The organism is Variovorax sp. PMC12, assembly GCF_003019815.1.
In the GTDB taxonomy this organism is placed as follows: domain Bacteria; phylum Pseudomonadota; class Gammaproteobacteria; order Burkholderiales; family Burkholderiaceae_C; genus Variovorax.
In genome coordinates, this window is sequence record NZ_CP027773.1 from 4767501 (window position 1) to 4823313 (window position 55813).

Annotated in this window: 53 protein-coding genes, 2 rRNA genes and 1 riboswitch (2 of these 56 only partly in view); of the genes, 33 read left to right on the top strand and 22 right to left on the bottom strand. The window is 67.0% G+C overall.

Features of this window, described 5'->3' with window-relative positions:
• Together C4F17_RS22190 and rrf are read left to right on the top strand one after the other, a co-directional pair.
• A 23S ribosomal RNA gene (locus C4F17_RS22190) occupies positions 1-827 on the top strand; it begins 2044 nt to the left of the window's first position.
• A gap of 131 nt (positions 828-958) precedes the next feature.
• Positions 959-1071: ribosomal RNA gene (rrf, locus tag C4F17_RS22195) — 5S ribosomal RNA — on the top strand.
• A gap of 78 nt (positions 1072-1149) precedes the next feature.
• Here the strand turns inward: rrf and C4F17_RS22200 are convergent.
• The 5 genes from C4F17_RS22200 to hppD form a co-directional block, all read right to left on the bottom strand.
• The gene (locus C4F17_RS22200) at positions 1150-2082 is read right to left on the bottom strand and encodes an MBL fold metallo-hydrolase (RefSeq protein ID WP_106936680.1); all 933 of its coding nucleotides are present in this window, start codon (positions 2080-2082) and stop codon (positions 1150-1152) included.
• Positions 2083-3774 carry an AMP-binding protein gene (locus tag C4F17_RS22205; protein WP_106936681.1) on the bottom strand — a complete coding sequence of 564 codons (1692 nt, stop codon included), beginning with the start codon at positions 3772-3774 and terminating at the stop codon, positions 2083-2085.
• Between the two features lie 116 nt (positions 3775-3890).
• Positions 3891-4766 (bottom strand): phenylalanine 4-monooxygenase, encoded by an 876-nt coding sequence (gene phhA / locus C4F17_RS22210; protein ID WP_106936682.1) that lies wholly within the window; start codon positions 4764-4766, stop codon positions 3891-3893.
• 25 nt (positions 4767-4791) lie between these two features.
• Positions 4792-5592, bottom strand: coding sequence for a transporter substrate-binding domain-containing protein (locus tag C4F17_RS22215; RefSeq protein ID WP_106936683.1), 801 nt, complete (start codon positions 5590-5592; stop codon positions 4792-4794).
• Positions 5593-5621: 29 nt separating this feature from the next.
• On the bottom strand, positions 5622-6749 hold the full coding sequence (gene hppD / locus C4F17_RS22220; protein ID WP_081270162.1) for a 4-hydroxyphenylpyruvate dioxygenase: 1128 nt from the start codon (positions 6747-6749) through the stop codon (positions 5622-5624).
• A 146-nt stretch (positions 6750-6895) separates the two neighbouring features.
• On the opposite strand from hppD, the gene C4F17_RS22225 reads away from it, so the two are divergent.
• From C4F17_RS22225 to lnt, 4 genes are all read left to right on the top strand, one after another.
• Complete coding sequence (locus tag C4F17_RS22225; RefSeq protein WP_081270170.1) at positions 6896-7369, top strand: Lrp/AsnC family transcriptional regulator; 474 nt, start codon at positions 6896-6898, stop codon at positions 7367-7369.
• 117 nt (positions 7370-7486) lie between these two features.
• On the top strand, positions 7487-8215 hold the full coding sequence (locus C4F17_RS22230) for a GNAT family N-acetyltransferase (protein WP_081270161.1): 729 nt from the start codon (positions 7487-7489) through the stop codon (positions 8213-8215).
• Between the two features lie 100 nt (positions 8216-8315).
• A complete protein-coding gene (locus C4F17_RS22235) occupies positions 8316-9194 on the top strand; it encodes an HlyC/CorC family transporter (RefSeq protein ID WP_106936684.1) in 879 nt (292 codons plus the stop codon).
• A complete protein-coding gene (lnt, locus tag C4F17_RS22240; protein WP_106936685.1) occupies positions 9194-10771 on the top strand; it encodes an apolipoprotein N-acyltransferase in 1578 nt (525 codons plus the stop codon). The genes C4F17_RS22235 and lnt overlap by 1 nt, the downstream gene beginning before the upstream one ends.
• 6 nt (positions 10772-10777) lie before the next feature.
• Here lnt and C4F17_RS22245 read toward each other — a convergent pair whose 3' ends face one another.
• From C4F17_RS22245 to C4F17_RS22275, 7 genes are all read right to left on the bottom strand, one after another.
• Entirely contained in the window at positions 10778-12154 is a 1377-nt protein-coding gene (locus C4F17_RS22245; RefSeq protein ID WP_106937657.1) for an FAD-binding oxidoreductase, read from the bottom strand.
• Between the two features lie 8 nt (positions 12155-12162).
• Positions 12163-12969, bottom strand: coding sequence for an ABC transporter permease (locus tag C4F17_RS22250; protein WP_106936686.1), 807 nt, complete (start codon positions 12967-12969; stop codon positions 12163-12165).
• Positions 12966-13802 (bottom strand): ABC transporter ATP-binding protein, encoded by an 837-nt coding sequence (locus C4F17_RS22255; RefSeq protein WP_081270157.1) that lies wholly within the window; start codon positions 13800-13802, stop codon positions 12966-12968. The genes C4F17_RS22250 and C4F17_RS22255 overlap by 4 nt, the downstream gene beginning before the upstream one ends.
• A 19-nt stretch (positions 13803-13821) precedes the next feature.
• A complete protein-coding gene (locus C4F17_RS22260; RefSeq protein ID WP_106936687.1) occupies positions 13822-14805 on the bottom strand; it encodes an ABC transporter substrate-binding protein in 984 nt (327 codons plus the stop codon).
• A 75-nt stretch (positions 14806-14880) separates the two neighbouring features.
• Entirely contained in the window at positions 14881-15744 is an 864-nt protein-coding gene (locus C4F17_RS22265; RefSeq protein ID WP_106936688.1) for a creatininase family protein, read from the bottom strand.
• 17 nt (positions 15745-15761) lie between these two features.
• Entirely contained in the window at positions 15762-17036 is a 1275-nt protein-coding gene (locus tag C4F17_RS22270; RefSeq protein WP_106936689.1) for an amidohydrolase family protein, read from the bottom strand.
• The gene (locus tag C4F17_RS22275) at positions 17033-17620 is read right to left on the bottom strand and encodes an NAD(P)H-dependent oxidoreductase (RefSeq protein WP_106936690.1); all 588 of its coding nucleotides are present in this window, start codon (positions 17618-17620) and stop codon (positions 17033-17035) included. Before C4F17_RS22275 ends, C4F17_RS22270 begins: the two co-directional genes overlap by 4 nt.
• 351 nt (positions 17621-17971) lie before the next feature.
• On the opposite strand from C4F17_RS22275, the gene C4F17_RS22280 reads away from it, so the two are divergent.
• The 5 genes from C4F17_RS22280 to C4F17_RS22300 all read left to right on the top strand — a co-directional run bounded on the left by C4F17_RS22280 (position 17972) and on the right by C4F17_RS22300 (position 23188).
• On the top strand, positions 17972-18478 hold the full coding sequence (locus C4F17_RS22280) for a Csu type fimbrial protein (protein ID WP_106936691.1): 507 nt from the start codon (positions 17972-17974) through the stop codon (positions 18476-18478).
• A gap of 14 nt (positions 18479-18492) precedes the next feature.
• A complete protein-coding gene (locus C4F17_RS22285) occupies positions 18493-19227 on the top strand; it encodes a fimbrial biogenesis chaperone (protein WP_106937658.1) in 735 nt (244 codons plus the stop codon).
• The gene (locus C4F17_RS22290) at positions 19178-21586 is read left to right on the top strand and encodes a fimbria/pilus outer membrane usher protein (protein ID WP_234382305.1); all 2409 of its coding nucleotides are present in this window, start codon (positions 19178-19180) and stop codon (positions 21584-21586) included. Before C4F17_RS22285 ends, C4F17_RS22290 begins: the two co-directional genes overlap by 50 nt.
• A complete protein-coding gene (locus C4F17_RS22295; protein WP_106936693.1) occupies positions 21583-22593 on the top strand; it encodes a Csu type fimbrial protein in 1011 nt (336 codons plus the stop codon). The genes C4F17_RS22290 and C4F17_RS22295 overlap by 4 nt, the downstream gene beginning before the upstream one ends.
• Before the next feature lie 166 nt (positions 22594-22759).
• Positions 22760-23188, top strand: a complete 429-nt coding sequence (locus C4F17_RS22300) for a hypothetical protein (RefSeq protein WP_106936694.1) — start codon at positions 22760-22762, stop codon at positions 23186-23188.
• Positions 23189-23388: 200 nt separating this feature from the next.
• Here the strand turns inward: C4F17_RS22300 and C4F17_RS22305 are convergent, their stop codons facing one another.
• Entirely contained in the window at positions 23389-24078 is a 690-nt protein-coding gene (locus C4F17_RS22305; protein WP_172839924.1) for a TetR/AcrR family transcriptional regulator, read from the bottom strand.
• Positions 24079-24226: 148 nt separating this feature from the next.
• Between C4F17_RS22305 and C4F17_RS22310 the strand changes: the two genes are divergently transcribed.
• Entirely contained in the window at positions 24227-25297 is a 1071-nt protein-coding gene (locus C4F17_RS22310) for an asparaginase (RefSeq protein WP_106936695.1), read from the top strand.
• Positions 25298-25308: 11 nt separating this feature from the next.
• Here C4F17_RS22310 and C4F17_RS22315 read toward each other — a convergent pair whose 3' ends face one another.
• Genes C4F17_RS22315 through C4F17_RS22325 form a run of 3 tightly spaced genes read right to left on the bottom strand, consistent with a single transcriptional unit; the run spans position 25309 to position 27979 of the window.
• Positions 25309-26151 (bottom strand): phosphatase PAP2 family protein, encoded by an 843-nt coding sequence (locus C4F17_RS22315; RefSeq protein WP_106937659.1) that lies wholly within the window; start codon positions 26149-26151, stop codon positions 25309-25311.
• 10 nt (positions 26152-26161) lie between these two features.
• Positions 26162-26983 carry a metallophosphoesterase family protein gene (locus C4F17_RS22320; protein ID WP_081270151.1) on the bottom strand — a complete coding sequence of 274 codons (822 nt, stop codon included), beginning with the start codon at positions 26981-26983 and terminating at the stop codon, positions 26162-26164.
• An 18-nt stretch (positions 26984-27001) separates the two neighbouring features.
• On the bottom strand, positions 27002-27979 hold the full coding sequence (locus C4F17_RS22325) for a diacylglycerol/lipid kinase family protein (RefSeq protein ID WP_106936696.1): 978 nt from the start codon (positions 27977-27979) through the stop codon (positions 27002-27004).
• 200 nt (positions 27980-28179) lie between these two features.
• Here C4F17_RS22325 and glyQ point away from each other — a divergent pair, with 200 nt between their 5' ends.
• Genes glyQ through C4F17_RS22360 form a run of 7 tightly spaced genes read left to right on the top strand, consistent with a single transcriptional unit; the run spans position 28180 to position 34409 of the window.
• The gene (glyQ, locus tag C4F17_RS22330; protein ID WP_056577308.1) at positions 28180-29088 is read left to right on the top strand and encodes a glycine--tRNA ligase subunit alpha; all 909 of its coding nucleotides are present in this window, start codon (positions 28180-28182) and stop codon (positions 29086-29088) included.
• A 3-nt stretch (positions 29089-29091) separates the two neighbouring features.
• Positions 29092-31233: a glycine--tRNA ligase subunit beta gene (gene glyS, locus C4F17_RS22335; protein WP_106936697.1), complete on the top strand. Its 2142-nt coding sequence runs from the start codon at positions 29092-29094 to the stop codon at positions 31231-31233.
• Between the two features lie 25 nt (positions 31234-31258).
• Entirely contained in the window at positions 31259-31588 is a 330-nt protein-coding gene (locus tag C4F17_RS22340; RefSeq protein WP_081270148.1) for a hypothetical protein, read from the top strand.
• On the top strand, positions 31578-32075 hold the full coding sequence (locus C4F17_RS22345) for a DUF6036 family nucleotidyltransferase (protein WP_159053685.1): 498 nt from the start codon (positions 31578-31580) through the stop codon (positions 32073-32075). The genes C4F17_RS22340 and C4F17_RS22345 overlap by 11 nt, the downstream gene beginning before the upstream one ends.
• Positions 32072-32650 (top strand): D-glycero-beta-D-manno-heptose 1,7-bisphosphate 7-phosphatase, encoded by a 579-nt coding sequence (gene gmhB, locus C4F17_RS22350; protein ID WP_081270146.1) that lies wholly within the window; start codon positions 32072-32074, stop codon positions 32648-32650. Before C4F17_RS22345 ends, gmhB begins: the two co-directional genes overlap by 4 nt.
• Positions 32650-33420 carry a lysophospholipid acyltransferase family protein gene (locus tag C4F17_RS22355; protein ID WP_081270145.1) on the top strand — a complete coding sequence of 257 codons (771 nt, stop codon included), beginning with the start codon at positions 32650-32652 and terminating at the stop codon, positions 33418-33420. The genes gmhB and C4F17_RS22355 overlap by 1 nt, the downstream gene beginning before the upstream one ends.
• A gap of 17 nt (positions 33421-33437) precedes the next feature.
• On the top strand, positions 33438-34409 hold the full coding sequence (locus C4F17_RS22360) for a M48 family metallopeptidase (protein ID WP_106936699.1): 972 nt from the start codon (positions 33438-33440) through the stop codon (positions 34407-34409).
• Positions 34410-34425: 16 nt separating this feature from the next.
• Here the strand turns inward: C4F17_RS22360 and C4F17_RS22365 are convergent, their stop codons facing one another.
• The 4 genes from C4F17_RS22365 to C4F17_RS22380 all read right to left on the bottom strand — a co-directional run bounded on the left by C4F17_RS22365 (position 34426) and on the right by C4F17_RS22380 (position 38569).
• Positions 34426-35196, bottom strand: a complete 771-nt coding sequence (locus C4F17_RS22365) for an SDR family oxidoreductase (protein WP_106936700.1) — start codon at positions 35194-35196, stop codon at positions 34426-34428.
• Between the two features lie 68 nt (positions 35197-35264).
• Positions 35265-36185, bottom strand: coding sequence for a pseudouridine synthase (locus tag C4F17_RS22370; RefSeq protein ID WP_106936701.1), 921 nt, complete (start codon positions 36183-36185; stop codon positions 35265-35267).
• Positions 36182-37489, bottom strand: a complete 1308-nt coding sequence (locus tag C4F17_RS22375) for a leucine-rich repeat-containing protein kinase family protein (protein ID WP_106936702.1) — start codon at positions 37487-37489, stop codon at positions 36182-36184. The genes C4F17_RS22370 and C4F17_RS22375 overlap by 4 nt, the downstream gene beginning before the upstream one ends.
• A gap of 9 nt (positions 37490-37498) precedes the next feature.
• Positions 37499-38569 carry an MBL fold metallo-hydrolase gene (locus tag C4F17_RS22380; RefSeq protein ID WP_081269633.1) on the bottom strand — a complete coding sequence of 357 codons (1071 nt, stop codon included), beginning with the start codon at positions 38567-38569 and terminating at the stop codon, positions 37499-37501.
• 120 nt (positions 38570-38689) lie between these two features.
• Here C4F17_RS22380 and C4F17_RS22385 point away from each other — a divergent pair, with 120 nt between their 5' ends.
• The 8 genes from C4F17_RS22385 (at position 38690) to iaaH (ending at position 47990) form a co-directional block, all read left to right on the top strand.
• Positions 38690-39085: a MerR family transcriptional regulator gene (locus C4F17_RS22385; protein ID WP_081269634.1), complete on the top strand. Its 396-nt coding sequence runs from the start codon at positions 38690-38692 to the stop codon at positions 39083-39085.
• A gap of 30 nt (positions 39086-39115) precedes the next feature.
• A complete protein-coding gene (gene can / locus C4F17_RS22390) occupies positions 39116-39850 on the top strand; it encodes a carbonate dehydratase (protein ID WP_106936703.1) in 735 nt (244 codons plus the stop codon).
• A 41-nt stretch (positions 39851-39891) separates the two neighbouring features.
• Positions 39892-41712, top strand: a complete 1821-nt coding sequence (aceK, locus tag C4F17_RS22395; RefSeq protein ID WP_081269636.1) for a bifunctional isocitrate dehydrogenase kinase/phosphatase — start codon at positions 39892-39894, stop codon at positions 41710-41712.
• Between the two features lie 56 nt (positions 41713-41768).
• Complete coding sequence (locus C4F17_RS22400) at positions 41769-42953, top strand: acetyl-CoA C-acyltransferase (protein ID WP_106936704.1); 1185 nt, start codon at positions 41769-41771, stop codon at positions 42951-42953.
• 86 nt (positions 42954-43039) lie between these two features.
• Positions 43040-44290 carry a glutamate carboxypeptidase gene (locus C4F17_RS22405; RefSeq protein WP_081269638.1) on the top strand — a complete coding sequence of 417 codons (1251 nt, stop codon included), beginning with the start codon at positions 43040-43042 and terminating at the stop codon, positions 44288-44290.
• 118 nt (positions 44291-44408) lie between these two features.
• A complete protein-coding gene (locus C4F17_RS22410) occupies positions 44409-45539 on the top strand; it encodes an acyl-CoA dehydrogenase family protein (RefSeq protein WP_106936705.1) in 1131 nt (376 codons plus the stop codon).
• Positions 45536-46369 (top strand): metallophosphoesterase, encoded by an 834-nt coding sequence (locus tag C4F17_RS22415; protein WP_106936706.1) that lies wholly within the window; start codon positions 45536-45538, stop codon positions 46367-46369. The genes C4F17_RS22410 and C4F17_RS22415 overlap by 4 nt, the downstream gene beginning before the upstream one ends.
• Before the next feature lie 97 nt (positions 46370-46466).
• Positions 46467-47990 carry an indoleacetamide hydrolase gene (gene iaaH, locus C4F17_RS22420; protein ID WP_199851879.1) on the top strand — a complete coding sequence of 508 codons (1524 nt, stop codon included), beginning with the start codon at positions 46467-46469 and terminating at the stop codon, positions 47988-47990.
• 22 nt (positions 47991-48012) lie between these two features.
• Here the strand turns inward: iaaH and C4F17_RS22425 are convergent, their stop codons facing one another.
• The gene (locus C4F17_RS22425) at positions 48013-48780 is read right to left on the bottom strand and encodes a helix-turn-helix transcriptional regulator (RefSeq protein WP_106936707.1); all 768 of its coding nucleotides are present in this window, start codon (positions 48778-48780) and stop codon (positions 48013-48015) included.
• Positions 48781-48915: 135 nt separating this feature from the next.
• On the opposite strand from C4F17_RS22425, the gene C4F17_RS22430 reads away from it, so the two are divergent.
• The 4 genes from C4F17_RS22430 to C4F17_RS22445 all read left to right on the top strand — a co-directional run bounded on the left by C4F17_RS22430 (position 48916) and on the right by C4F17_RS22445 (position 52563).
• Complete coding sequence (locus C4F17_RS22430; RefSeq protein ID WP_106936708.1) at positions 48916-49350, top strand: YchJ family protein; 435 nt, start codon at positions 48916-48918, stop codon at positions 49348-49350.
• A gap of 26 nt (positions 49351-49376) precedes the next feature.
• Positions 49377-49482: riboswitch (TPP riboswitch) on the top strand.
• A gap of 91 nt (positions 49483-49573) precedes the next feature.
• Positions 49574-51457, top strand: a complete 1884-nt coding sequence (thiC, locus tag C4F17_RS22435; RefSeq protein WP_106936709.1) for a phosphomethylpyrimidine synthase ThiC — start codon at positions 49574-49576, stop codon at positions 51455-51457.
• 32 nt (positions 51458-51489) lie between these two features.
• Positions 51490-52182, top strand: coding sequence for an HAD family hydrolase (locus tag C4F17_RS22440; protein WP_106936710.1), 693 nt, complete (start codon positions 51490-51492; stop codon positions 52180-52182).
• A 54-nt stretch (positions 52183-52236) separates the two neighbouring features.
• Positions 52237-52563 carry a thioredoxin family protein gene (locus C4F17_RS22445; protein ID WP_106937661.1) on the top strand — a complete coding sequence of 109 codons (327 nt, stop codon included), beginning with the start codon at positions 52237-52239 and terminating at the stop codon, positions 52561-52563.
• A gap of 308 nt (positions 52564-52871) precedes the next feature.
• Here C4F17_RS22445 and C4F17_RS22450 read toward each other — a convergent pair whose 3' ends face one another.
• Positions 52872-53900, bottom strand: a complete 1029-nt coding sequence (locus tag C4F17_RS22450) for an AraC family transcriptional regulator (RefSeq protein WP_106936711.1) — start codon at positions 53898-53900, stop codon at positions 52872-52874.
• 140 nt (positions 53901-54040) lie between these two features.
• Here C4F17_RS22450 and C4F17_RS22455 point away from each other — a divergent pair, with 140 nt between their 5' ends.
• Both C4F17_RS22455 and C4F17_RS22460 read left to right on the top strand, forming a co-directional pair.
• Positions 54041-55213 carry an isovaleryl-CoA dehydrogenase gene (locus C4F17_RS22455; protein ID WP_081269645.1) on the top strand — a complete coding sequence of 391 codons (1173 nt, stop codon included), beginning with the start codon at positions 54041-54043 and terminating at the stop codon, positions 55211-55213.
• A 147-nt stretch (positions 55214-55360) separates the two neighbouring features.
• Positions 55361-55813: the beginning of an AMP-binding protein gene (locus C4F17_RS22460; RefSeq protein WP_106936712.1), read on the top strand. The gene runs 1227 nt beyond the window's last position; the window shows 453 of its 1680 coding nt (coding positions 1-453); the start codon lies at positions 55361-55363; the stop codon falls past the right edge of the window.

The following is a 55813-nucleotide window of genomic DNA, read 5'->3' on the forward strand; positions in this document are numbered from 1 at the left end:
ACTGTAGCTTTGTATTGGACTTTGAACAGATCTGTGTAGGATAGGTGGGAGGCTTTGAAGCAGGGTCGCTAGATCTTGTGGAGCCAACGTTGAAATACCACCCTGGTGTGTTTGAGGTTCTAACCTAGGTCCATTATCTGGATCGGGGACAGTGCATGGTAGGCAGTTTGACTGGGGCGGTCTCCTCCCAAAGCGTAACGGAGGAGTTCGAAGGTACGCTAGTTACGGTCGGACATCGTGACGATAGTGCAATGGCATAAGCGTGCTTAACTGCGAGACTGACAAGTCGAGCAGATGCGAAAGCAGGACATAGTGATCCGGTGGTTCTGTATGGAAGGGCCATCGCTCAACGGATAAAAGGTACTCTGGGGATAACAGGCTGATACCGCCCAAGAGTTCATATCGACGGCGGTGTTTGGCACCTCGATGTCGGCTCATCTCATCCTGGGGCTGTAGCCGGTCCCAAGGGTATGGCTGTTCGCCATTTAAAGAGGTACGTGAGCTGGGTTTAAAACGTCGTGAGACAGTTTGGTCCCTATCTTCCGTGGGCGCTGCAGATTTGAGGAAGCCTGCTCCTAGTACGAGAGGACCGGAGTGGACACACCTCTGGTGTATCGGTTGTCACGCCAGTGGCATTGCCGAGTAGCTAAGTGTGGAAGAGATAACCGCTGAAAGCATCTAAGCGGGAAACTCGTTTCAAGATGAGATCTGCCGGGGCCTTGAGCCCCCTGAAGAGTCGTTCAAGACCAGGACGTTGATAGGTCAGGTGTGGAAGCGCAGTAATGCGTTAAGCTAACTGATACTAATTGCTCGTGCGGCTTGACCCTATAACTTTGATCAAAATACAGATCAAGGTGTTATGCCAAGTTGACGCATTCAAAACAATTCGCCAAAAGCTGATTCCAAACTCTATGAATTCGTCCGGTTGATCTCCCGATCAACCAGACAACCCTTTATGCCTGATGACCATAGCGAGTTGGTACCACTCCTTCCCATCCCGAACAGGACAGTGAAACGACTCAGCGCCGATGATAGTGCGGGTTCCCGTGTGAAAGTAGGTCATCGTCAGGCTCTTACAGCCCAGAAAACCCCAGTCAGAAATGACTGGGGTTTTTTGCTTTGCGCGAGCAGACAAATACGCCCCATCTTTCAAAGATTGCGAATCGCGATCTTGTCTTTCTCCGCAGCTCCCGCCGCAATCAATTCCTGCAAGATATCAGCGGTAAGTTGATCGAATTCGACGCCTCCAAAGAACCGGGCATGAATCATGGCCAAGTACGGCGTACTGTGCAGCCACAGCCGCCATTCCTCGAGAGCCATAACCTGCATTTCCAGCAGCTTGAATTTCATCAGCACCTTGATCGCATGCCGCGCGTGCTTGACTGGATCGCGCAGCAATCCGTCGAGGCGCTTGCGTGCGACAGAAAGAGCTTTGCTGACGTCGTCGAAGATCGCACCGTGTCCTGGAATCACCCGCAAGGGCTCAAGCGATTCGATCAAGTCCAGCGTTGCCGCCATGTCCCCGAATGAAGGCTCGCCAGCAAGCTCAGGAAAAGCAATCCCGAATCCGTGTTCCCACAGCGCATCCGCGGAGATCAGCGTTCGCGATGCTGCATCGAACAAGATGATCGAGTGCGGATCGTGCCCAGGTGCCGCATGAACCTGCCACGGCCTGTCACCCAGCATGCACTCGGTGTCCGGTTGCAATAGTCCGCCGAAGCCGAACCGCGGGCAAGTCTGTCCCGTCGCCAAAAAACTCAGGCCGCTTTCGTCCCACCGCTCCACCAGCGCCGCCTCGCCAAGCGGTATCTCGATGCGAACCGATGGATAGCGTTCCTCCAGCGCCGAGTTGCCTCCGCAGTGATCGCTATGCAGATGCGTATTCAGGATGCGATCAAGCGCCCGATCTCCAAGCACCGACTCGACCAGTGCCACCGTCTGCTCCGCATGCGTGGCATATCCGGTGTCGACCACTGCTGTCTCGTGGGCGCCCAGGAACAAGATGTTGTTCGAAGAAAGCCATCCCCGCTCGAGCACGATTACGTTCGCCGGAAGACCGGCGCTTGCCGACGATTGGCTCATTCAGGCGCCCGCGCTGGCGCGAAGCTCCCGCCGCAGGATCTTCCCCACATTCGTCTTCGGCAGCGACTCCCGAAACTCGATGTGCTTGGGCCGCTTGTAGCCGGTGAGCTGCGAGTGGCAATACTGGAGCACCGCGTCCTCGGTCAATGCCGGGTCCCTTCGCACCACGAACACCTTGATCGCCTCTCCCTGCTTCTCGTCGGGTACACCCACAGCCGCGCATTCGACGACCCCGGGGCAGAGCGAAATCACGTTTTCCAGCTCGTTCGGAAACACGTTGAAGCCGCTCACCAGGATCATGTCTTTCTTGCGATCGACGATCCGGCTGTAGCCATCTTCCTGCATCACCGCGATATCGCCAGTCCGCATGAAGCCATCTGCCGTGAACGCCGCTGCGGTCTCGGCGGGCTGGTTGTAGTAGCCCACCATCACGTTGGGGCCCTTGATGCAGAGTTCGCCGGACTGCCCCACGGGGAGTGAATTGCCTTCGTCGTCCTTGATCGCGATCTCGATACTCGGCAGCGGCAGCCCGATCGTCCCAGTGAACTCGGTGTTTGACACGGGGTTGTTCGTCCCGATCGCGCAGGTCTCGCTCATTCCCCAGCCCTCGATCATCGGGCAGCCGGTGACCTCAAACCACTTGCGTGCCGTTCCTTCAGAGGCCGCCATGCCTCCCGCCTGCGAAACGAACAGCGTCGAGAAATCGAGCGTCTTGAATTCCGGATGCATCAACAGCGCATTGAACAGCGTGTTCACCGCGGGCAGCATGTGGAAGGGCCGCTTCTTCAGCACCGCAATGAACTTGTTGAAGTCGCGCGGGTTAGGGATCAGCGTCATGTGAGAGCCCTGCCGGATCGCCAGCAGGCACAGCGTCAGCGCGAAGATGTGATACAGCGGCAGGGCCGCGATGCTGTTGACCTTCGACAGGTCGCCGGCACGTTCGAGTGCCGGCGTGAACCAGGCTTCGGCCTGCAGTGTCGCGGCGACGATGTTGCGATGCGTCAGCACCGCGCCCTTCGACAAACCCGTCGTTCCGCCCGTGTACTGCAGGAATGCGACGGAGTCGAGCGTGCTGCGGTCGGGCCCCAGCGTGCGGCCGCGTCCCTCGGTGATCGCCTGCGTGAAAGCCGTGACCGAGCGCTCGTCGCTCAGGGGCAGCTTGTAGGCCGGCACGATCTTCGCCAGATGCCGCACCGCGATCGTGATCCACGCGCCGTACAGGCCGCCGAGCAGGTCGCCCATCGACGTCACGACCACATGCTTCACGGGCGTGCGCTCGATCACTTTTTCAAGCGTCGACGCGAAGTTCTCGAGAATGACGATGGCCGTCGCGCCCGAATCCTTCAGCTGATGCTCCAGCTCGCGCGCCGTGTACAGCGGATTGACGTTCACGCATGTGTAGCCCGCGCGCAGCACGCCGCACATCGTGACCGCGAATTGCGGAATATTGGGCAGCATGATCGCCACGCGCGCTCCCGGCTCGAGCCCGCGCGACTGCAGCCACGCGCCGAGCGCCTTCGACAGCGTGTCGAGTTCGCCAAAAGACATCCAACGCTCCATGCAGACCGAGAACGGCCGGTCGGCATAGCGGCCGAAGGCTTCCTCGAACATGTGGGGCAAGGACCGGTACTGCTCGGGATGAATCTCGTGCGGTACGCCGGCAGGATAGTTTTGTCGCGCGGATGTCTGCATGCAAGCTCCTTTGGCGCGGATTGTGGGAGGCAGTGCGCCTCCGCCGCCAGCGGGCTTGTCCTAGGGAACGGGCTTGCGCTGTCGCGCGCGCGATAGCCGCGCGGCGACCGAATGGCTCAGGCCTTGCCCGTCTCGCCTGGCAGCAGCACGCCGGCCTCGATGTCGGTGGCGACCTCGAGCGCTTCGTACAGCGGCGTGAAGTCGGGCGCCGTGAGGTCGAAGAGCTGCGCGAAGCTTTCGATCACGAAGTAGTTGGCCTGGTAGGTGTCGATCTTGTAGCGCGTGCGCATGGCGCGCAGCAGGTCGATCGGCAGCCTGAGCGGCTCTTCGCTGAGCACCGCGTGCTTCAGCTCGCCCACCGAGCTGAGGATGCCGGCGCCGTATGCGCGCAGGCCGTCCGGCTGGCGGATCAGCCCGAACTCCACCGTGTACCAATACAGCCGCGCGAGCTTTTCGCCGGCACCCAGCTCGTGCGCCTTGATGCCACCCGCGCCATAGCGCTGCACATAGTCGGCGAAGGTCGGGTCGAACAGCATCGGCACATGGCCGAACAGGTCGTGGAAAACGTCGGGTTCGACGATGTAGTCGAACTCCTCGGGCTTGCGGATCCAGTCGGTCACCGGAAACTTGCGGTTCGCGAGCAGCGTGAAGAACGGCAGCTCGGGAATCAGTCCCGGCACCGCCACGATCTCCCAGCCGGTTGCGCGATGCAGCCGCTCGTTGAGTTCTTCGAAGCGCGGGATGCGGTCCTTCACGCCCAGCGACGGCAGCGCCTTGATGAAGGCATCGCAGGCCAGCCCCGGCAATTGCGCGGCCTGCCGCTCGTAGAGCCGCTTGTAGGTGTCATGGTCGGCGGCCGTGTAGCTCGCCCAGTCCTGCGGGCAGGTGTAGTCGGCCAGCACGGTGCCGCCGCGCGAGTAGTCGCCGCGCGGCGGGCGGTCCGAGGCGCCATACACGGCGGGGGTGACAACTGCTGCGGCGGGGGAGTCCATGGAAAACGATCTCGGAGAAGAAGGGTTACTTGAGCCAGCGGTCCATCGTGCGCTGGAAGTCGCCGCCGGCCTGCTGCAGGTGCAGCCACTGGTCGACGTACGATTTGAATGCCACGTCGTCGCGCGGCAGCATCCAGGCCATCTCGCCGTACTGCAGCGGCTTGTCGGGATTGATCGCGCACAGGCCCGGCTTGAGCTTCTGCTGCGTGATGGCCTCGGCCGCCTCGGTGACGAACACATCGGCGCGGTTCGCGAGGATCTCGTCGAAGATCGTCACGTTCTCGCCGTGCAGCGTGAGTTTGGCCTGCTTGAAATTGGCGCGGGCGAAGCGTTCGTTGCTGCCGCCCGGATTGAAGATGACACGCACCGACGGCTTGTCGATGTCGGCCACGCTCTGGTACTTGGCCACGTCGGCGCAGCGTGCGATGGGCGTCTTGCCGTTGACCATGTAGGGCGCGCTGAAGAAGGCGCGCTTTTGCCGGTCGGTGGTGACCGAGACGCCACCCACCGCGATGTCGCACTTGCCGGCGGCAAGGTCGGGCAGCAGGTTGGCCCAGGTGGTCTTGATCCACTCCGGCTTTGCGCCGAGGCTGGCGCTGAAGCCCGTCATGAGGTCGACGTCGATGCCCTCGAAGGCCCCGTCGGCCTTCTGGAAGCTGAAGGGCTTGTAGTCGCCCGGCGTGCAGATGCGCAGCACGGCGGCCTTTTGCACCGCGTCCAGGTGCGAGCCGGCCATCGGCGTTGCCGCCGGCGGCATGGCGCAGCCTGAAAGAACGGCGGCAGCCGCCGCGATGAAGGTCAGGCCGATCGAAAACGTGCTGCGCATGCCGGGCTCCTGGAGCAATGAAGAAGCGCTTATTTTGCGGCGCTCAGCACGCCGCGGCGCATCTGGTCGAGCTCGATGCTCTCGAACAGCGCCTTGAAGTTGCCGTTGCCGAAGCCGTCGTCGCCCTTGCGCTGGATGAATTCGAAGAAGATCGGGCCGAGCTGGTTCTCGCTGAAGATCTGCAGCAGCAGGGCGTCCTTCTTGCCGTCGATCAGGATCTTGCGCTTGTGCAGCTCTTCCACGCTCTCGCCGTGGCCGGGGATGCGCTTGTCGACCAGCTCGTAGTACGTGTCGATGGTGTCCAGCAGCGTGACGCCGTTGGCGCGCAGCGCGTCGACGGTGGCGTAGAGGTCGTCCGAGCCCATGGCGATGTGCTGGATGCCTTCGCCCTTGTACATGTCCAGGTACTCTTGGATCTGGCCGGCCTGCTCCTTGCCCTCTTCGTTGATCGGGATGCGGATCTTGCCGCAGGGGCTGGTCATGGCCTTGCTCTTCACGCCCGTCACCTGGCCTTCGATGTCGAAGTACTTGATCTCGCGGAAGTTGAAGAGCTTCTCGTAGAAGCCGGCCCAGACGTTCATGCGGCCGCGATACACGTTGTGCGTCAGGTGGTCGATGTAGGTCAGACCGTTGCCGAACGGCGAGAGCGCCTGCTCGGGCGCGACGCCGGGCAGCGCCTCGAAGTCGACGTCGTAGAAGCCGATGTTGCCGATGTCGCCGGGCTTCGCGCCGTTCTTGCCGGGCCAGCGGTCCACCAGGTAGATCAGGCTGTCGCCGATGCCCTTGATGGCGGGAATGTTCAGTTCGCCCGGGCCGGCCTTGTCGGCAAAGCCCCAGGCGCCGAGTGCGGTGGCGCGTTCGTAGGCTTGCTTGGCGTCCTGCACGCGGAAGGCGATGGCGCACACGCTCGGGCCGTGCTCGCGCGCGAACTTCTGCGCAAACGAGTCGGGCTCGGCGTTCAGGATGAAATTGATGGTGCCCTGGCGATACAGCAGCACATTCTTGTGGCGGTGCTTGGCCACGGCCTTGAAACCCATGCGCTCGAACACCTTGCCCATGGCGACCGGATCGGGTGCCGCGTACTCGATGAATTCGAAGCCGTCGGTGCCCATGGGGTTCTCCCAGGGCGTGAAGGCGGGTGCGTCGGCTTGGCTCATGCGTGGTCTCCGAAAAGGTGTGGGGTATTCAATGAAAAGGCGCGAAATCGGCCAGTCATGCAATGTAGGGTGGATGGCTCTCAGGTTTTCTGCGTTTCCGGGCGCTTGCGATGGCCTTCGCGCAGTAAAACTGCAAAAATATGGAAATGGAAGCATTGGACAAGATTGACAGGCTCATTCTGCGCACGCTGCAAGCAGACGGGCGCGCAACTTACGATCAACTCGCGGAACAGGTGAGCCTGTCGCCCAGCGCCGTGCTGCGGCGGGTCAAGCGGCTGGAGGAAAGCCGGGTCATCGACCGCTATGTCGCCCTGGTGCAGCCGGAAGCCATCGGCCTGGGGCTGACCGCCTACCTCAACGTGCGGCTCGAAAAGCACACCGAGACGCACAAGCGCAACCCCATGGACCTGTTTCGCGCCAGCGTACAGACCTGGCCCGAGGTGGTCGAGTGCGCCGCGCTCACCGGCGACATGGACTACCTGCTGCGCGTGGTGGTGGCCGACATGGCCCACTACAGCCGTTTCATCATGGACACGCTGCTCAAGCACCCCAGTGTCGAAGACTGCAAGACCAGCTTCGTGCTGGACCGCGTCAAGGCCACGACGGCCGTTCCCGTCTGACGACCTCAGACAGGCGGGTTGCATGCACGCCACGCGTCTCGGCACTGATTCACGGACCGTGTCCCGCAATTGACCCTGGCGGCTTGATGATTAAGGGAAAACCCTTACATTTGAGCCATGCTCACCGCCAAGACCCTTCTCAAGGCGTCTCTCGGCCTTGGCTCTTTCCTGAAAGCGCCGATGGTTGAGGCGCAACCACGCGCTGCCAGCGCGCCTCAACCCGTGATGGTGCCGATCCGCTCGATCGGTCCCCGCGAACGCGAGCGCATCGCGCGCCACCTGCTCGAACTCTCCCCGCACGACCGCTACCTGCGCTTCGGCTACGCGGCGGCCGACGAGCAGGTCCAGCGCTACGTCGACAGCCTCGATTTCGAGCGCGACGAACTCTTCGGCATCTACAACCGCCGCCTCGACCTGATCGCGATGGCGCACCTGGCCTTCGCCCCCGGCGACCAGCACAGCGATTGCGCCGAATTCGGCGTGTCGGTCTCGGCGCATGCGCGCGGCCGGGGCTATGGCGCCCGCTTGTTCGAGCGTGCCGTGGTCGTGGCCCGCAACGAAGGCGTGGGCATGCTCTTCATCCATGCGCTGAGCGAAAACGCCGCCATGCTGAAGATCGCCCGCAACGCCGGCGCCACCGTGGTGCGCAGCGGCTCCGAGGCCGAGGCCCACCTGGAACTGCCCAGCGCCACCTTCGACAGCCGCATGAGCGAGATCGCGCTAGAGCACTACGCCGCCGTCGACTTCGCCCTCAAGAGCCGCGCCAAGCAGTTCTGGGCCTTCCTGGCCGGCCTGCAGGAAATGCGCAGCGGCATGCGCGAAGCCCGCAAGAAATCCGCCCCCTGAGCCCGTCCGGCGGTTCCCGTACGGCCTATGCCGGCCGTACGGTGGAGCGTGTCACACGCAATCCGGTATCCTTGCCCTTCCTCAACTCCGCCCTCCCGCAGTGGCCGAACCTCACCCTGAACGCGCTCCCGTAGAACGGGAAGACAAGCGCGGCTTTCTCCAGAAGCTCGCCGAATTCATCCACCCCGGTCCCGACTCGCGCGACGAGCTGATCGAAACCCTGGCGGACGCCGAGGACAACGAGGTGATCGGCGCAGAGTCGCGCGTGATGCTCGAGGGCGTGCTGCGCATGGCCGACATGACGGCCGGCGACGTGATGGTCGCGGCGCCGCGCATGGACGTCATCAACATCGACGCCCCGTTCGACGCGCTGCTGCATCTCATCATCGACACCGCGCACTCGCGCTTCCCGGTGTACGAGGGCGAAAAAGAAAACATCATCGGCATCCTGCTCGCGAAGGACCTGCTCAAGCTGCAGCGCGCGCCGGGCCTGAACATCCGCGCGCTGCTGCGGCCGGCGACCTTCGTGCCCGAGAGCAAGGGCCTGAACGACCTGCTGCGCGAATTCCGCGGCAACCGCAACCACCTGGCCATCGTCATCGACGAATTCGGCCGCGTGGCCGGCCTCATCACCATCGAGGACGTGCTCGAGCAGATCGTCGGCGAGATCGAGGACGAGTTCGACATCGCCGAGGACGAAGGCGACATCTTCGGCCTGGCCGACCACACCTACCGCGTCTCCGGCGACACGCCCATCGAGCGCGTGGCCGAGGCATTCGGCATCGTCTTCAACGAAGAGCAGCTCAGCGAAGACTTCGACACCATCGGCGGGCTGATCGCGCACGAGATGGGCCACGTGCCCAAGCGCGGCGAGCACCACGCGATGGGCGGCTTCGACTTCGTGGTGCTGCACACCAAGGGCGGCGCGGTGCGCTGGTTCAAGGTGTCTCCGGCCCGCGGCAGCGACGCGGCCGACTGATGGCGCGCGCGCCGGCTTCCCCGCTCGCCAACCTGTTCCGCCTGCTCGGCTTCGGTGCGGCCGGCCTCGCCCAGGCGCTTTCGATGGCTTCGCCCGCCGGCGGCAAGCCGCTGTGGTGGCTGCAGCTGCTGTCGCTCGGCGCGCTGGTCTGGCTGCTCGACGGCTTGCGCGCGCAGGGAGCGGGCTGGCGCCGCGGCGGCCTGCACGGCTGGCTGTTCTCCACCGCGTGGCTCACCGGCAGCTTCTGGTGGCTCTTCATTTCGATGCACACCTACGGAGGCCTGCCCGCGCCGCTGGCGGCCATTGCCGTGCTTGCCCTGGCCGCCGCGCTGGGGCTCTACTACGCCGCGGCGGCGGCATGGTTCGTGGTGCGCGGCCCGAAAGGGCGTGTGACGGGCGCGCTGGTGTTCGCGGCGCTCTGGACACTCGCCGAACTCGTGCGCGGCAGCTGGTTCACCGGCTTTCCATGGGGCGCCGGCGGCTATGCGCACGTCGAGGGGCCGTTCGCGGCGCTCGCGCCGTGGGTGGGCGTCTACGGCATCGGGGCGGCGGCTGCGCTGGTGGCTGCGCTGGTCGCATTGCATCGCCCGGTTCGCATGGCCGACGCGGTGCCGGGCGTGGCGCTCCTCGCGCTGGTGTTCGCCGTGCCGCATCTCGTTCCGCCGCTTCGCGACGACGTGCGGGGCGCGGGCGGCGCGACCGGCAGCCTGAACGTCGCGCTCCTGCAGGGCAACATCCCGCAGGACGAGAAATTCATTCCGGGCGGCGGCATCGAGACCGCATTGCGCTGGTACGGCGAGCAACTGCGCGATGCCAAGGCTTCGCTCGTCGTCACTCCCGAGACCGCCTTGCCGCTGCTGCCGCAGCAACTGCCGCCCGGCTACCTCGACGCCATCCGGGCGCGCTACAGCCAGGGCAGCCAGGCCGCCATCGTCGGCTTGCCCATGACGGGGCTCGGCGGCCCGGGCACCTACAGCAACTCGGTGCTGGGCTTCCAGCCCGGCGCCTCGCAGGTCTACCAGTACAGCAAGCACCACCTGGTGCCGTTCGGCGAATTCATTCCCACGGGCTTTCGCTGGTTCATCCAGATGATGAACATTCCGCTCGGCGACTTCTCGCGCGGCGGCCTCGCACAGGCGCCCTTCGTCTGGCAGGGCCAGCGCATCGCGCCGAACATCTGCTACGAAGACTTGTTCGGCGACGAGATCGGCGCGAACTTCCGCGACGAGGCCAGCGCCCCGACCATCCTGCTCAACGTGAGCAACATCGCGTGGTTCGGCGACTCGGTGGCCATTGACGAGCACCTTTCCATCTCGCGCATGCGCGCGCTCGAATTCGCGCGGCCGATGGTGCGCTCCACCAACACCGGCGCCACCGTGGTGATCGACGCCGAAGGCCGCGTGACGCACGAACTGCCGCGCCTCACGCGCGGCGTGCTCGAAGCGAGCGTCGAAGGCCGGCGCGGCCTCACGCCGTATGCCCGCTGGGTGGCGCCCTTCGGGCTGTGGCCGCTGTGGATCCTGGCGATGGGCATCGTGGGCGCAGCCTTCGCGCTGCGCCGCCGCGGCCGTGATTGAGCGGCCTCAGGCGCCCCCCGCGCCCTTCACCGGCCAGTCGCGCAGCTTGCCGGGGTTCAGCAGCCCCATCGGGTCGAAGCGCTTCTTCACCGCGATGACCTCGGGCGGCAGCGGCCCGCCGGCCTTGCCGTCTTCCACGATGTTCACGTGCGGGTTGTTGATGTGCACGTTGTGCTCGCGGTGGATGCGCATGATCTCCTGCAGCCGCTCCTCGGTGCTGAAGCGCACCAGCTGCAGCCCGCTGCAGGTCATGAGGCCCGCCACGTTGCGGATGAACTCCAGGTGCATCATCACCTCGCCGTTCGCGCCCAGCAGCTTTTCCATCTCGATCACCTGCTCCACATGCCTGCCGGGCACGAAGCCGCTCTGCAGGTAGGTCAGCGTCGGATCGATCTTGAGCGCGTGCAGCGTCGTGTGGTTCCACGTGAACTCCATCAGCGTGCGGTTGCTCTTCTGCACCTCCGCCGCCGTCTTGCGGTAGCCCACGGTGCCGCCGTGCGCTTCGACCAGCTGCAGCAGCGCGGGCTCGCTCGATTCGGCCACCAGCGACAGCACCGTGTGGCAGCCCTTGGGCAGGTGCGCGGCGAGCTGCGCCAGATGGTCGGAGATGGGGGCGGCGAAAAAGCTCACGCCGCGCTTCACGATGCCCGGCGCGTGCGCGAGCTTGTAGGCGAAGTGCAGTGCGCGCTCGAAGTCGTCGAAGGTCACCAGGGTTTCGAGCCACGGATGCGCAGGCGCCAGGGCGATCTCCAGTTCCAGCACCAGGCCGTTGGTGCCCCACAGGTGGTGCATGCGCATGGCCTCGGCGCCGCGCAGTTCGACCACCTGCGGCTCGGCCTCGATGCTCATCGCGCGGATGCCGATCACGTTGCCCGGCGCGCCCAGCGGCCCGTAGTTGATGGACCCCACGCCGCCGAAGCCGCCGCCGAACAGGCCGCCCAGCGTCGCGCTGCGGTAGGTAGAGGGCACGCAGCGCATCTCCTGCCCCGTGGGCCTGGTCTGCTTTTCGAGCTCGCCCAGGCGGATGCCGGCCTGCGCGCGCGCCACGCCGGGGCGCACCCAGAGGCAGCTGTTGTAGCCCGTCATGTCGAGCACCACGCCGCCGGCCAGCGGCGTGGTCTGGCCGTAGTTGCCGGTGCCGCTGCCGCGGATGGTGATGGGCACGCCGCGGCGCGCGCAGGCACCGACCACGGCGCGGATCTCTTCCTCGGTGCGCGGGCGCACGACCACGTCGGCGCGCTTGTCCTTGAGCTGGCGCACCAGCACGGGGCTGAACCAGGAAAAGTCGGAGGACAGCCGCGTGACGCGGCTTTCGTCGGTGATCCAGTCGAGGTCGGGCAGTTCGAGCAGCAGTTGCTCGATGGCGGAAACGGGAGCATTCATGGTCAAGGTCAATCCTGGGAAAGTTCGCTCGCATGCCACGAGCCCAGCGCCACCTTGGTGAGCCAGGCCATCAGCACGAAGAGCGCGACGCCGGTGAGGGAAATGAGCAGCAGCGCGGCGAACATGCGCGGGATGTTCAGCTGGAAGCCCGCCTGCAGGATCTGGTAGGCCAGCCCTGCGCCGGAACCGCCCGTGCCCGCGACGAACTCCGCCACCACCGCGCCGATCAGCGCAAGGCCGCTGGAGATGCGCAGGCCGCCGAAGAAGTACGGCAGCGCGCTCGGAATGCGCAGGCGCACCAGCTGCTGCCAGCGCGTCGCGCGGTTGAGCTTGAAGTAGCTCTGCAGGTCGGGGTCGATGCTGCGCAGGCCCAGCGTGGTGTTGCTGATGATCGGGAACAGCGCCACCAGCGCCGCGCACACCGTCATGGCGGCCACGGGGTTCTTCACCCAGATGATGATCAGCGGCGCCACCGCCACGATGGGCGTCACCTGCAGCAGCACCGCGTACGGAAAGAGCGCGGTCTCGATGCGCTTGCTCTGCACGAACAGGAACGAGATCAGCACGCCCGCCACCGTGGCCAGCAGGAACGACAGCACCGTGATCTTCAGCGTGACCAGCAGCGCGTTGCCCAGCGGCGTCCAGTCGGTCACCAGCGTCTGCATCATCAGATAGGGCGAGGGCACGAGGTAGGCCGGCAGCTCCATCGCCACCACCATCCACTGCCACAGCGCCACCAGCACCACGCCGATCAGCACCGGGTACAGCACGCGCTGTACGCGCGGCTGGCTCATCAGGGGAATGTTCTTCTTCATCGCGCGTGCTCCTCGTCGGTGCTGCTGGCGCGCAGCAGGCTGTCCTGCAGCTGCTTGGCGTGGCGTGCGAATTCGGGCGTCACCATGAAGTCGGCGCTGCGCGGGTACGGTTCGTCGATGTGGAACTGCTCAACCACGCGGCCCGGACGCGCGGCCATCATCACCACGCGGCTCGACAGGAACACGGCTTCGTGGATCGAGTGCGTCACGAAGATCACGGTGAGCTTCTTCTTGCGCCACAGCTCGAGCAGGTCGGCGTCGAGCTTGTGGCGCGTGATCTCGTCGAGCGCGCCGAAGGGCTCGTCCATCAGCAGCAGGTCGGGCTGCGTGACGAGGCCGCGCGCGATCGACACGCGCATCTGCATGCCGCCCGAGAGCGCACGCGGCAGCGCGTCGGCGAACTTCTCCAGCCCCACAAGCGCGAGCGACTCCATCACCCGCGCGTCGGCCTCCTTGCGCGGCACGCCGGCCAGGTCCAGCGGCAGCCGCACGTTGGTGCGCACGCTGGCCCACGGCATCAGCGTGGGCGACTGGAACACGAACGACATCTTGCGTGCGCTGTCGTGCAACTGGCCCACCGGCTTGCGCCACACCAGCAGCCGCCCGTCGCTGGGCTCGAGCATGCCCGCCACCATCTTCAGCAGCGTGCTCTTGCCGCAGCCCGAGGGGCCGAGCAGCGTGACGAATTCGCCCTCGGCGATCGACAGGTCCACCGGCAGCAGCGCCTGCGTGCCGTTGGGGTAGGTCTTCTCGGCCGAGAGCACTTCGACGGCGGGCACCGAAGGCGAGAGTTCCGGCGGTGGCGCCAGGGTGTGGGGTTCGATGCGGTTCATGCGGCGGGCCTTGGCAAGATCAGGGCAGGACCTTGGCGTCCTTCACGAACTCGGTCGTGTACGTCTTGGTCAGTTCCACCTTCGACGGGTCGAGCAGCTTCGCGCTCACGAGGAAGTCGTAGCTCGCCTTGGCGCGCGCATCGGTCATCACGCCGATACCCAGCTTGGAAGCATCGCCGCCGGTGATCATCCCCATTTCCTTGAGCTTGGCGACGCTGTAGGCCAGCTGGTCATCGGTCATGTTGGGGTTGTCCTTTTTGATCAGCGCGTTGGCGGGCGCCGGATCGGCGAGGTAGCTCTTCCAGCCTTCGGCCGAGGCCTTCACGAAGGCGGCGACCTGCTTGTTGCGGTCCTTCAGCGTCTTTTCCATGCACGACACGGTGGTGGCGTAGGCCGGGAAGCCGTGGTCGCTGAACATCAGCACCGTGCTCTTCACGCCGGCCTTCTGGATGGCGTAGGGCTCGGAGGTCAGGTAGCCCTGCTGCGCGGTGTTCTTGTCGGCCACGAAGGGCTGGATGTTGAAGGTGTAGGGGCGCGTCTGCTCGTCGGTGAAGCCGAACTTGGCCTTCAGCCAGGGCCAGTAGCCGCGCTGTGCCTGCGCGCCGATGAGCAGCGTCTTGCCCTTCAGGTCTTCGAACTTCTTCACGTCGTCGTGCGCGATCAGCACCTGCGGGTCCTTCTGGAAGAAGGCCGCCACGTTGACCACCGGCACGCCGCCTTCGCGCACCTGCATCATCTGGATGTCGCTCGAGCCCATGATGCAGTCGGCCTGGCCGGCGGCCATCATCTGCGTGATGTTGACCTGCGGGCCGCCCATCTTGATGGTCACGTCCAGGCCGTACTTCTTGTAGATGCCTTGCGCCACGGCCTGGTAGAAGCCGCCGTGCTCGGCCTGCGCGTACCAGTTGGTCATGTAGGTGAACTTGTCCTCGGCCTGCGCGGGCGCGGTGGCGAGGAAGGCGATGGCGGCGGCGCCGGCCAGGGACAGTGCGAAGGAGCGCATGGTGGGGACCTTTCGGAGGCTGGAGAGTTTTCGAGGAAAAAGAATGCGGTGAACGGGCCGATGCAAGAAGCAGGCTCAGGCGCCTTCGAACTGCTGCTGGATGAAGCCCTGCTGGTGCCCGCGCTCCCAGGTGGCTTCCTCGCGCACGACCCAGCGCAGCGCGTGGAGCTCCGTCAGCGCCTGCACCCAGCTGTCGGAGAGCGTTTCGAGAATGGCTTCGCCCTGTTCGCGCGTGGCCGTGGTCGGATCGCCGATGACGCCGCTCGGGCCGAAGTCGCGCGCGGTCCAGGCGCAGGCCGGGCGGCCGTCGGCCGACAGCAGCTTGATGGGAAAGGGCGGCGGGAAGTTGGCCACCGCGCGCTCCATGTGCACCGTCTCGGGCGCCAGCGCGAGCATCAGCGCGGTCTCGGAATGGCCGGCGTGCATCGCGAGCTTCTTCTCCTGCTCGCTCACCTGCTTGCTGGCCGCGCTCGGCAGGCGCGACACGCCGTGCGGCACCACCACGAAGTCGCCGTGGCGCAGGCGCAGTTCGCGCGCGGCCATCTCCAGCACCTGCGGCTGGCCGCCGTGGCCGTTGGCGAACAGCAGCTTGCGAAAGCCCGCGCGGTACACCGACTCGCCGATCTCGGTCACTGTCGCGAGCAGCGTGGTGCCGGTCAGCGTCATGGTGCCGGGAAAGTGCAGGTGCTCCTCCGACTTGCCGTAGGTGATGGGCGGCAGCGCGAAGGCGCGCACATCCGCCGGCAGCTTCTCGAGCGCCTTGCCCATCACGCCCGACGAGATGACGCTGTCGACCGAGCACGGCAGGTGCGGCCCGTGCTGCTCGATGGCGCCGCAGGGCAGCACGATGACGGTGTTCTCGCGGTCGGGCAGCGCGGCGATTTCGGTCCAGCTCAGGTAGGGCAGGAAGCGGTGGGGCGGGATGTAGCCGTGGAGCATGGGAGTCCTTGTGTTCTTTACTGGGTGAAGAAGGGCGTCGCGTCGCCGTGCGTCACCCGGCCGTCGCGCAGCACCACGCGGGTGGCGGTGCGCGAGGGCCAGCCGTGGCGGTCGGCCTGCGTGAACAGCACGAGATCGGCCCTGGCGCCGACCAGCGTGGGGCTGGATGCCGCCGGCGCGCGCTGCAGCCAGTCGCCGCGGCACAGCGTCTGCGACCAGCTGTCGAAGGGCTCGTCGAGCTGGGCCACCAGCGCGGCGGTGCCCAGCGCTTCCACCGGGTCGAAGCTGCCGAGCCGGCAGAAGGGGTCTTGCACGTTGTCGCTCGCAAACAGCAGCGGAATGCCGCGCTCGCGCGCTTCCTTCACCAGCGTGATGCCGCGCTGGCGCGGCGTGCGGCCGGTGACGGCGTCCTGCAGCAGCAGGTTGGTGGCGGGCAGCGACACCACGGTGATGGGCGCGCGCGCCACCGCGTCGAGCGTGGCGAAGGCCTGCGCCTCGGGCTGGACGGAGAGCGCGCAGATGTGGCCGCAGACCACGCGGCCTTCGTAGCCGATCTCGCGCAGGATGCGCGCCGTGGTCTGCAGCCCGACCGCTGCGGCGTTGAGCTCTTCGTCCACATGCAGGTCGATGTCGAGGTCGCAGGCCTGCGCCGCGACCAGCAGGTTGCGCAGCGCGTTCTCGCTCCAGTTGGTGGAGTGCACGAAGCCGCCGAGCAGCGCATGCGGCCCGGTGGCCTTCACCTGCTTGGCCAGCCGCATCGCCTGCGCCGCGTCTTCGAACAGCGGCAGCTTGATGAGGCTCACCTGCTCCAGCCGTACCTTGCCGGCCCATTCCTGCGCGAGTTCGGCCATCACCGGCCAGGCCATCGGCAGCGACTCGGGCTCCCACCAGTCGACGTGCGTGCGCACATGCGTGGTGCCGCATTCCCAGGCCCACTGCAGGCCGCGCGAGGCGCGCTCGCGCACGTCGGCGGATGTCCAGTGCACGCGGTCGGCGAGCATCGCGTCGATGGCGCCGAGCAGGCCGGGCCGCACCTCTTTCATGCGCGGCAGCGTGAAGGTCTTGTCGAGGTGCGTGTGCGCGTCGAGGAAGCCGGGCAGCGCCAGCCTGCCGGCGGCATCCCAGCCCGACGAGGCGGGCAGGTCGGCAGCGTGCATCGGCCGCACCGAATGCACGCGGCCCGCCTCGATCTCGATGCGCGCCAGCACCGGCACGCCCTCGTGCAGCGGCCAGTCCGCCGGCAGCAGCCAGCGCGGCAGCCGCAGGTTGTCGATGTGCGCGGGCGCGTTCATGCGAAGCGCGCCATCGCCTGGCCCACGCGCGCCATAAAGCGCTTGAGCTGGGGCTCGGTCGCGATGTTCATGTGGTAGTGGGCGTGGTAGTCCACCTTGGCCTTCTGGCCGGTGAGCCGCTTCATGTAGCGCGTCACGATCTTTCGTGGCGGGTCGCCCATGTACATCGCCATCCAGCGCGGACGGCCATAGGTGACCACGGCGCTGATGCGCTTGATGTGCGTGAGCATCGGCTTCACGTTGGCCGGGTCGCTGATGTCGAAGGCCACGCCGGGCATGAAAAGCCGGTCGAAGTAGCCCTTGAGCATCGCCGGCAGGCCGAAGCACCACGTGGGGAAGCAGAACACGATGCCCTCGGCCCACTGCAGCCGCTCCACGTAGGGCGCGAGCGGCAGCTGGTTGGACGGCATGTCGTGGTAGCCCAGTCGTTCCTCGCGGGACAGCACCGGGTTGAAGCCCTCGGCATAGAGGTCGCAGTCGTCCACCTCGTGCCCGGCGGCGCGCAGGTTCTTCAGCACCTCCTGGTGCAGGGCGGCATGGAAGCTGGTTTCGACCGGATGGCAATAGACGACGAGCACGCGCATGGTGTTTTTGACCGCTTAATCAGAGCAAGTGGTCAGGTTATGCAAGCGACGTGCCAGTCCAAATGCACCGGATTGGGTCGACGTGGTGGTCAACCCGCGCAACGACGGCCTCGGGACTCTTCTTTCTTCAGCTTGTATTTCGCAACAGAAGTCACAAAAGCCCGTGAATAACCGGCGGGGAGTGGCGGTCCCTTGTCGACTCTTTCCGTAACATCCGCCCACCCCTAATACAAATTGTCGTCAAAAGTCAACAATTAATTAATTGGGGGTCCTTGGACTCTCGGTTGCCTCCGTATCAACCCATCCGATGCACCGAGTGCTCTGTTTTGTTGACATCTGTAAGCATTTCTCATGAAAAACCCTTCTTTCCTCCTCGCAGCCGTTCTTGCAATCTCCACCACCAGCGCGGCGGTAGCGGCAACGAGCACCTCCACATTCCAGGTCCTCATCAACGTGAACAAGGCCTGCGTGGTCATCGCGGGTCCGACATCGAACATCGATTTCGGCTCGGTGGCTTCCTACGCCACCGGCCTGTCCGCCAGCAACAGCATCAGCGTGACCTGCTCCAAGTCGACGCCCTACAACGTCGGCCTGCTGCCCTCGAACAACAGCACCACCGGCGGGGGCGTGATGAGCCCCGTCGTGGCCGGCCCGGACACCGTTCCCTATCAGCTCCGTTCGGTGAGCGCGACGGGGCCCGTCTGGGGCAGCACTGCCACGGCCACCTCGGTTGGCAACGGTGTGGCCGGCACCGGCACCGGCGCTGCTCAAACGATCCCCGTGTGGGCTACGGTCGCGAATGCCAACGTGACCCCGGGTGCCTACATCGACACCGTGACCGTCCAGGTCAACTACTGATCGATCGATTGCCCGTGCCCCGCTTGCTGCGCCACACCTTCGTCCTCGCGCTTGTCCTGGCGCATGCAGTCGCCTCGGCGAGTGGACTGCAGGTTTCTCCGGTCACGCTGACGCTCCAGGCCACGCAGAACGCCGATGGCCTTTGGCTCAGCAATGCCGGCGACGGCGTGGTGCACGCCCAGGTGCGGGTCTATCACTGGTCACAAGAGAACGGTGCCGAAAAACTGACGCCCTCGCGCGAACTCCTTGTGAGCCCGCCGATGGTGCAGTTGGCCGCGTCCGAACGGCAGCTGATTCGTGTCATCCGCGCTGGCGTTCCTGCCAGCGCGGTCGAAAGCTCGTATCGGGTCATCATTGACGAGTTGCCGGTCGAGGTGAAGGAAAAGAAGGGCCTGCAACTGGTGCTGCGCTACTCGGTGCCCATCTTCATTGCGGCTGCGGGCGCACCACAGTCAACTGCTGCGCCCCGGCTCACATGGTCGCTGCGCGGCGAAGGCGGCCAGGCGGTGCTTGAAGTTGTCAACAGCGGCGGCATGCATGCACAGCTTGCCGACCTGGAGTTTGTCGATACCGTCGGCCGACGCACGGCGGTGCATGCCGGCTTGATGGGCTACGTCTTGCCGGGCGCGAGCATGCGTTGGCCCCTGAAGACTTCCGCAGAGGCCTTTGCCCTCGGCGGCGTTCTGGAAACAAAGATCAATGGCAATGCGACGCAGGAAAAGATGCCGCCGCTTCAACGCGTCCGCTGAGCGCCTGCTGCCACTGCTGCTTCTTTCCGGTCTGGTGTCATTCGCCGCTCAGGCCGGGAACGCTGCAGCCGGCTCGAGCTCGCGGGTGGTCGCACCCGCGGAGGGCGACCTCTCCGGACCGAGTGGCAGCGACCTCTTTCTGGAACTGAGCCTCAACGGCAATCCGCAGGGCCTCGTGCACTTCGCGCTGCGCGGGCAGGAACTGTGGGCCAGTGTCGCCACCCTGCGGCAGTTGGGCTTCGTGCTGCCGGCGGGCGTGTCCGATCCGGTGGGACTCGAGAGCCTCCCGGGGGTGCAGGTCAAGTACGACGTCGCAAGTCAGAGCGTTGCAATCAGTGCCACGGCCGATGTACTGCGCCTGCCAACGACCGTGGTCGACACATCGAAGATCATCGCGTCGAAGGCCAGCGCTTCGACTGGCTTGCTGCTCAACTACGACCTCTATGGCACGCAGGGGCGCGGCAACACGTCCAGCTTGAACGCGCTCACCGAACTGCGAGCTTTCAGCGCAAGCACGGTGTTCAGCAACACGATGATGTCGCGCTCAGCCCGCAGAGATGAAGAGGACTGGAAGCACGACTCGGTCCGGCTCGACACCACCTTGAGCACGTCGTACCCCGATGAAATGCTGACCCTTCGCGTGGGTGACACCACCACGGCCTCGCTGCCGTGGTCGCGCTCCACGCGGATCGCAGGCATCCAGCTTTCGCGCAATTTTGCGCTGCGGCCCTATCAAACCACCACGCCGTTGCCGGCGTTTTTGGGGTCGGCCACGCTGCCGTCGCAGGTGGAGCTGTATATCAACGGCATGCGCCAGTACACGGGCCAGGTACCGGCGGGGCCCTTCCAGCTCAACACGGTTCCGAGCATCAACGGCGCGGGCAATGCCCAGGTGGTGCTCACTGATGCCTTCGGCCGTGCCACGACGCTCGATTTCTCGCTGTACGACACGCAGCGGCTGCTTGAGGCAGGCCTGTCCGACTGGTCCGTCGATCTGGGCATGGTGCGCAAGAACTACGGCTTGCGCTCGTTCGACTACGGCAGCGATCCCGCCGCCACCGGCACCTGGCGCTACGGCGTGAACAAGAGTTTCACGGTGGAGGCGCACGGCGAGACCACCAAAGGGCTGCTCAAGGTTGGTGTTGGCGGCGCCTGGCTGCTCGGCCAAGGCGGCGTGCTTGCGGGTGCCGTGGCGCAGAGCAGCTACCGCGGAGAGAAGGGCTCACTGCTCAACCTGGGCTACAGCTGGCGCGACAACCATTTCAATTTCGCGCTCGAAGGCACGCGCACGCGCAGCGAATACCGCGACGTCGCATCCCTGTACGGCAGCGCGCCGCCACGCGGTTCGGGCCGGGCGTCGATCGGCTACACCACCAAAGACTTCGGCAGTTTCGGCCTCAGCTACCTTTACCTGCGCTATCCCGCGCAGGCGGCGGCGCGCATGGCGAGCGTGTACTGGTTCAGGTCGCTGGGACGCAGTGCCTCGGTGAATGTGAGCCTCAATCAGGACCTCGACCAACGCCGGGAGCGCAGCCTCTTCGTCGGCTTCACCTGGGCGCTGGACGGCAATGTCACGGTCAGCGCCGGGCTCCAGCGCGACCGCGACCGCACAGTCCATACCGCGGACGCGCAGAGTTCGATGCCAAGCGACGGCGGCATCGGCTGGCGCGCCGGCCTGCGCCAGGGCGGCGGCCAGAACGGCGGGCAGGCCGAGGTCGATTACCTGGGCCGCTACGGCCGCGCCATGGCCGGCATCAGCGTGCTCGGCGACAGCCGCTACGCCTATGCCGGTGCCACGGGCTCGATCGCGTTCATGGGCGGCCAGCCCTTTGCGGCCCGACGCATCGACGATGCCTTCGCAGTGGTTTCCACCGACGGCATTGCCGGCGTGCCGGTGAAGCTGGAGAACCGGGATATCGGCACCACCGACGGTCAGGGCATGCTCCTGGTGGCGCCGCTGAGGGCCTACCAGAACAACCAGTTGTCCATCGATCCGATGCAATTGCCTGCCGACGTAAGGATCGAGCGCGTGAAAACAGTCGCCACGCCAAGCGATCGTGCCGGCACGCTGGTGCGATTCGGCATCACGCCGGTCAGCGCGGCTGCGCTCCTGCTGGTGGACGAGGCGGGCAATCCCCTGCCGCTGGGCAGCCGCGTGCGCATCAATGGACAGGGCAGCGAGCCGGCCTTGGTCGGTTTCGACGGGGCGGTGTACCTCGAGTCGCTCGAGCCCCGCAACACGATCGATGTGCAGACGCCCGACGGCCATTGCCGGGCCAGCTTCGACCACCGAAAGAACGGTGCCGATATTCCGCAGATCGGGCCTTTGCGCTGTGCCAGGGAGGCCAAGACGCCATGATTCTTCTGACCCGTACTTTGCAGGCCCTGCGCCTGCCCTTGATCTGCATGATGCTCTGGGGGCTGCCGGCGGGCAGCGCCCAGGCCGCCGTCAGCTGCTCCGCGACGATGACGGGCCTGGCTTTCGGCACGGTCGATCTGGTCAGCGGCGGCACGCCAACGCCTGCCACCGCCACGCTGAGCTACACGTGCAACAACACTGGCAACGCCACCGAGTTCGTCCAGATCTGCTTCAACATTGGCGACGGCAATGAAGGCCTCACCAATTTCAATCCGCGCGTCATGAAGAGCGGCGCGGGTGATACCTTGAAGTTCCAGCTCTACCAAGGGACGAGCGGCACGATTTGGGGGTCGACTGGAAGCGGGGTGGTGCCGAACCCCTACACCGTCAACATGAGCATTCCTAGCCGGTCTTCCGCCGGAAACAGCGCCGCCATGCGCGGGGAATTGCTCGCCCTGCAGGGCACGGCGCCTCCGGGCTCGTACCAGGACAATTTCGCCGGAGTTCACACGTCGATCACGTTCACGACGAGCACATCCTCCGCGCCGTCGACGTGCGGTGGGCAGACGGGTGGGCAGTTCCCCTTCGTGGTCAACGCGACCATCGCCAAAAGTTGCCTGGTCACGGCCGATCCGCTGAACTTCGGTACCGTCGCGGGGCTTCCCGGCGCCGCCAATATCGACCAGGCCAGTGCGATCAACGTCACCTGCACGACACCCACGGCCTACACGGTCGCGCTGTCGCCATCCAATGGCGCGACGACCGGCGCCGGGGTCATGGCGCCGACGGGAGGCATGCCCGGCAACACGGACACGGTGGCCTACCGGCTCTACCGCGATGCCGGCCGCTCCAGCCCCTGGGGCAGTGTCACCGGCAGCAACACCGTCGCGGGCACCGGCTCCGGCCAGGCCCAGGCGCTGACCCTGTATGGCCGCGTACTCGGCGGCAGCGCCAACGTGCGGCCGGACAGCTACCGGGACGTCGTGACAGTCACCGTGACTTACTGAGTCGCGCCGACGGCCATCCCGGCGCAGGAAAGCCTGCTGGCAAATTGCAGGCAACGCGCGAAGAATGACGCCTGACCCCGTCTTCATTTTCCCGCGACTCTGCCGATAAACCAGGCAGGGCATCGATGCGATGCCTTCCACCCTGGTTGCGAGGATAGGAGTTTCAATGTCCAGAAACAGGCGCTCTGCAAGGGCAACTGCGCTGCGAGCCGCACCGCCGCTGGCCGCCGTCGGCATGCTGCTGCTCTTGCTGCCGCTGCAGTTCAGTTCGGCGGAGCCGATGCGCGACATGAACAGCAGCACGGGCCGGTTCAACCTGACAATGGTCGTTCTTCCGACCTTCAAGGTGCTCGAGGTCACGCCCGTGAAGGGCGGGCATGCGTACCGCGTCTGGACCAACATGAGGTCGGTGCTCATCAAGGGGCGCGAGTACCGCTTCGACAAGATCGGAGAAACGACGTTCGTGGTGGCCGGCACCGATGCCGATGGCCGCGACAGCCTCGACCCCGTCTGGCGCGGCGCGGTCGGTGCGATGGCGGCGACCGCTGCAGCCGGCGACGGCAGCAACGCGACGCGGGTGACAGTGACTTACTAGGCAACAAGCAAGGCGTCGGTCTTCCTCGGCAAGCCTGCTGCTCCTGCATTTCGTCTTTGCTGCCGATATCCGGAGATCGGGCGCCCATGCCGCGCCCAACCTCTCCTGATGCGAGTCAGGTGCCCATCGAGTTGCCAAGGAGCACTTTTCACTGAGTGCATCGGGCGCGTGGGCCCGTTCGGGAGAGGTAAGAAGAAAGGCTACGCCTTGATGCCGCAGCCGCCCAGCACGAACGCCACCAGTTCGCGCGCGATCGGTTCGCGGTCGATTGGTGCGTCGGGCGGCAGGCCGAGCATCACGCGCGTCTGGATCGCGTAGTCGGCGTAGCTCTGGGTCATGGCCCAGATGTGCATCAGCAGGATGCGCGCATCGAGCGGGCGCATCTGCCCGCGCGCGATCCAGCCGTTGATGACGTCGACCTTCTTCTGCGTCCACGCCCGCGCATTGGGCCAGTAGCGGTCGAGGTTGCGCCCGCCGTCGAGGATCTCGCGCGTGAAGATGCGCGACATCTCGGGGCTGTCGATGGCGTGGTCGAGCTTCTTGCGGATGTAGTCGCCCAGCACCGTGGCCGGGTCGCTCGCGTCCTCGAAGGAGAACACCACCTTCCACGCATGCAGCACCTGCATCAGCAGCTCTTCGTAGAGCTCTTCCTTGCCCGCGATGTAGTAGTGCAGCTGGGGCTTGGTCAGGCCCGCGCGCGCCGCGATGGCCTGGGTCGATGTGCCCTTGAGCCCGTGCAGGCTGAACTCCGCCACCGCTGCCGTGCGGATGGCCGCCATGATGCGTTCGCGGCCCGGGCGCGCGCGCGACAGCGGGCCGTCGGGCGCGGGCATTTCCTGGGCGGGAGTCACGGCGGTCGGGGCGGGGAGGGCGGCGGATTCGGCGTTCATGGCAAGGGTGGCAGCAGTGCGCGCGGTCGATGGTAATCCTTCGCGCATGGACGCATGCCATGCCGGCATGAGCGCGCAAGGCATGCCGGCATGGTTCATGTATCTTCCTCGCCGCCTCGAATAATTCATTTCAACCAAGGAGCTCTCCATGTATCTTTCCCCCCGTTTCAGGGCCTTCGCGGCCGGCGCGGCATTGCTGGCCGCCAGTGCGCTCGCGCAGGAACAGCAGGCGCTCCCCAATGTGGTGATCCTGGCGACCGGCGGCACCATCGCGGGCGCGGGCGCATCGGCCGTCAACAGCGCCACCTACGCGGCCGCCAAGGTCGGTGTCGAAAAGCTCATCGCAGGCCTGCCGGAGCTCTCCAAGGTGGCCAACGTGCGCGGCGAACAGGTGTTCCAGGTCGCATCGGAAAGCCTCACCAACGACAACCTGCTGACGCTGGCCAAGCGCGTGTCGGCGCTGTCGAAGCAGAGCGACGTGGACGGCATCGTCATCACGCACGGCACCGACACGCTCGAGGAAACCGCCTACTTCCTGACGCTCACCGTGCACACCAGCAAGCCTATCGTGGTGGTCGGCTCGATGCGTCCGGGCACCGCGCTGTCGGCCGACGGCGCGCTCAACCTGTACGACGCCGTGAGCGTGGCGGGCAGCAAGGACGCCATGGGCAAGGGCGTGCTGGTGACGATGAACGACAACATCGACAGCGGCCGCGACGTGAGCAAGAACGTCAACATCAAGACCAGCGCCTTCTCCAGCCAGTGGGGTCCGCTGGGCATGGTGGTCGAGGGCCGCAACTACTGGTTCCGCGCACCGGTCAAGCGCCACACCATGAACTCGGAGTTCAACATCGACAACATCAGCGCGCTGCCGCCGGTGGAAATCGCGATGGGCTACGAGGGCGTGTCGTCGATCGCCATCGACGCCATCGCCAAGAGCGGCGTCAAGGCGCTGATCCACGGCGGCACCGGCAACGGCTCGGTGGCCGACCGCATCGTGCCCAACCTGCAGAAGGCGCGCGCCGACGGCGTGATCGTGATCCGCAGCTCGCGCGTGCCCGACGGCTTCGTCATCCGCAACGCCGAGCAGCCCGACGACAAGTACGACTGGGTGGTGGCGCACGACCTGCGCCCGCAGAAGGCGCGCATCCTGGCCATGGTCGCCCTGACCAAGACCAGCGACACCAAGGAACTGCAGCGGATCTTCTGGGAGTACTGAGCCCGCGGGGCTCAGCGCGCGGTGCGGCTCTTGCGGTGCCGCGCGTACTCCAGGCTGCCCACGCACACGAGCAGCCAGGCGAAGCCGGTCAGCAGGCCGGCCGCCACGTCGCTTGCGAAATGCACCTGCAGGAAGATGCGGCTGCAGGCGATGGTGACGATGGCCCCGGCGGCGGCCATTGCACCCGGCACATGCCAGCGCGCAGGCAGCGTGCGCAACACCAGGTACAGCAGCATTCCGTAGCTCACGATCGCGCCGGCGCTGTGGCCGCTGGGAAAGCTGTAGCTCGTCTCCAGCGCCAGGCCGTGTCCGTGCAATGGACGGGCCCGCTCGAAGATGTGCTTGAGCGCCGGGTTCAGCACCACGATGCCCCCCAGCGCCAGCATCCAGCCCAGTGCCAGGCCGCGGTGCGCATGCCACCACAGCACGGCCGCCACCAGCAGGCACACCGGGCCGAGGAAGGCCGCGTCGCCCAGGTGCGTGATCCAGCTGAACGCCACCAGCGCCGCCCACGGCAAATGGGTGGCGATGGCATCGGTCAGCGCGTGGTCAGCCTGGCCGAGCACGCGGCCATCGGAAATGTTGGAGGCGATCCATGCGAACAGGCTCGACGCCAGCAGGATCAGCACGAAGCCCGAGGCGAGGCCGAGCGCGATGCGCGGCTCGCTGGGCTCTTCGGTGTCCTGCGCCTTGAAGTGGCGCTTCTGCAGCACGTGGCAGGCCGCGCCGGCACCGAGCACCGACAGCGCTAGAAGGCACAGGAACCAGGGCAGCGCGTGCGCGCCGAGCTGCTGGGCGGCGACGACAAGGGGGGAAAGAGGGGAGAGGGGTGCAAGAGAGGCTTCCGTCGACATGCGGCGCACCCTAAGGCCGCACCGCTTCACTGGCAAGAGAAAGCCCGAATACTTCAGCGCAGCCGAAGGCTTTGTCGCGCGCCACGTAGTCCCAGCGTTCCACCCGGCACGCGCGACGGCCATCGGCGATGTCCGCGCGCACCACGTTCACCGAGTTCGGATGCCCGGCGCGCACGCGCGACGACACGGCCGTGCCGGCCTGCACCGCCCATGCCGTGCGCGCGCAGCCCGAGAACGCGTCGTGCAGCGAACGAACGAACGGCAGGTGGATGTGCCCGCCCAGGATGAGGTCGGCCCCCGCCGCGGTCCAGCGCGCCACCGCCCGCTCGCGCCCATGCAGGCGGTTGCCCAGGTCCTGCGTGCGCGTGACCATCACCGGCTGGTGCGTCACCACCACGCGCACCTGCGAAGGCGCGGCCAAGGCCAGCCGCTGCGCCACGCGCTCGACCTGCGCGGGCGAGACCGCGCCGTCTTCGTGCCGGTACCAGCGCGTGGTGTTGACCGAGACCACCAGCCACTCGGGCGACTCGAACTCGGGCTCCAGGTCGTCGCCGAAGGCCTGGCTGTAGCGCGCGTAGGGCGACAGGACGCGCGCGGCCAGCTGGTACAGCGGAATGTCGTGGTTGCCCGGAACCGCGAGCACCGGCGCGCCAAGCCTGTCGGCGAAGGCGCGCGCCGCCGCGAACTGCGCCACGGTGGCGCGCTGCGTGATGTCGCCGGAGAACACCACCACCCCCGGCGACAGCGCGGCCGAAAGCCGCTCCAGCGCCTGAAGCACGTCAGGCTGCTCGGTGCCGAAGTGGGGGTCGGAGATCTGCAGCAGGCAACTCATCGGGGGCTCATTGGACGCTCATTCGCGCGCCGCTTCGAGTTCCGGCGCCGTCTGCGCCGGACGCACCAGCCACAGCCGCTCGGGCGACACGCGAAACAGCAGCGGCATGTCGGCCCAGCCGATCTCGCCGTCGGTCGCCACCTTCACGCGGCGTGCCCCCGCCTTGCCCGGCGAGCGGGGGGCCTTCACCGTGAGCGACTCGAATGGAAAGCTCAGCACCTCGTCGGCGTCGCCGAGCCGGCCGAGCGCGCCGCGCACCAGCAGGCCGGGCATCGACAGCGGCCCCACGGGCTTGAGCACGATGGCCGCCAGCTGGCCCTGCTCGGGCACGTCGGCCTCGGCAATGCCGACCTGGTGCAACTGCAGCGGGTTGTTGCCCACGAACAGCGTGGGCGTGCGGATGTCGCGCTCGTTGCCGCGCCAGGCCATGCGCAGGTTCCAGTGCCGGTGGCCGCGCAGCACCGACAGCAGGCCGGCGCCCAGGGCGATCCAGCGGCTGCGGCCGTAGCGCGCCTTGTAGGTCTCGCGCTCTTCCAGCAATTCGGCGTACAGGCCCATGCTGGCGTTGACCAGGAACACCCGGTCGTTCACCAGCCCGACCTGCACCGGCCGGGGCTGCTCGGTCAGCAGGATGTGCAGTGCCTGCGCCGTGTCGCGCGGAATTCCGTGGGTGCGGCTGAAGTAGTTGAAGGTGCCCTGCGGCAGCACGCCGAAGGCACAGCCGCTGCCCAGCGTGGCCTGCGCCACCGCGTTGATGGTGCCGTCGCCGCCCGCGGCCACCACCACGCCGCCCACGGCGCGGGCACGCTCGACGGCTTCGCGCGCGAGCGCCTGGACCCGGCGGGGCCCGTCGATCAGGAAGATGCGGTGCTTGCGCCCGGCGGCCGCGCAGCCTTCCTCGATGACCCGGCGGGCCTCGGCCGCGTCCTCGCTGCCGGAGCCGGCATTGAGCACGATGAACAGGGGGGAGTCGGGTCCGGTGTCTGGCGCTGGCATGTTTCTGGAAGGTGGGGCGGCGCGTGGCGGAGGCGGGCGGATTTGTACGGAGTGGGGTGTTGTCTCACCCGCCGCGCCACTGCGCGAGCAGGCGACTTCCCGAGCCGCTGTGGGAGAGTTGCCCTCCGAACGTAAAATCGCCCGCTTTCGCGGTGCTTCGCCGCGCTACCGTCCAATGTCCGGCCCCGCCGGCCAGCTTCATGTTGACCTTCCAGCAAATCATTCTCAAACTGCAGTCGTACTGGGCCGACAAGGGCTGTGCGCTGCTGCAACCGTACGACATGGAAGTGGGCGCGGGCACCTCGCACACCGCCACCTTCCTGCGCGCCCTCGGCCCTGAACCCTGGAAAGCCGCCTACGTGCAGCCCAGCCGCCGCCCCAAGGACGGCCGCTACGGCGAGAACCCGAACCGCCTGCAGCACTACTACCAGTACCAGGTCGTGCTGAAGCCCGCGCCTTCCAACATCCTCGAGCTCTACCTCGGCAGCCTCGAAGCCCTGGGCTTCGACCTGAAGAAGAACGACATCCGCTTCGTCGAGGACGACTGGGAGAACCCCACGCTCGGCGCCTGGGGCCTGGGCTGGGAAGTCTGGCTCAACGGCATGGAAGTGACGCAGTTCACCTATTTCCAGCAGGTCGGCGGCATCGACTGCAAGCCCATCACCGGCGAAATCACCTACGGCCTGGAGCGCCTGGCCATGTACCTGCAGGGCGTGGACAACGTCTACAACCTGACCTGGACCGACGGCCTGAGCTACGGCGATGTCTACAAGCAGAACGAGGTCGAGCAGTCGACCTACAACTTCGAGCACAGCGACGCCGAGTTCCTCTTCACCGCCTTCAACGCGCACGAGAAGCAGGCCAAGCACCTCATGACCGAGCAGCTCGCGCTGCCGGCCTACGAGCAGGTGCTCAAGGCCGCGCACAGCTTCAACCTGCTCGACGCGCGCGGCGCGATCAGCGTGACCGAACGCGCGGCCTACATCGGCCGCATCCGCAATCTGGCGCGCAGCGTCGCGCAGAGCTATTACGACAGCCGCGAGCGGCTCGGCTTTCCGATGGCCCCGCGCGAATGGGTCGCACAAATGCCACCGAAGAAGGCGGCCTGAGCCATGACGAGTCCCATGAAGAATTCCCTGCTGGTTGAACTGTTTGTCGAAGAACTGCCGCCCAAGGCGCTGAAGAAGCTCGGCGACGCCTTTGCGGGCGTGCTGCGAGACCAGCTCGTGGCGCAAGGCCTGGCCGAGGCCGGCTCGGTGCTCACGCCGTACGCCTCGCCGCGCCGCCTGGCCGCGCACCTCACGCACGTTGCCGAGCGCGCCGCCGACAAGGCTGTGTCGCAGAAGCTCATGCCCGTGGCCGTGGGCCTCGACGCCTCGGGCCAGGCCACGCCGGCGCTGCTCAAGCGCCTGGGCGCGCTGGGTGCCGACGCCTCGGCCGTGCCCGGCCTGAAGCGCGCGATGGACGGCAAGGCCGAAGCCCTGTTCTACGAAAGCACCGCCAAGGGCGCCACGCTGGCCGAAGGCCTGCAGAAGGCGCTGGCGGAAGCCATCGCCAAGCTGCCGATTCCCAAGGTCATGAGCTACCAGCTCGAAAGCGGCTGCGAGCTGCCGGGCTGGACCAGCGTGAGCTTCGTGCGCCCGGCGCACGGCCTGGTGGCGCTGCACGGCGACACCGTGGTGCCGATCGAGGCCCTGGGCCTGAAGGCCGGCCGCGACACCCACGGCCACCGCTTCGAGGCGGCGGTCGATCCGGTCGTGCTGCGCAACGCCGACAGCTATGCGCTGCAGCTGCAGGAAGAAGGCGCCGTCATCGCCAGCTTCGAGGCGCGCCGCGCCGAAATCGCGCGCCAGCTGGCCGCGGCGGCGGTGAAGGTCGGCGGCGGCTCGGTGCCCATCCACGACGACGCGCTGCTCGACGAAGTGACCGCGCTGGTCGAGCGCCCCAACGTGCTGGTCTGCAGCTTCGAGCGCGAGTTCCTCGAAGTGCCGCAGGAGTGCCTGATCCTCACGATGAAGGCCAACCAGAAGTACTTTCCGCTGCTCGACGCATCGAGCAGGCTCACCAACAAGTTCCTGGTGGTCAGCAACATCAGCCCGGACGACGCGAGCGCGGTCATCGGCGGCAACGAGCGCGTGGTGCGCCCGCGCCTGGCCGACGCCAAGTTCTTCTTCGACCAGGACCGCAAGAAGTCGCTGGCCTCGCGCGTCGAGTCGCTGGGCAAGGTGGTCTATCACAACAAGCTGGGCACGCAGGGCGAGCGCGTGGAGCGCGTGATGCGCATCGCGCGCGGCATCGCGGAAAAGCTGGGCGACCCGGCGCTGGCCGCGCAAGCCACCCAGGCCGCGCAACTGGCCAAGGCCGACCTCGTGACCGACATGGTCGGCGAGTTCCCCGAGCTGCAGGGCACCATGGGCCGCTACTACGCCAGGCACGACGGCCTCGACGCCGCGGTGGCCGACGCCATCGAGGACCACTACAAGCCGCGCTTTGCCGGCGACGAGCTGCCGCGCAACAGCGTGGGCCTGGTGGTCGCGCTGGCCGACAAGCTGGAAACGCTGGTCGGCATGTTCGGCATCGGCAACCTGCCCACCGGCGACCGCGACCCGTTCGCGCTGCGCCGCCATGCGCTCGGCGTGATCCGCATGCTGATCGAAAAAGACCTGCCGCTGGGCCTCGATGCGCTGCTGCAGGACGCCGCCGCGCAGTTCGGCGGCATTGCCGGCTTCGACAGCGGCCGCGCCACGGGCGAGCTGCAGGACTTCATCCTCGACCGCCTCGCCGGCAGCCTGCGCGAGCAGGGCGCCAGCGCGCAGGAGGTCGACGCCGTGCTGGCACCGCGCCCGCAGCGCCTGGGCGAAGTGCCCAAGCTGCTAGCGGCGGTGCGCGCCTTTGCCGCCCTGCCCGCCGCCGCCGCCCTGGCCGCCGCGAACAAGCGCATCGGCAACATCCTCAAGAAGGCCCCCGAGGCCGACGCGCACGTCAGCGAACTGCTGCTGCAGGAGCCCGCTGAGAAGGCGCTGCACGCAGCCATGGCGCAGGTGGTGCCCGCCGCCAACGCGCAGTTCGAAGCCGGCGACTACACCGCCTCGCTGCAGACGCTGGCCGCGCTGCGCGAGCCGGTCGACGCCTTCTTCGACGGCGTGATGGTCAATGCCGAGCAGGCAGACCTGCGGCTGAACCGCCTGGGCCTGCTGATGTCGCTGCACACCGCGATGAACCGCGTGGCGCAGCTCGAGCGGCTGGCCGTCTGAGTTCCCGCGCTCGATAATTCGCCCCATGAACCGGCAACAACAGATCGACGATTTCCTGCTCCAGGCGCACCGCCTGGCGGTATCGCGACTGCGAGCCGATCCGGGGCGGATCGCGGATGTTTCGGCAACGCTCGAACGATGGCAGGCGCTGGCCGGAGCGACCCGGTCCGACGCCTACTGGAACGAGTGGCGGGCCATGCTGGCGGCGGGTGTCGATGCCATCGAGGCCGCTACTTGCGGCACCGACGACCATGCAGTGGCGCTGCGCAATGTTTCTCCCGTCGGCGTCCTCATGACGCAGCGCGAACGCGGCGAACTCCTGCGTGCGGCGCGGCAAGGCGCACATGCAGCGTAGCGAAGCGGAACATGTGCTGCGCGCGGCGGCCGCGATTGCGCAGGAGCAGTCGTTTGTCGTAGTCGGCAGCCAGGCGCTGCTCTTCCGCGAACTCGATCTCTATCCGGCGCTGCATCCCGAGAAGTCGGACCTGATCGATGGCGCCATCGGCGCGTTGTCGAGCTTCGACGACACCTTCGGCTATCACGCGGACGGCGTGGGCCCGGAAACGGCGGTGATGCCGGGCGACTGGATGCAGCGCGCCAGCCTTCACTATGTCGGTGAACTGACGGTGGTGTGTCCGGAGTTGCACGACCTGGCGTTGTCCAAGTGTGTGGCGGGACGCGAGAAAGACGCCGATTTCGTGCGCGAGCTGCTCAGGCTCAAGCTGGTGTCGCCGGTGGTCCTGCGCGAGCGCGCTGCGTTGCTGGATGTGGCGAAATACCCGGTGGCGCAAATTGGCGACTGGATCGAACGGCGTCGCATCGAAGCGGGAGTGCATTCATGAAACTCGTCATCCTCGACCGCAACGGCACGATCAACGTGCACCGCGAAGACTTCGTCAAGAGCGACATCGAGTGGACGCCGCTGCCAGGTGCGCTGGAAGCCGTGGCACGGCTCAACCATGCGGGCTGGCACGTGGTGATCGCGTCCAACCAGTCGGGCCTGGGCCGGGGGCTCTTCGACATGGCCTCGCTCAACGCCATGCACGCCAAGATGCACAAGATGCTGGCGGCGGTGGGCGGCAGGATCGACGCGGTGTTCTATTGCCCGCACAGCCCCGACGAGGACTGCGACTGCCGCAAGCCGAAGCCGGGCCTGTTCCTGCAGATCGGCGACCGCTACGGCATCGATCTGAAGGGCGTGCCGACCGCGGGCGACAGCCTGCGCGATCTCCAGGCCGGCGCGGCCGCCGGCTGCGAGCCGCACCTCCTGCTCACGGGCATGGGCGCGGCCTGCCGCGGCGTCGATCCGCTGCCTTCCGAATACCCGGCGAACACGGTGGTCCACACCGATCTCGCCGCCTTTGTCGATTTTCTGCTCGCGCGCGAAGCGCGGGCCGCGTTGCAGGTGACTGTCTGATGGCGTTTTTCCGTTCCGTTCTCCACGCGCTGTGGATGCTCGTCACCGTGATTCCCTGGGGCATCATCATGTGCGTCAGCTCGCTCTGGAAGCGCGGCATTCCGCTCTACTGGATGGCGGAGCGCTGGCTCGGCTGGGCCATCGGCGGCGCGCGCGTGCTGCTGGGCATCAAGACGCGCGTGAGCGGCATGGAGAACCTGCCGACCGACAAGCTCGCCGGCGCGATCCTGCTGGTCAAGCACCAGTCCACGCTCGAGACTTTCCTGATGCCCACGCTGATGCCGCATCCGCTGGCCTACGTGTTCAAGAAAGAGCTGATCTACATCCCGTTCTTCGGCTGGGCGATGGCGCGGCTGGACATGATCCACATCGACCGCAGCCAGCGCGCGCAGGCCTTCAACAAGGTGGTGAACCAGGGCCGCAAGCTGCTGGCGCAAGGCATCTGGATCATCATGTTCCCCGAAGGCACGCGCATTCCGCGCGGCCAGAAGGGCACCTACAAGAGCGGCGGCACGCGGCTGGCCTGCGAGACCGGCGTGCCGGTGATTCCCATCGCCGTGACCTCGGCCAAGGTGTGGCCGCGCAAGGCCTTCATCAAGCGCCCGGGCGTGGTCGACGTGTCGATCGGTCCGGCCATCTCCAGCGTCGGCCGCAAGCCCGACGAGCTGATGCGCGAGGTCGAGGCCTGGATCGAGGCCGAGATGCGCCGCCTCGACCCCGAGGCCTATCGCGACAGCCCGCCGCAGCTGCAGCAAGAAGCGGCGAGCTGAACGAGAGAGAACCCGCCATGGGGGGCCTGCTGCAGTTCACGCTCGACCTGTTCGAAGGGCTGGGGAGCGAGTTCGCCCCGCGTGCGCCGGCGCCCAAGCCGCCGCGCCGCGCGAAGAAGCCTGCCGGCCCCGTGGCCGCGCCTCCCGCCATCGTGCCCGCCGCGCCGCCTGCGCCGCGCGACCTGGTGCCCGGCCCGCCGGCCGTGCCGCTGGCCGACACCCTGACGCTCGCCAGCTTCGCGCATCCGCAGGCCACGCGCGAACTGGTGCTCGGCTCTGCGCGGGTGGCCTATGAATTCAAGCGCGGCAACCGCAAGACCATCGGCTTCCTGGTCGGTGCCGAGGGGCTGTCGGTGCGCGCGCCGCGCTGGGTGGCGCTGCGCGATGTCGACGCGGCCATCCGCGAGAAGTCCGACTGGATCTTGCGCAAGCTGGCCGAGACGCAGCAGCGCCACGCGCGCGTCGAGGCCACGCGCATCGAGTGGCGCGACGGCGCGGAGTTTCCGTTCCTCGGCGAGCCGGTGGTGATCCGGCTCGACCCGAAGCACGGCTTTGCCAGCGTCGGCGGCACGCTCGACGAAAAGGTCGGCGACGGGCCGCGCGTTCTGCGCCTGGCGGTAGCGCAGAACGCCGAGCCTTCGCAGATCCGCGACGCGGCGCAGGCCTGGCTCACGCGGCAGGCGCGCAAGCTCTTCATCGAGCGGCTCGACCATTTCGCGCCGCTGCTGGGCGTGCGCTGGCAGAAGCTGTCGCTGTCGAACGCGGCAACGCGCTGGGGCAGCGCGAGCGCCGACGGGTCGATCCGGCTCAACTGGCGGCTCATTCATTTCCGCATGCCGGTGATCGACTACGTGGTCGCGCATGAACTGGCCCACCTGCGCGTGATGGACCATTCGCACCGCTTCTGGGAAACCGTCGAGAGCGTGGTGCCCGACTACGACCAGCTGCGCCGGCAGCTCAAGGACGAAGCGGTTCCCCGCTGGTCCTGAAACCTTTGGTTGAGTGTCAGCGCGCGTGGGTGACGCCGCCGTCCACCACCAGCGTCGAACCCATCACGTAGTCGCCCGCGCGAGACGCCAGGTAGATGGCAGCGCCCGCCATGTCTTCCGGCACACCGATGCGCCCGGCGGGAATGCGGCCCTTGACCTCGTCGCCGTGGTCGCGCGCATCCTTGTTCATGTCCGAAGCGAAGGCGCCGGGCGCGATCGCGCTCACCACGATGCGCTCCTGCGCCAGCCGCAGGGCCATGCGCCGCGTCAGCTGGATCAGGCCGGCCTTGCTGGCGGCGTACGAGTAGGTTTCCTGCGGATTGACGGAAATGCCGTCGATCGAGGCGATGTTGATCACCTTCGCCAGGTGGTCCGTGGCGGCCTTCTTGAGCATCGGCGTGAGCGCCTGGGTCAGGAAGAACGGTGTCTTGAGGTTCAGGTCCACCACCTTGTCCCACCCGCTTTCCGGAAACTCCGCGTAGGGCGCGCCCCAGGCCGCGCCCGCGTTGTTCACCAGGATGTCGAGCGTGCCTTCGTGCTTTGCATAGGCCTCGACCAGCTTCTGCGCGCCTTCCACCGTCGACACGTCCGCCGGCAGCGACACGCAGTGGCCGAAGGCCGACAGCTCCTTCGCCGTCTGGTCGCAGGCCGCGGCCTTGCGCGCCGAGATGTACACGCGCGCGCCCTGGGCCAGGTAGCCCTCGGCGATCATGCGGCCGATGCCGCGCGAGCCGCCGGTGATGAGTGCGGTGCGGCCCTTCAGCGAAAAGAGTTGGGTGGTGTCCATGGTGCGGTTGTCTCCTGAATGAAAGATTTTCAGGAAACGAGCTTAGTGCGCACCGCGCCCGGCCCGCGTCACCTTGGTGCCAGCGACAGGTTCCGGGGGCTGCTGAAGCGGCGCGGCTCGCCCGTGACCGGGTCGGTGAAGGCCACCGACTTGGCCAGCAGCTGCAGCGGCTTGTCGAAGTCGTCGGTGTTCTCGGGCAGCAGCACGGGGTAGATCGGGTCGTTGACGATCGGCATGCCCAGCGCCAGGCAATGCACGCGCAGCTGGTGCTTGCGGCCGGTGACGGGCGAGAGCTTGAGCAGCGCATGGCCGTCGCGCGCGGCCAGCAGCTCGATGTGCGTCTCGGAGTTGGGTTCGCCGGGCTCCTCGCGAACGCGCATGAAATGGTCGTCGTCGACCAGCCGGCTGCGGTAGGTGGCGGGCACCGACGAGACGCCCTCTTGCCAGGGCACCACCGCCTCGTAGTGCTTGTCGATGCGGCGCTCGGGGAACATCGCCTGGTAGGCGCCGCGTGTTTCCTGGCGCACCGAGAACAGCACCAGCCCCGAAGTGCTGCGGTCGATGCGGTGCAGCGGCACCAGGTCGTCGATCTTCAGCTTGCGCTTGAGCCGCACCAGCAGGCTTTCCTGCAGGTATTTGCCGGTGGGTGTGACCGGCACGAAGGGCGGCTTGTCGACCACCAGCAGCTGGTCGTCCTGGAACACCACCTGTTCCTCGAAAGGAATGTGCACCTCGTTGTCGAGCGAGCGGTAGTAGTACACGCGCAGCGGCGACTGGTAGCGGCGCTGCGCCGTCACCGGCACGTGGTGCTCGTCGATCACGTCGTTGGCCGCGATGCGTTCGAGCCAGGCCTCGCGCGTGATGGCGGGAAAGCGCTCGATCAGGAACTCGGCGATGGTCGGCCATGGACCGTGCGGCAGCCCGACGCAACTGGGCCCCACGCCGTCGCGCGTGGGCAGCGGCAGCTGCGGCGGACGGCGTCTCGTCATGGCGCGGCTGCCTGCCGCAGCAGCGGCAACGCCTCGGCAAGCGAAGGCCGCGCGGCGGGAACAGGCTGCAGGCAACGGTCCTTGAAGGCGCTCACCGAGGCCGGCACGGCATCGGTGCAGCGCTCGAGCAGCTCTTCGAGCAGGCAGCCGAAGGCGCGAATTTCGAGCGCCTGGAATGCACGTGCCTGCGCCTCGCCGAGCGCGCCGGTCATCCAGGCCGCGCCGAAGTCGCCGAGCCGGCCTTCGCCTTCGGGGCTGCGCAGGATGTTGTGCGCATACAGGTCGCCGTGAAGAATGCCGCGCGCATGCAGATGCTGCATGGCCGAGGCGATGTCCCGCGCGATGCGCAGGGCGACGGCCGCAGGCCAGCGTGCATCGTCGGCATAGACGTCGCGCGTGCACGATGCCAGGCTGGGCGGCCCCGCCAGCGTGGTGAAGCGCGGGTCGACCAGCCCCATCACCAGGCCTTCGGTGCCTTGCGGATGCCCGTCGATGCGGCTTTGCGCGGCGATCAGCGTGGGGTGCGCGCCCGCGCCGATGCAGGCGGCCATTTCGCTGTGCGGCCAGCCGTCGCTGGTGACGGCGCCCTTGAAGAGCTTGACCGCCACCTGTCGCGATGCGCCGAGCGTCGCCTGGTGGATCACGCCCGATGCGCCTTCGCCGAGCTTGCGGCCCAGCGTCAGTTCATGCCAGTCGACATGCGGTACCGACCTCGCTGCGATGGCGGCGTCTTCGGCTTGCGTGTCGAAGGGGTTGCCGGCGCAGGCGAGCCACGACAGGCGTGGCAGCGACGGCAGCCATTCGGGCAGCGTCTCGAAGCGGTTGGCCGAGATGCGCAGCAGCTCGAGCCGTTCGAGCCCGGCCATCGAAGGTGGCAGCGCACGCAGCAGGTTGCCCGCCAGCATCAGCTTCTGCATGCGCGTGCAGGCGCCGAGCGCATCGGGCAGCTCTTGAATGCGGTTGTCGGTGAGGATCAGCCAGCGCAGCGAAGGCGGCAGCGCGGCGGCCGGCACGCTGCGGATCCGGTTGGCCTTGAAGCCCACGATGTCGAGGCTGCGGCACCGGCCGACGGCTTCGGGCAGTTCGGTGAAGCGGTTGTCGGAGCAGAAGAGCACGCGCAGCCTGTGCAGGCGGTGCAGGTCGTCGGGCAGGGTGTCGAGCGCATTGCCCGACAGGTTCAGCACCTCGAGCGAATCGGCCAGGTCGAAAACCTCTCGCGGAAACTCGGTGAGTCCGCACGAGAGGTCGATTCTTGTTGCGCCTGCCAGCCGGCCCGCGCGCAGCTGAGCCAGCGTGTCGTCCATCCGGAGAGTCTAAGCCGTGGTGGCCTGGGGGCCGAAGCGGTAGATGCCGTCTTTGCCCAGCTCGCGCTTCACCTGGCCCGAGAACCACAGCAGGTGCAGGTGGGCCACGGTCTCGCCCATGGCGAAGGTCATCTGGTGCAGGTCGAGTTCGCGCTTGAACAGGATCGGCAGGCCTTCGGCCGCGGTGAGCGGGCGCGCCACGCAGGCTTCGAGCAGTTCGGCCAGTCGGTCGCGGTGGTGCTCCTGCAGCTGGTCGACACGGCGGTGGATGCCGGTGAAAGGCTTGCCGTGCGAAGGCAGGCCCAGCGTGTCGGCCGGCAGGGCCTTGAACCTGTCGATGCTGTCCAGGAACAGGCGCAGGGAATTGGCTTCGGGCTCGCCTGCGTGCACGCTCACGTTGGTGGAGATGCGCGGCAGCATCATGTCGCCGCCCAGCAGCAGCTTGAGCTCGTCGCAGTACAGCGAGATGTGCTCCGGCGCATGGCCGTAGCCGCTGATGCAGCGCCAGGCATGGCCGTCGATCATCACCGTGTCGCCGTCGAGCATGCGCACGAAGCTGTCCGGCACCGAGGGCACCATGTTCGCGTAGTAGTTGGTGCGCGCGCGGATCTTGGCGATGGATTCGGGGTCGGTCAGCCCGTGCGAGGCGAAGAAGCGCGCGGCCTGTTCGCCGCCTGCCAGGGTGTCGCCGGCGGTGCTGAGCACGCGCGCCACGTGGTAGTCGGTCGAGCTGATCCACAGCGGCACGTTCCAGCGCTGGCACAGCCAGTGCGCCAGGCCGATGTGGTCGGGGTGCATGTGGGTGACGATGACGCGCAGGATCGGCAGGCCCTGCAGCTGCGTCTCGAAGATCTGTTCCCACTGCGCGCGGGCCTCGTCGTGGGCGATGCAGCAGTCGACCACCGTCCAGCCGGCCACGCCGTCGATGGTGTCGCGCAGCAGCCAGAGGTTGATGTGGTCGAGCGCGAAGGGCAGCCGCATGCGGATCCAGCGCACGCCGGGCGCCACTTCCATGGCTTCGCCGGGCTGGGGCAGCGTGTCGCCCAGGGGATAGTGGAGTTCGCGTTCGAGGAGGTTCATGTAAGATTGACGTTTACGTAAACGTCATGGAATGAGGGCTCCATTGTAGGGATCGCGGGGGAAACCTGCTGTCGCCCCGGTAACCCTCCTTCCGGCGTCCCTTTCGCCTCCACCGTCGTCATGCCTGCGCAAACCTTCACCATCAGCCAGCTCGCGAAGGAATTCGACCTCACGACGCGGGCCATCCGCTTCTACGAGGACATGGGCCTGCTCACGCCCGAGCGCGCCGGCCTGCAGCGCATCTACAGCGCGCGCGACCGCGCCCGGCTCACGCTCACGCTGCGCGCCAAGCGCCTCGGCCTGAGCCTGACGGAGGCCAAGGACATCCTCGACATGTACGACAGCCCGCGCGACACGGTGCCGCAGCTGGAAAAGTTTCTCGGCGTGCTGGGCGCGCACCGTGCCCAGCTCGAGGCGCAGCTGGCCGAGCTGCAAGCCAACCTCGCGGAAGTACGCGAGCATGAGAAAAAGGGGCGCGCCACGCTGGCGAGGGCGCAAAAGGCTGCCAAAGCCTGAGAACACACGACTCATCGACAATAGCTGACTATGTCCGACACCGATAACCTCAACGACCTCTTCGCCCACAACCGTGCCTGGTCCGCCCAGATGGAGCGTGACCGCCCCGGCTTCTTCACCGGCCTGGTGAAGCAGCAGACGCCGCGCTACATGTGGATCGGCTGCTCCGACAGCCGCGTGCCCGCCAACCAGATCACCGGCCTGGAGCCGGGCGAAGTGTTCGTGCACCGCAACGTGGCCAACATCGTGGTGCACTCCGACCTGAACGCGCTCTCGGCGATCCAGTTCGCGGTCGAGCACCTGAAGGTCGAGCACATCATGGTGGTCGGCCACTACGGCTGCGCCGGCGTCAAGGCCGCGCTCAGCGGCAAGCGCATCGGCCTGGCCGACAACTGGATCCGCCACATCCAGGACGTGCGCGACCGCCACCACGTGATGCTCGAGAGCCTGCCCGACGAGGAAGCCCGCGTCGATGCGCTGTGCGAGCTCAACGTGGCCGAGCAGGTGGTCAACGTGGCCGTCAGCACCGTCATGGTCGATGCATGGGCGCGCGGCCAGAAGGTCCGCATCCACGGCTGGACCTTCGGCGTGCACGACGGCCTGCTGCAGGACCTCGGCCTGAGCGTGGACGGCACCCAGCCGCTCGACGCCATCTACAAGGCCGCGGTGCAGCGCATCCGCCACAAGTGGAGCAAGCCCGGGGCATCGGTGAAGTCGATCACGGCGGCGCAGCCCGAGGCCGACGGCACCACCGCGGCCACCTGAGCGGCGGCAGCGCCGTCGTCCTCCACCCCGTCCGTCCCGCCATGTTCCCGCAGCGTCTCGATTCGCCGCTGGCCTATGACATTGCGAAGGCGATGATGGACGGCTTCAACCGGCACTACCGGTTGTTCCGGGCCGAGTCGGCGCGCGCCAAGCACCGCTTCGAAACCGCCGACTGGCACGGCCAGCAGCGGGCGCAGCGCGAGCGCATCGAGTTCTACGACCTGCGCGTGAGCGAGGCCGTGGCCCGGCTCGAGAAGGAGTTCAAGGCCGGCGAGCAGCCCATGGACGTGTGGCACCAGGTCAAGCTGCACTACATCGGCCTGCTGGTGAACCACCACCAGCCCGAGCTGGCCGAGAGCTTCTTCAACTCGGTGACCACCAAGATCCTGCACCGCGCGTACTTCCAGAACGATTTCATCTTCGTGCGCCCGGCCATCAGCACCGAGTACATCGAGCCGCGCGGCGCGCCCACCTATCGGCCCTACTACCCGTCGCCCGACACGCTGGCCGACACCGTCGAGCAGATGCTCGACGACTTTTCCCTGCTCGGCAGCTTCGCCAACAAGCGGCGCGACGCACAGCGTGTGGCGCATGTCATCCTGAACCGTTTCCACCAGGTCAAGCTGCGCGCCAACTTCCAGCTGCAGGTGCTGTCGGGCCTGTTCTTCCGCAACAAGGGCGCCTACGTGGTCGGCAAGATCATGAACGGCTTCACCGAGATCCCGTTCTCGCTGCCCATACTGCACGACAGCCGCGGCAGGTTCTACATCGACGCAGCGCTGTTCGGCGAAGACGACCTGCAGATGCTCTTCAGCTTTGCGCGCGCGTACTTCATGGTCGACATGGAAGTGCCCTCGGCCTGGGTGCAGTTCCTGCGCTCGCTCATGCCGCGCAAGCCGCGCGCCGAGATCTACAACGCGCTCGGCCTCGCCAAGCAGGGCAAGACGCTGTTCTACCGCGACTTCCTCTCGCACCTGAACTACTCGAGCGACCGCTTCCGCATCGCGCCCGGCATCAAGGGCATGGTCATGCTGGTGTTCGACCTGCCGTCGTTCCCGTTCGTGTTCAAGGTCATCAAGGACTTCTATCCGCCGCAGAAGGACACCACGCGCGAGCAGATCAAGGGCAAGTACATGCTCGTGAAGCAGCACGACCGCGTGGGCCGCATGGCCGACACGCTGGAGTACAGCGACGTGGGTTTTCCGCTCGACCGCTTCGAACCCGGGCTGATCGAGGAGATCCGCAAGTTCGCGCCCAGCCAGCTCGAGATCGGCGACCGCGACGGCAACGGGGAAATGGAGCTGGTGCTCAAGCACGTGTACATCGAGCGGCGCATGATCCCGCTGAACATCTACCTGCAGGAAGCCTTCGACACGCTGGCCCATCCCGAGAGCCCGGCGCACGCCAGGCGCGCGAAAGAGCAGCTCGAGCATGCGGTGGTGGAGTACGGCAATGCCATCAAGGACATGGTGGCGGCCAACATCTTTCCCGGCGACATGCTGTGGAAGAACTTCGGCGTCACGCGCGGCGGCAAGGTGGTGTTCTACGACTACGACGAGATCGAATACGTCACCGACTGCAAGTTCCGCAAGGTGCCCGAGCCGCGCAACGAGGAAGAAGAAATGAGCGGCGAGGTCTGGTATTCGGTCGGCCCGAAAGACGTGTTCCCCGAAACCTTCGAGCCCTTCCTGCTGGGCAACAAGGACGTGCGCGAGGCCTTCATGGCCCACCACGCCGACCTGCTCGACGCCGCCTTCTGGCAGCACCACAAGGAACGCATCCAGGCCGGGCAGATGCTCGATGTGTTCCCCTACGAAGAGTCGCAGCGCTTCCAGCACGAAGGGCACGCGACGCACTTCTGACCCGTACGGCCGTTTTCGATTTCCGCTTTCACATCATTCCTGAAGGAGACCTCCACATGTCCGAATCCATCGTCATCGTCGGCCTTGCCCGCACCCCCATGGGCAGCTTCCAGGGCGACTTCTCGTCGCTCTCCGCGCACGACCTGGGCGGCGCCGCCATCAAGGCCGCCGTCGAGCGCGCGGGCATCGCGCCCGACAGCGTGGGCGAAGTGCTGTTCGGCAACTGCCTGATGGCCGGCCAGGGCCAAGCCCCGGCTCGCCAGGCGGCCTACAAGGGCGGCCTGCCCGACAGCGCGGGCGCGGTCACGCTCAGCAAGATGTGCGGCTCGGCCATGAAGGCCGCGATGCTGTCGCACGACCTGCTGCTGGCCGGCACGCACGACGTGATCGTCGCGGGCGGCATGGAAAGCATGACCAACGCGCCCTACCTCATGCTCAAGGGCCGCGGCGGCTACCGCATGGGCCACGACCGCATCTTCGACCACATGATGCTCGACGGCCTCGAAGACGCCTACCAGCCGGGCCGCTCGATGGGCACCTTCGGCGAGGACTGCGCGGCCAAGTACAAGTTCACGCGCGAGCAGCAGGACGCCTTCGCCATCGCCAGCGTCGAGCGCGCCAAGAAGGCCACCGAGACCGGCCTGTTCAAGGACGAGATCGTGCCCGTCACGGTCAAGGGCCGCGGCGGCGACACGGTGATCTCCGTCGACGAAGGCCCGGGCAAGGTCAAGCTCGACAAGATCCCCACGCTCAAGCCCGCGTTCAAGAAAGAGAACGGCACCATCACCGCCGCATCGAGCTCGTCCATCAACGACGGCGCCGCCGCGCTGGTGATGATGACGGAGTCGCATGCCAAGAAGATCGGCGCCAGGCCCATCGCCCGCATCGTCGGCCATGCCACGCACGCGCAGCAGCCCGAGTGGTTCTCCACCGCGCCCGTGGGCGCTGTCGCCAAGCTGTTCAAGAAGACCGGCTGGGCCGTGAAGGACGTGGACCTGTGGGAAGTGAACGAAGCCTTCGCCGTGGTGCCGATGGCGCTGATGCACGAGCTCGACGTGTCGCACGAGATCGTCAATGTGCACGGCGGCGCCTGCGCGCTGGGCCATCCGATCGGCGCCAGCGGCGCGCGCATCATGGTCACGCTCATTCACGCGCTGAAGGCGCGCGGCAAGCAGCGCGGCGTGGCCACGCTGTGCATCGGCGGCGGCGAAGGCACAGCCGTGGCACTCGAATTGCTATAAGAGCAGCGTCGGGAGCGTCCGAGCACGGGCGCTCCCGGCTTTTTTTCATTCAGACATTCAAATAAATGCGTAGAGCAGGAGATTTCATGCGCCCATCCATCCACCGTACCGCCATTGCCGCCTTGCTGGCCGCCGCTTTCCTGGCGCCCGCCGCCAGCTGGGCCCAGAAGCGCGACAACGTGCTGTTCCAGGCTGCCACCGACGAGCAGCCCGCGGTGATCAAGACGCTGGAGAAACTCGTCAACATCGAGACCGGCACCGGTGACGCCGAAGGCATCGCCGCCGCCGGCAACTACCTTGAGGGCGAACTCAAGAACCTGGGCTTCACCGTCACGCGCAGCAAGTCGGCCGGCATCGTGGTGGGCGACAACATCGTCGGCAAGATCAAGGGCCGCGGCGGCAAGAACCTGCTGCTGATGTCGCACATGGACACGGTGTACCTGAAGGGCATCCTCGCGAAGGCCCCGTTCCGCGTCGAGGGCGACAAGGCCTACGGCCCGGGCATCGCCGACGACAAGGGCGGCAACGCCGTCATCCTGCACACGCTCAAGCTGCTCAAGGAATACGGCGTGCGCGACTACGGCACCATCACCGTGCTGTTCAACACCGACGAGGAAAAAGGCTCCTTCGGCTCGCGCGACCTGATCCAGGAAGAAGCCAAGCTGGCCGACTACGTGCTCTCCTTCGAGCCCACCAGCGCTGGCGACGAGAAGCTGTCGCTCGGCACCTCGGGCATCGCCTATGTGCAGGTCAACATCACCGGCAAGGCATCGCATGCGGGCGCGGCGCCCGAGTTGGGCGTGAACGCGCTGGTCGAGGCCTCCGACCTGGTGCTGCGCACGATGAACATCGACGACAAGTCGAAGAACCTGCGCTTCAACTGGACCATCGCCAAGGCCGGCAACGTGTCGAACATCATCCCGGCCACCGCCACGCTGAACGCCGACGTGCGCTATGCCCGCAACGAAGACTTCGACGCCGCCATGAAGACGCTGGAAGAACGCGCGCAGCAGAAGAAGCTGCCGGAGGCCGACGTCAAGGTGATCGTCACGCGCGGCCGCCCGGCCTTCAATGCCGGTGAAGGCGGCAAGAAGCTGGTCGACAAGGCAGTGGCGTACTACAAGGAAGCCGGCGGCACGCTGGGCGTGGAAGAACGCACCGGCGGCGGCACCGACGCGGCCTATGCCGCGCTCTCCGGCAAGCCCGTGATCGAAAGCCTGGGCCTGCCCGGCTTCGGCTACCACAGCGACAAGGCCGAGTACGTGGACATCAGCGCCATCCCGCGCCGCCTGTACATGGCCGCCCGCCTGATCATGGACCTCGGCGCCGGAAAGTGAATGGTGCCCCCCGGCTTTTCACTCGCCTTGCTCGTGTAACTCCACCCCCCGAGGGGGAGGCGCGGTCCGCCTTGGGGCGGCCCGGCGGCGACCGCCTCTTCACATAGAAGGAACTGCCATGTTGTTGACAGCAGACCAGGAAGCCATCCGCGACGCGGTGCGCGATTTCTCTCAAGCCGAGCTGTGGCCCAACGCCCCCAAGTGGGACCGCGAGCACAGCTTTCCGAAGGAAGCGCACCACGGCCTCGCGGCGCTGGGTGCCTACGGCATCTGCGTGCCCGAGGAGCATGGCGGCGCCGGCCTCGACTACCTCACGCTGGCGCTGGTGCTGGAAGAAATCGCGGCCGGCGACGGCGGCACCAGCACCGCCATCAGCGTGACCAACTGCCCCGTCAACGCCATCCTCATGCGCTACGGCAACGCGCAGCAGAAGAAGCAGTGGCTCGAGCCGCTCGCGCAGGGGAAGATGCTCGGCGCCTTCTGCCTCACCGAGCCGCAGGCCGGCAGCGACGCGTCGAGCCTGCGCACCACGGCGCGCAAGGACGGCGACGCCTACGTGATCGACGGCGTCAAGCAGTTCATCACCAGCGGCAAGAACGGCCATGTGGCCGTCGTCATTGCCGTGACCGACAAGGGCGCGGGCAAGCGCGGCATGAGCGCGTTCCTGGTGCCGACCGACGCGCCCGGCTACAACGTCGCGCGGCTGGAAGACAAGCTGGGCCAGCACAGCAGCGACACCGCGCAGATCAACTTCGACGGCTGCCGCATCCCGGTGGAAAACCTCATCGGCGCCGAAGGCGAGGGCTACAAGATCGCCCTCGGCGCGCTCGAGGGCGGGCGCATCGGCATTGCAGCGCAGAGCGTGGGCATGGCGCGCAGCGCCTTCGACGTGGCGCTGGCCTATGCCAAGGAACGCCAGGCCTTCGGCGGTTCGATCTTCGACCAGCAGGCCGTTGGCTTCCGCCTTGCCGAATGCGCGACGCAGCTCGAAGCGGCGCGCCAGCTCATCTGGCATGCCGCCGCGCTGCGCGACGCCGGCCGGCCCTGCCTGAAGGAGGCGGCCATGGCGAAGCTCTTCGCCAGCGAGATGGCCGAGCGCGTGTGCAGCGCCGCCATCCAGACGCTGGGCGGCTACGGCTACGTGAACGACTTCCCGCTGGAGCGCATCTACCGCGACGTGCGCGTGTGCCAGATCTACGAAGGCACCTCGGACATCCAGAAGCTCTTGATTCAACGCGCGCTGGCGTGAACCGGCGCAGCGGACGGTGGTGGGGCTGGATTGCCACGGCATGCGTGCTGGCGGGGCTCGCGCTATGGGGCTTCGTCATCGAGCCGCGCTGGGTGGCCGTGCGTGTAGAACCCCTGGGCTCATCTGCATGGCAGGCGCCGCCGGGACTGAAGGTGGCGGTGGCGAGCGACTGGCACCTCACCGCGCGTTCGGCATGGCGCGTCAACGGCCTTGGGCGCGCCGCACGCGTCGTGGACGACATCAATGCAGCGCAGCCCGACATCGTGCTGCTGCCCGGCGACTTCCTGGCCGGCTCGGGTGGCGACGAGTCGCTGCCCATCGAAGACATGGCCGTGGTGTTCGGCCGCCTGAAGGCGCCGCACGGCGTGTATGCAGTGCTCGGCAACCACGATTGGTGGCATGACGGCCAGCGCATCGCCAAGGCACTGGCCGCGCAGGGCATCCGGGTGCTGGAAAACGCTTCGGTGCAAGTGCCCGGCCACGACCTCTGGGTGGTCGGTATCGGCGATCACTCGACCGGCCATTCGGACCCGATGCGCGCGCTGGCCGGCGTGCCGCCCGAGGCAGCGACACTGGTCATGATGCACGACCCCTTCAGCCTCGCGACCATGCCGCGCACAAGAGGCCTCGTGGTCGCGGGGCATACGCACGGCGGACAGGTCAGCGTGCCGGGCCATGGCGCACTGATCGTGCCCGGCGCGGCGCCGCGCGAATGGGCTTACGGCTGGATCTCGCACAAGGGCAGGCGCATGTACGTAACCAGCGGCCTCGGCGTGAGCATCCTGCCGGTGCGCTTCAACATGCGGCCCGAGTGGGTGATGTTCCGCTAGCCGGTTACCCATCCGTCAGCCTGTCATCGGTTTCGACGACAGACAACCGTGCGCCTCGAGCGCACCATGGCGGCCTCTCTTGTCGGAGGCCTTCGCCATGTCCATTTCAAAATCCGTTCCCGCCACCGCCCTGGCCCTGCTGTGCCTTGGCGCCCCCATCCTGCCGGCGCAGGCGCAGGCGCAGACCGCCGCCGCGCCCGACATCGCCGCGCTGACCGCGAGCGAAGCCGTGAAGCAGCTGTGCGCCGGTGCCGTCACCAGCGAGCAGCTGGTCACGGCCTACATCGCCCAGGCCAAGGCCCGGGCGAACCTCAATGCCTTCATCACGCTCGACGAAGCCGGCGCACTGAAGCAGGCGCGCGCCGCCGATGCGCTGCGCAAGCGCGGCGGCGCGTGCAAGCCGCTCGCGGGGCTGCCCGTGGCCATCAAGGACAACATCCAGGTGCAGGGCCTGCCCGCGACGGCCGGCACGCCTGCGCTCAAGGGCTTCGTGCCCGGCGCCGATGCACCTGTGGTGGCCAAGCTGCGCGCCGCCGGCGCGGTGGTGCTCGGCAAGACCAACATGCACGAGCTGGCCTTCGGCGTCACCGGCTACAACCCCGCGTTCCAGAGCGGGCCCGAGGTGGGCGTGCGCAATGCCTACGACGCGAGCCGTATCGCGGGCGGCTCTTCTTCGGGCAATGGCGCGGCGCTGGGCGCGCGCATGGTGCCGGCCGCCCTCGGCACCGACACCGGCGGCTCGGTGCGCATTCCGTGCGCTTTCAACGGCTGCGCGTCGCTGCGCCCGAGCATGGGCCGCTATCCGCAGCAGGGCATTGCGCCCATCTCGCACACGCGCGACACGGCCGGGCCGATGGCGCAGTCGATGGCCGACGTGGCACTGCTCGACGGCGTGATCGCCGGCGGCAAGCCGCTCCGGCCCGCCGACCTGAAGCGCGTGCGGCTCGGCGTGGTGCAGGCTTTCTACGCCAACCTCGACGCCGACACGCGCGCCGCCACCGACGCCGCGCTGGCCAAGCTGCGCGCGGCCGGCGTCACGCTGGTGGATGTGGAAATGCCGAAGCTGATGGAGCTCAACGGCGCGATCGGCTTTCCGCTCGCGCTCTACGAGGCGAACGACGACATGGCGGCCTACCTCGCGAAGTACCGCACCGGCATCGACATCGCGCAGCTCGCCGCCGGCATCGCCAGCCCCGACGTCAAGGGCACCTTCGACGCCTTCGTGATCCCGCGCAAGCTGCCCGCGCCCGCCGGCACGGTCGATGCGAAGCCGGTCTACGACAACGCGATGCGCGTTGCACGCCCCGCGCTGCAGAAGCTCTACCGCGACACCTTCGCCAGCAACAGGCTCGACGCGCTGGTGTTCCCGACCGTGCCGCGCGTGGCGCTGGCCGCGGCGCCCGAGGCCAGCAGCCCGGAGAACTTCGGCGCGCTGATCCAGAACACCGACCCGGGCAGCAACGCCGGCATTCCGGGCGTGCAGTTGCCGTCGGGCCTCGGCGCGACGACGGGCCTGCCCGTGGGGCTGGAACTCGACGGGCCGGCCGGCAGCGACCGCAAGCTGCTGGCCGTGGGGCTCGCCGTGGAACAGGTGCTCGGCCGGCTGCCCGCGCCCAAATAAGCAAGCAAGCCGGGGTGCGTGGTCAGCGCCCGGCCGGCGGCACGCTCCAGCCGGCCAGCGCCGCGCGGCGCTCGATGCCCAGCTTGTCGAAGATGCGCCGCAGGTAGGTGCGCACGGTGGGCACGCCCACCTCCATGCGCCGCGCGATCTCCTTGTCGGTGAGGCCTTCGCGCACGCAGCGCGCCACCTGCTGCTCGCGTGCGCTCAGCAGGGACCATGCAGCGTCTTGCGCTTGCCGTGGCGGGGGCAAGGCGATGGCCGCAGCCGCGCGCTGGGCCCGCTGCAGCGCCCCGGCGAACGCCGGCTCGATCAGGTCCAGCAGCGCTTTCTCGTGGTCGCCGAAATCGCCGCGTCCCTTGCGCCGCCAGATGCGCAGGTCGCCCAGCGCGCGCTCGCCCTCGAAGGCATGCAGGTTCATGCCCCAGTGCAGGCCGTCGCGCGAGAGAAAGTCGTTGAAGAACGGGGTGCGCATCAGGGCGCGCTGCGGCATCACCTCGGTCACGCGCGTGGCGCGGCGGCGCGATTGCAGCACGAAGGTGATCGGATCGTTGTGCTGGTGCCATTGCGCGTAGCTGTCGAGGTTGGCGGGCTCCATGTTGATCGCCACGCGCGCGCCGAAGCTGCGGCTGCCCGCATCCCACACGAACGAGGCGAACTGGTCCGCGCGCAGCAGGTCGAGCAGCGCCCGGCCCAGGCTTTCGCGAATATCGCGCTCGTTGCCGGCGGCGTCCTGCGCCAGCAGCGTGAAAACGCCGCGCAACGCCTGCTGTTCAGTGCCTGTGAGGTACATCGCGGTTCTTCCGGTGGAATCGCTGTGAAGCTAGCGTTTAGCAAGCGCCGCGCCAAGGGTGAATGCCCTCGGCGCGGCACCCCGGGGCTTGCCCTCTCGGCACCCGGCCCGCGAGGTGTTCCAATAGCGGTCTTCATGAGTGCCATCGATCCCACCACCGGACCTTGTCCCTGCGGCCGTACCGACCGCCGCGACAAGCCCATCGGCTACGCCCTGTGCTGTGGCCGCTATCTCGACGATTTCGAGAACACGCCGGCGCCGGACGCCGAATCGCTGATGCGTTCTCGCTACTCGGCCTTCGTGCTGGAGCGCGGCGAGTACCTGCTCGCCACCTGGGACGCGGCCAGGCGGCCGGCCTCCATCGAGTTCGAGCCGGGGGTCAAATGGCTGGGGCTGGACATCCGTTCGCGCTCCGTGCTCGACGCCGACCACGCCGAGGTCGAGTTCGTCGCCCGCCAGCGCAGCGCGGCCACCGGCGCCGCGACCCGGCTGCACGAGCGCAGCCGTTTCGTGCGCGAGGGCGCGCGCTGGTTCTATCTCGACGGCGACCTGCAGCAGCCCCTGGCTTGACGCGCCGCCCGGCGGCTCGCACAATCGGCCCCGCTCCGGGGTGCACGCATGTGGCGTGCTGAGATGGCAAAGCTGCCGACCCGCGAACTTGATCCGGGTCATACCGGCGTAAGAAGAGCTGCACTCCCTGACTCCGGTCCGTCACTCCCCCTTCCGTGACGGGCTTCCCGAAGTCCACCGAGCGATTGCGGAGCACCCTTTTCCTCAACAAGGAGTGCCTCCGATGAATGCCCCCGACAAGTTCACCTCGCTGCTTTCGCTCACGCGCGAGCCGTTTCCCGCTTCGCACAAGTGCGTGATTCCGGGCAGCCGTCCCGACCTGCAGGTGCCGGTGCGCGACGTGCTGCTGACCAACGGCGAGACCGTCTCGCTCTACGACACCTCCGGCCCCTACACCGACCCCAAGGTCGAGATCGACGTGCGCCGCGGCCTGCCCGACGTGCGCGGCGCCTGGGTCATCGAGCGCAATGACACTGAAAGTTACGAGGGCCGCTCGCACCACGCGCTGGACGACGGCGCCAAGAACGAAGACCGCGACGCCCAGCGTCTGGCCGAGCTGCGCGCCGGTGCCTCGGCGCTGCAGCGCCAGCCGCGCCGCGCAAAGTCGGGCGCCAACGTCACGCAGATGCACTACGCGCGCCGCGGCATCGTCACGCCCGAGATGGAGTACGTGGCCCTGCGCGAGAACGGCAAGCGCGAGTGGATGGCCCAGTACCTCGCCAACGAGGAGCGTGCGAAGCGCGTGGCGGGCAACCCCATGGGCGCGAGCATTCCGCGCATCATCACGCCCGAATTCGTGCGCGACGAGGTGGCGCGCGGCCGCGCCATCATTCCGGCCAACATCAACCACCCCGAAGTCGAGCCGATGGCCATCGGTCGCAACTTCAAGGTGAAGATCAACGCCAACATCGGCAACTCGGCCGTCACCTCGAGCATCGAGGAAGAGGTCGAGAAGCTGGTGTGGGCCATCCGCTGGGGCGCCGACAACGTGATGGACCTGTCGACCGGCAAGAACATCCACACCACGCGCGACTGGATCGTGCGCAACTCGCCGGTGCCCATCGGCACCGTGCCCATTTACCAGGCGCTGGAGAAGGTGGGCGGCGTGGCCGAAGACCTCACCTGGGAGATCTATCGCGACACGCTGATCGAGCAGGCGGAGCAGGGCGTCGACTACTTCACCATCCACGCCGGGCTGCGCCTGCCGTTCATCCACCTCACGGCCGACCGCATGACGGGCATCGTGTCGCGCGGCGGCTCGATCATGGCCAAGTGGTGCATCGCGCATCACAAGGAGAGCTTCCTCTACACGCACTTCGAGGACATCTGCGACATCATGAAGGCCTACGACGTGAGCTTCTCGCTCGGCGACGGCCTGCGCCCCGGCTCGGGCGCCGACGCCAACGACGAGGCGCAGTTCGCCGAGCTGCGCACGCTGGGCGAGCTCACGCAGATTGCCTGGAAGCACGACGTGCAGACCATGATCGAAGGCCCGGGCCACGTGCCGATGCACATGATCCAGTCGAACATGGACGAGCAGCTCAAGCATTGCCACGAGGCGCCGTTCTACACGCTGGGGCCGCTGACCATCGACATCGCGCCGGGCTACGACCACATTGCCAGCGCCATCGGCGCGGCCATGATCGGCTGGGCCGGCACCGCGATGCTCTGCTACGTGACGCCGAAGGAGCACCTGGGCCTGCCCGACCGCGACGATGTGAAGCAGGGGATCATTGCGTACAAGATCGCCGCGCATGCGGCCGATGTGGCCAAGGGCCACCCGGGCGCGCGCTCGCGCGACGATGCGCTGAGCAAGGCACGCTTCGAGTTCCGCTGGCAGGACCAGTTCAACCTGGGCCTGGACCCCGACACCGCGCGCGAATTCCACGACGAGACCCTGCCCAAGGACTCGAGCAAGGTGGCGCACTTCTGCTCCATGTGCGGCCCCAAGTTCTGCTCGATGAAGATCACGCAGGAAGTGCGCGAGTACGCCGCGAAGAAGGGCGTGGCCGAAGCCGAAGCCATGACCGAGGGCATGGAAGAGAAGTCGAAGGAGTTCATGGCGGGCGGCGGCGAGATCTACATCCCGATCAAGGCCGTGTCCTGAGCTTGCAGCGGGGTCGTTGCTACCATGGAGGCATGACCCCTTTTCCCTTTTCCGCGGTCCTGTTCGACTGCGACGGCGTTCTCGTCGATTCCGAACCCATCACCAACCGCGTGCTCGCCGAGATGCTCGGCGAGCTCGGCTGGCACCTCAGCACCGAGGAATCGATGAACACCTTCACCGGCAAGGCGGTGAAGGACGAGGCCGCGCTCATCGAGTCGAAGACCGGCGTGAAGATCACCGACGAGTGGCTGCGCAGCTTCCGAGCGCGGCGCAACGAAGCACTGGAGCGCGACCTCGTCGCGATTCCGAACGCGCCGGCCGCCATCCGCGCGATCCATGCGCGGCTCAAGGGCCGCATCGCCTGCGCCTCGGGCGCGGACCGCCACAAGGTCGAGCTGCAGCTGGCCAAGGTCGGCCTGCTGGACTGCTTCCAGGGCCGCATCTTCAGCGGCCATGAAATGCCGCGCTCCAAGCCGCATCCCGACGTGTACCTGGCGGCAGCCGAGGCGCTGGGCGTCGATCCGCGCCGCTGCGCGATCGTCGAGGACACCGTCACCGGCGCGATGGCCGGCGTGGCCGCGGGCGCGACCGTGTTTGGCTACAGCACCGGCGAATCGGGCCACAGCGGGCCGGGGCCGCTGCTGAGCGTGGGCGTGGTGCGCGTGTTCAGCGACATGGCCGAATTGCCCGCGCTGCTTTCAGGCTACGACCTGCAGGCGGCCTGAGTTTCTGGTGCAATGAAGGGCATCGACAGCCCTTCAGCACAGGAACATCGCCACATGACTTCCGAATACAAGACCGAGCAACCCGACCGCGCCGAGATCGATGCGCTCACCGGCCCCGCCGTGGTCGAGTTCGGCACCAACTGGTGCGGCATCTGCAAGGCCGCGCAGCCGAACATCGCGGAGGCCTTCGCCAAGTATCCGAACGTGCGCCGCATCAAGGTCGAAGACGGCAGCGGCCGGCCGCTGGGCCGTTCGTTCAACGTGCGGCTGTGGCCCACGCTGGTGTTCATGCGCGACGGCAAGGAAGTCGCGAAGCTGGTGCGGCCGGAAGACAGCCAATCCATTGCCGACGCGCTGGCGTCCATCACGCAGTCGACCTGACGACTCGGTGGGTTATGTCGATTCGGGGCGACGCTCACGCCGACGGGGTACCTTGCTCCGCGAATGTCCCCGGGGCTGCGCCCCTCCTCCTTTATTTCGCTGCGCAAGGCACCCCATCGTCGTGAGCGTTGGACAGAGCGCCGGTTGATCGGCCGAGCGCCAGCGGCGCGCCCCGTGCTCAGGGCGTCGGGTGCTCCCCGCAGCGAAATAAAGGAGGAGGCCGCAGGCCGGGGGACATTCGCGGAGGGGAGTACCCGATGCCCTGAGCACACACCCCGAAGCAACAACGGCGCCCAAACGCGCCCCCGCTACAACCCCAACTGCCGAAAGTCCCTCGGCGCATGCCCCGTCCACTGCAGGAACGCGCGTGAAAAGCTCTTCTCGTTGCGGAACCCCACCGCCAGCGCCACCTGCTTGATCGGCCGGGTGGTGCGCCGCAGCAGCTCCACGGACAGCTCATGGCGCACCTCGTTCTTCAGCGTCTGCAGCGACGTGCCTTCCTCGTGCAGCTGCCGGTGCAGCGTGCGGCCCGACACGTTCAGCAGCCCCGCCAGCGCCTCGGCCGTGGTCGCTTCGCTGGCGCGCGATCGCAGCAACTCGCGCACGCGCTGCCCCAGCAGACGGTCGCGCCGGTACTGCAGGATGGTCAGCGGCAGTGCGCGCTTGAGCATGGCGCGCAAAGCGCGCTCGTCGCGCTGCAGCGGCAGGGCGAGGTAGCGCTCATCGAAGCTGATGCTCGCCTGCGGCGCGTCGAAGCGCACCTCCGGCGTGAACATCGGCGCATAGGCGTCGCTGTGCGGTGGAGCGGCAAACGGAAAGCCCGCGCTGCGCAGCGAGATGCGCGAATCGATCGCCCAGCACATGTAGCCGTGCATGAAGCGCAGGCTCGTCACCAGGCAGAACTCGCGGAAGGCCTCGTCCAGCGGGCGGTTCTCGGTGATGCGCAGGGTGGCCACGCCGCCCGCCACATCCAGCGCCAGGCCGATGTCCTCGGTCAGCAGGCGGTGGTGGCGGCACCAGCGCTTGATGGCCACGCCCAGGTCGGGCGAGCTGAGCGAGGCACGGCACAGCATGCCGTAGCTGCCCCAGGGCAGGCGCCGCGAGAACCAGCCCAGGGCCTCGTCGTCCAGCTCCTGCATGGCGTGTTCCGACAGCGCCTCGAACTGCGCGGCCGTCACCCGCGCGCCCGGCCGGGCCAGCTCGCGCGGCGTGATCTGTGCCGCCTTCAAGGCCTCGGCCGGGTCCATGCCGTAGCGCTCGTAGCCCTGCACGATGGCTCTCACGAAGGCCATCGGCGTGACGGCGCGGGCGGGTCTGAGGAAGGACGGGGACGACATGGCTTTGCGGATCGGTCGTGGCGCAATTTGCAACCATTGTGGCGCCAATTGAGGCGTGCCCAGGCGTAAGCTGCGATCTTTCAAGCGCCATCCAGCGCGGGTAGCACTGCGCGCCGACCCCTTCAGAGGAGACAAGACACATGCACGATCCCGGCCTGAACTTCGACCTGGGCGAGACCATCGACTCGCTGCGCAGCGCGATCCAGGACTTCGCCGCCAACGAGATCGCCCCGCGCGCCGCCGACATCGACCGCGACAACCTGTTCCCGCACGACCTCTGGAAGAAGCTCGGCGACCTCGGCCTGCACGGCATGACGGTGAAGGAAGAGTTCGGCGGCACCGAGCTGGGCTACCTGGCGCATATCGTGGCCATGGAAGAAGTCTCGCGCGCCTCGGCCTCGGTGGGCCTGTCTTACGGCGCGCACTCCAACCTGTGCGTGAACCAGATCCACCGCAACGGCAGCGATGCGCAGAAGAAGAAATACCTGCCCAAGCTGGTGAGCGGCGAACACGTGGGCGCGCTGGCCATGAGCGAGCCCAATGCCGGCTCCGACGTGGTGAGCATGAAGCTCAAGGCCGAGAAGAAGAACGGCTACTACGTGCTCAACGGCGGCAAGATGTGGATCACCAACGGCGGCGACGCCGACACGCTGGTCATCTACGCCAAGACCGAACCCGAGATGGGCGCGCGCGGCATGACGGCCTTCATCGTCGAGAAAGGCTTCAAGGGCTTCTCGGCCGGCAACAAGCTCGACAAGCTCGGCATGCGCGGCTCCAACACCTTCCCGCTGTTCTTCGACAACTGCGAAGTGCCCGAAGAGAACGTGCTGGGCGGCGAAGGCATGGGCGCCAAGGTGCTGATGAGCGGCCTCGACTACGAGCGCGCGGTGCTCTCGGGCGGCCCGCTGGGCATCATGGCCGCCTGCATGGACGCGGTGCTGCCCTTCATCCACGACCGCAAGCAGTTCGGCCAGAGCATCGGCGAGTTCCAGCTGATGCAGGGCAAGCTGGCGGACATGTATTCGACCTGGCAGGCCACCCGCGCCTATGTGTATGCCGTTGGCAAGGCCTGCGACCGCAACGACCATGCGCGCACCTTCCGCAAGGACGCGGCCGGCGCCATCCTGTACTCGGCCGAGAAGGCGACGTGGATGGCCGGCGAGGCGATCCAGGCGCTGGGCGGCGTGGGCTACACGAAGGAGTTCCCGGTGGAGCGGCTGTGGCGCGATGCGAAGCTCTACGAGATCGGCGCGGGCACGAGCGAGATCCGGCGCATGCTGATCGGCCGCGAGCTTTTCGCTGAAACGGCATAAGCTGTTTTTCTCCCTCCCCTTCCGGGGGAGGGCAGGGGTGGGGGCAAGCGGCGTTCGATGAGGCCTGAGGCTGAACAAGCGCCGCTTGCCCCCATCCCAGCCTTCCCCCAGAGGGGGAAGGAGCAAGACAAGGAGACAAGGAAGGAAATGAACATGACTGCAGCACTGACCGAGAGCTACGGCAAGGGCGCCACCGACGTCCCCCTCATCGAACAACCCATCGGCGACTTCTTCGACGACATGGTCGACAGGCAGCCCGACCGCGAAGCGCTCATCAGCCGCCACGAAGGCCAGCGCTTCACCTACCGCGAACTGCAGGCCGAATCCAACAGGCTCGCCAGCGCGCTGCTCGGCCTGGGGCTGAAGACCGGCGACCGCGTCGGCATCTGGTCGCACAACAACGTGCCGTGGGTGCTGATGCAGATCGCCACCGCCAAGGTCGGTCTGATCCTCGTCAACATCAACCCCGCCTACCGCACTTCGGAGCTCGAGTACGCGCTCAACAAGGTCGGCTGCAAGGCGCTGGTGACGATGGCGCAGTTCAAGACAAGCGACTACCTGGGCATGCTGCGCGAGCTGGGCCCCGCGCGACTGCCGCTG

Coding starts and splice junctions, on each gene's coding strand:
- C4F17_RS22200 (WP_106936680.1), bottom strand. CDS start 2,082: ATGAGCCAATCGTCGGCAAGCGCCGGTCTTCCGGCGAACGTAATCGTG.
- C4F17_RS22205 (WP_106936681.1), bottom strand. CDS start 3,774: ATGCAGACATCCGCGCGACAAAACTATCCTGCCGGCGTACCGCACGAG.
- phhA (WP_106936682.1), bottom strand. CDS start 4,766: ATGGACTCCCCCGCCGCAGCAGTTGTCACCCCCGCCGTGTATGGCGCC.
- C4F17_RS22215 (WP_106936683.1), bottom strand. CDS start 5,592: ATGCGCAGCACGTTTTCGATCGGCCTGACCTTCATCGCGGCGGCTGCC.
- hppD (WP_081270162.1), bottom strand. CDS start 6,749: ATGAGCCAAGCCGACGCACCCGCCTTCACGCCCTGGGAGAACCCCATG.
- C4F17_RS22225 (WP_081270170.1), top strand. CDS start 6,896: ATGGAAGCATTGGACAAGATTGACAGGCTCATTCTGCGCACGCTGCAA.
- C4F17_RS22230 (WP_081270161.1), top strand. CDS start 7,487: ATGCTCACCGCCAAGACCCTTCTCAAGGCGTCTCTCGGCCTTGGCTCT.
- lnt (WP_106936685.1), top strand. CDS start 9,194: ATGGCGCGCGCGCCGGCTTCCCCGCTCGCCAACCTGTTCCGCCTGCTC.
- C4F17_RS22245 (WP_106937657.1), bottom strand. CDS start 12,154: ATGAATGCTCCCGTTTCCGCCATCGAGCAACTGCTGCTCGAACTGCCC.
- C4F17_RS22250 (WP_106936686.1), bottom strand. CDS start 12,969: ATGAAGAAGAACATTCCCCTGATGAGCCAGCCGCGCGTACAGCGCGTG.
- C4F17_RS22255 (WP_081270157.1), bottom strand. CDS start 13,802: ATGAACCGCATCGAACCCCACACCCTGGCGCCACCGCCGGAACTCTCG.
- C4F17_RS22260 (WP_106936687.1), bottom strand. CDS start 14,805: ATGCGCTCCTTCGCACTGTCCCTGGCCGGCGCCGCCGCCATCGCCTTC.
- C4F17_RS22265 (WP_106936688.1), bottom strand. CDS start 15,744: ATGCTCCACGGCTACATCCCGCCCCACCGCTTCCTGCCCTACCTGAGC.
- C4F17_RS22270 (WP_106936689.1), bottom strand. CDS start 17,036: ATGAACGCGCCCGCGCACATCGACAACCTGCGGCTGCCGCGCTGGCTG.
- C4F17_RS22275 (WP_106936690.1), bottom strand. CDS start 17,620: ATGCGCGTGCTCGTCGTCTATTGCCATCCGGTCGAAACCAGCTTCCAT.
- C4F17_RS22280 (WP_106936691.1), top strand. CDS start 17,972: ATGAAAAACCCTTCTTTCCTCCTCGCAGCCGTTCTTGCAATCTCCACC.
- C4F17_RS22290 (WP_234382305.1), top strand. CDS start 19,178: ATGGCAATGCGACGCAGGAAAAGATGCCGCCGCTTCAACGCGTCCGCT.
- C4F17_RS22295 (WP_106936693.1), top strand. CDS start 21,583: ATGATTCTTCTGACCCGTACTTTGCAGGCCCTGCGCCTGCCCTTGATC.
- C4F17_RS22300 (WP_106936694.1), top strand. CDS start 22,760: ATGTCCAGAAACAGGCGCTCTGCAAGGGCAACTGCGCTGCGAGCCGCA.
- C4F17_RS22305 (WP_172839924.1), bottom strand. CDS start 24,078: ATGAACGCCGAATCCGCCGCCCTCCCCGCCCCGACCGCCGTGACTCCC.
- C4F17_RS22310 (WP_106936695.1), top strand. CDS start 24,227: ATGTATCTTTCCCCCCGTTTCAGGGCCTTCGCGGCCGGCGCGGCATTG.
- C4F17_RS22315 (WP_106937659.1), bottom strand. CDS start 26,151: ATGTCGACGGAAGCCTCTCTTGCACCCCTCTCCCCTCTTTCCCCCCTT.
- C4F17_RS22320 (WP_081270151.1), bottom strand. CDS start 26,983: ATGAGTTGCCTGCTGCAGATCTCCGACCCCCACTTCGGCACCGAGCAG.
- C4F17_RS22325 (WP_106936696.1), bottom strand. CDS start 27,979: ATGCCAGCGCCAGACACCGGACCCGACTCCCCCCTGTTCATCGTGCTC.
- glyQ (WP_056577308.1), top strand. CDS start 28,180: ATGTTGACCTTCCAGCAAATCATTCTCAAACTGCAGTCGTACTGGGCC.
- glyS (WP_106936697.1), top strand. CDS start 29,092: ATGACGAGTCCCATGAAGAATTCCCTGCTGGTTGAACTGTTTGTCGAA.
- C4F17_RS22340 (WP_081270148.1), top strand. CDS start 31,259: ATGAACCGGCAACAACAGATCGACGATTTCCTGCTCCAGGCGCACCGC.
- C4F17_RS22345 (WP_159053685.1), top strand. CDS start 31,578: ATGCAGCGTAGCGAAGCGGAACATGTGCTGCGCGCGGCGGCCGCGATT.
- gmhB (WP_081270146.1), top strand. CDS start 32,072: ATGAAACTCGTCATCCTCGACCGCAACGGCACGATCAACGTGCACCGC.
- C4F17_RS22355 (WP_081270145.1), top strand. CDS start 32,650: ATGGCGTTTTTCCGTTCCGTTCTCCACGCGCTGTGGATGCTCGTCACC.
- C4F17_RS22360 (WP_106936699.1), top strand. CDS start 33,438: ATGGGGGGCCTGCTGCAGTTCACGCTCGACCTGTTCGAAGGGCTGGGG.
- C4F17_RS22365 (WP_106936700.1), bottom strand. CDS start 35,196: ATGGACACCACCCAACTCTTTTCGCTGAAGGGCCGCACCGCACTCATC.
- C4F17_RS22370 (WP_106936701.1), bottom strand. CDS start 36,185: ATGACGAGACGCCGTCCGCCGCAGCTGCCGCTGCCCACGCGCGACGGC.
- C4F17_RS22375 (WP_106936702.1), bottom strand. CDS start 37,489: ATGGACGACACGCTGGCTCAGCTGCGCGCGGGCCGGCTGGCAGGCGCA.
- C4F17_RS22380 (WP_081269633.1), bottom strand. CDS start 38,569: ATGAACCTCCTCGAACGCGAACTCCACTATCCCCTGGGCGACACGCTG.
- C4F17_RS22385 (WP_081269634.1), top strand. CDS start 38,690: ATGCCTGCGCAAACCTTCACCATCAGCCAGCTCGCGAAGGAATTCGAC.
- can (WP_106936703.1), top strand. CDS start 39,116: ATGTCCGACACCGATAACCTCAACGACCTCTTCGCCCACAACCGTGCC.
- aceK (WP_081269636.1), top strand. CDS start 39,892: ATGTTCCCGCAGCGTCTCGATTCGCCGCTGGCCTATGACATTGCGAAG.
- C4F17_RS22400 (WP_106936704.1), top strand. CDS start 41,769: ATGTCCGAATCCATCGTCATCGTCGGCCTTGCCCGCACCCCCATGGGC.
- C4F17_RS22405 (WP_081269638.1), top strand. CDS start 43,040: ATGCGCCCATCCATCCACCGTACCGCCATTGCCGCCTTGCTGGCCGCC.
- C4F17_RS22410 (WP_106936705.1), top strand. CDS start 44,409: ATGTTGTTGACAGCAGACCAGGAAGCCATCCGCGACGCGGTGCGCGAT.
- iaaH (WP_199851879.1), top strand. CDS start 46,467: ATGTCCATTTCAAAATCCGTTCCCGCCACCGCCCTGGCCCTGCTGTGC.
- C4F17_RS22425 (WP_106936707.1), bottom strand. CDS start 48,780: ATGTACCTCACAGGCACTGAACAGCAGGCGTTGCGCGGCGTTTTCACG.
- C4F17_RS22430 (WP_106936708.1), top strand. CDS start 48,916: ATGAGTGCCATCGATCCCACCACCGGACCTTGTCCCTGCGGCCGTACC.
- thiC (WP_106936709.1), top strand. CDS start 49,574: ATGAATGCCCCCGACAAGTTCACCTCGCTGCTTTCGCTCACGCGCGAG.
- C4F17_RS22440 (WP_106936710.1), top strand. CDS start 51,490: ATGACCCCTTTTCCCTTTTCCGCGGTCCTGTTCGACTGCGACGGCGTT.
- C4F17_RS22445 (WP_106937661.1), top strand. CDS start 52,237: ATGACTTCCGAATACAAGACCGAGCAACCCGACCGCGCCGAGATCGAT.
- C4F17_RS22450 (WP_106936711.1), bottom strand. CDS start 53,900: ATGTCGTCCCCGTCCTTCCTCAGACCCGCCCGCGCCGTCACGCCGATG.
- C4F17_RS22455 (WP_081269645.1), top strand. CDS start 54,041: ATGCACGATCCCGGCCTGAACTTCGACCTGGGCGAGACCATCGACTCG.